The sequence below is a fragment of the Paracoccus sediminilitoris genome, from assembly GCF_003259195.1.
GTDB classification, from domain to species: Bacteria; Pseudomonadota; Alphaproteobacteria; order Rhodobacterales; family Rhodobacteraceae; genus Paracoccus; species Paracoccus sediminilitoris.
In genome coordinates this window covers 1-56,276 of sequence record NZ_QJPK01000008.1, presented here as the reverse complement: position 1 = coordinate 56,276, position 56,276 = coordinate 1, and the positions used below count along the sequence as shown (strand labels likewise).

56 protein-coding genes and 1 tRNA gene (1 of these 57 running past the window's edge) are annotated in these 56,276 nt (G+C 65.0%); 25 read left to right on the top strand and 32 right to left on the bottom strand.

Features of this window, described 5'->3' with window-relative positions; genetic code table 11:
• The 6 genes from DKT70_RS09915 to DKT70_RS09890 all read right to left on the bottom strand — a co-directional run.
• Positions 1-128: the beginning of a DUF2852 domain-containing protein gene (locus DKT70_RS09915; RefSeq protein WP_111558983.1), read on the bottom strand. It extends 283 nt beyond the left edge of the window; 128 of the gene's 411 nt are visible here — the first part of the coding sequence; its start codon is at positions 126-128; its stop codon lies off the left edge, out of view.
• A gap of 85 nt (positions 129-213) precedes the next feature.
• A complete protein-coding gene (locus tag DKT70_RS09910) occupies positions 214-828 on the bottom strand; it encodes a TetR/AcrR family transcriptional regulator (protein ID WP_111558982.1) in 615 nt (204 codons plus the stop codon).
• Positions 828-1,106 carry an HPr family phosphocarrier protein gene (locus DKT70_RS09905; RefSeq protein WP_111558981.1) on the bottom strand — a complete coding sequence of 93 codons (279 nt, stop codon included), beginning with the start codon at positions 1,104-1,106 and terminating at the stop codon, positions 828-830. The genes DKT70_RS09910 and DKT70_RS09905 overlap by 1 nt, the downstream gene beginning before the upstream one ends.
• Positions 1,103-1,525 carry a PTS sugar transporter subunit IIA gene (locus tag DKT70_RS09900; RefSeq protein WP_072296382.1) on the bottom strand — a complete coding sequence of 141 codons (423 nt, stop codon included), beginning with the start codon at positions 1,523-1,525 and terminating at the stop codon, positions 1,103-1,105. Before DKT70_RS09900 ends, DKT70_RS09905 begins: the two co-directional genes overlap by 4 nt.
• A gap of 31 nt (positions 1,526-1,556) precedes the next feature.
• On the bottom strand, positions 1,557-2,504 hold the full coding sequence (rapZ, locus tag DKT70_RS09895) for an RNase adapter RapZ (protein ID WP_407672205.1): 948 nt from the start codon (positions 2,502-2,504) through the stop codon (positions 1,557-1,559).
• Between the two features lie 48 nt (positions 2,505-2,552).
• Positions 2,553-2,966: an HPr kinase/phosphorylase gene (locus DKT70_RS09890; RefSeq protein WP_111559006.1), complete on the bottom strand. Its 414-nt coding sequence runs from the start codon at positions 2,964-2,966 to the stop codon at positions 2,553-2,555.
• A 184-nt stretch (positions 2,967-3,150) separates the two neighbouring features.
• On the opposite strand from DKT70_RS09890, the gene DKT70_RS09885 reads away from it, so the two are divergent.
• Positions 3,151-4,764: a phosphoenolpyruvate carboxykinase gene (locus DKT70_RS09885; RefSeq protein ID WP_407672204.1), complete on the top strand. Its 1,614-nt coding sequence runs from the start codon at positions 3,151-3,153 to the stop codon at positions 4,762-4,764.
• A gap of 119 nt (positions 4,765-4,883) precedes the next feature.
• Here DKT70_RS09885 and argF read toward each other — a convergent pair whose 3' ends face one another.
• From argF to DKT70_RS09870, 3 genes are all read right to left on the bottom strand, one after another.
• Positions 4,884-5,810 (bottom strand): ornithine carbamoyltransferase, encoded by a 927-nt coding sequence (gene argF, locus DKT70_RS09880; RefSeq protein ID WP_111558979.1) that lies wholly within the window; start codon positions 5,808-5,810, stop codon positions 4,884-4,886.
• A gap of 131 nt (positions 5,811-5,941) precedes the next feature.
• The gene (locus tag DKT70_RS09875) at positions 5,942-7,114 is read right to left on the bottom strand and encodes an aspartate aminotransferase family protein (RefSeq protein ID WP_111558978.1); all 1,173 of its coding nucleotides are present in this window, start codon (positions 7,112-7,114) and stop codon (positions 5,942-5,944) included.
• Between the two features lie 169 nt (positions 7,115-7,283).
• Entirely contained in the window at positions 7,284-8,102 is an 819-nt protein-coding gene (locus DKT70_RS09870) for an ABC transporter permease (RefSeq protein ID WP_233490518.1), read from the bottom strand.
• A gap of 117 nt (positions 8,103-8,219) precedes the next feature.
• Between DKT70_RS09870 and DKT70_RS09865 the strand changes: the two genes are divergently transcribed.
• The gene (locus DKT70_RS09865) at positions 8,220-8,843 is read left to right on the top strand and encodes a GcrA family cell cycle regulator (RefSeq protein ID WP_111558977.1); all 624 of its coding nucleotides are present in this window, start codon (positions 8,220-8,222) and stop codon (positions 8,841-8,843) included.
• Positions 8,844-8,887: 44 nt separating this feature from the next.
• Here DKT70_RS09865 and DKT70_RS09860 read toward each other — a convergent pair whose 3' ends face one another.
• Entirely contained in the window at positions 8,888-9,544 is a 657-nt protein-coding gene (locus tag DKT70_RS09860) for a hypothetical protein (RefSeq protein WP_111558976.1), read from the bottom strand.
• A 162-nt stretch (positions 9,545-9,706) separates the two neighbouring features.
• Between DKT70_RS09860 and metG the strand changes: the two genes are divergently transcribed.
• Entirely contained in the window at positions 9,707-11,425 is a 1,719-nt protein-coding gene (gene metG, locus DKT70_RS09855; protein ID WP_111558975.1) for a methionine--tRNA ligase, read from the top strand.
• Positions 11,426-11,621: 196 nt separating this feature from the next.
• Positions 11,622-12,551 (top strand): arginase, encoded by a 930-nt coding sequence (rocF, locus tag DKT70_RS09850; RefSeq protein WP_170864113.1) that lies wholly within the window; start codon positions 11,622-11,624, stop codon positions 12,549-12,551.
• A 75-nt stretch (positions 12,552-12,626) separates the two neighbouring features.
• Here the strand turns inward: rocF and DKT70_RS09845 are convergent, their stop codons facing one another.
• The 3 genes from DKT70_RS09845 to DKT70_RS09835 form a co-directional block, all read right to left on the bottom strand.
• A complete protein-coding gene (locus tag DKT70_RS09845; protein ID WP_325048034.1) occupies positions 12,627-14,690 on the bottom strand; it encodes a catalase in 2,064 nt (687 codons plus the stop codon).
• Between the two features lie 414 nt (positions 14,691-15,104).
• Positions 15,105-16,265, bottom strand: coding sequence for an MFS transporter (locus tag DKT70_RS09840; protein WP_233490517.1), 1,161 nt, complete (start codon positions 16,263-16,265; stop codon positions 15,105-15,107).
• 62 nt (positions 16,266-16,327) lie between these two features.
• Entirely contained in the window at positions 16,328-16,879 is a 552-nt protein-coding gene (locus DKT70_RS09835) for a LabA-like NYN domain-containing protein (RefSeq protein ID WP_111558974.1), read from the bottom strand.
• 111 nt (positions 16,880-16,990) lie between these two features.
• On the opposite strand from DKT70_RS09835, the gene folK reads away from it, so the two are divergent.
• From folK to DKT70_RS09815, 4 genes are all read left to right on the top strand, one after another.
• Positions 16,991-17,590, top strand: a complete 600-nt coding sequence (gene folK, locus DKT70_RS09830; RefSeq protein ID WP_111558973.1) for a 2-amino-4-hydroxy-6-hydroxymethyldihydropteridine diphosphokinase — start codon at positions 16,991-16,993, stop codon at positions 17,588-17,590.
• 71 nt (positions 17,591-17,661) lie between these two features.
• Positions 17,662-18,018, top strand: coding sequence for a DNA-directed RNA polymerase subunit omega (gene rpoZ, locus DKT70_RS09825; RefSeq protein WP_072296393.1), 357 nt, complete (start codon positions 17,662-17,664; stop codon positions 18,016-18,018).
• A 46-nt stretch (positions 18,019-18,064) separates the two neighbouring features.
• The gene (locus tag DKT70_RS09820; RefSeq protein ID WP_111558972.1) at positions 18,065-20,179 is read left to right on the top strand and encodes a RelA/SpoT family protein; all 2,115 of its coding nucleotides are present in this window, start codon (positions 18,065-18,067) and stop codon (positions 20,177-20,179) included.
• Positions 20,180-20,226: 47 nt separating this feature from the next.
• Positions 20,227-20,934, top strand: a complete 708-nt coding sequence (locus tag DKT70_RS09815; protein WP_111558971.1) for a DUF2062 domain-containing protein — start codon at positions 20,227-20,229, stop codon at positions 20,932-20,934.
• On the opposite strand, the gene DKT70_RS09810 is transcribed toward DKT70_RS09815, so the two are convergent.
• From DKT70_RS09810 to DKT70_RS09780, 7 genes are all read right to left on the bottom strand, one after another.
• The gene (locus tag DKT70_RS09810; RefSeq protein ID WP_111558970.1) at positions 20,928-21,836 is read right to left on the bottom strand and encodes a 2-hydroxyacid dehydrogenase; all 909 of its coding nucleotides are present in this window, start codon (positions 21,834-21,836) and stop codon (positions 20,928-20,930) included. The genes DKT70_RS09815 and DKT70_RS09810 overlap by 7 nt on opposite strands.
• A gap of 4 nt (positions 21,837-21,840) precedes the next feature.
• A complete protein-coding gene (rodA, locus tag DKT70_RS09805) occupies positions 21,841-22,980 on the bottom strand; it encodes a rod shape-determining protein RodA (protein WP_111558969.1) in 1,140 nt (379 codons plus the stop codon).
• Between the two features lie 7 nt (positions 22,981-22,987).
• Complete coding sequence (mrdA, locus tag DKT70_RS09800; RefSeq protein ID WP_111558968.1) at positions 22,988-24,934, bottom strand: penicillin-binding protein 2; 1,947 nt, start codon at positions 24,932-24,934, stop codon at positions 22,988-22,990.
• Positions 24,935-24,947: 13 nt separating this feature from the next.
• Entirely contained in the window at positions 24,948-25,469 is a 522-nt protein-coding gene (locus DKT70_RS09795; RefSeq protein WP_111558967.1) for a rod shape-determining protein MreD, read from the bottom strand.
• Complete coding sequence (gene mreC, locus DKT70_RS09790) at positions 25,466-26,404, bottom strand: rod shape-determining protein MreC (RefSeq protein ID WP_111558966.1); 939 nt, start codon at positions 26,402-26,404, stop codon at positions 25,466-25,468. The genes DKT70_RS09795 and mreC overlap by 4 nt, the downstream gene beginning before the upstream one ends.
• A gap of 22 nt (positions 26,405-26,426) precedes the next feature.
• Positions 26,427-27,461 carry a rod shape-determining protein gene (locus tag DKT70_RS09785; protein ID WP_108500390.1) on the bottom strand — a complete coding sequence of 345 codons (1,035 nt, stop codon included), beginning with the start codon at positions 27,459-27,461 and terminating at the stop codon, positions 26,427-26,429.
• 214 nt (positions 27,462-27,675) lie between these two features.
• Entirely contained in the window at positions 27,676-29,238 is a 1,563-nt protein-coding gene (locus tag DKT70_RS09780; RefSeq protein ID WP_111558965.1) for a 2-isopropylmalate synthase, read from the bottom strand.
• Positions 29,239-29,679: 441 nt separating this feature from the next.
• Between DKT70_RS09780 and DKT70_RS09775 the strand changes: the two genes are divergently transcribed.
• The 4 genes from DKT70_RS09775 to DKT70_RS09760 all read left to right on the top strand — a co-directional run bounded on the left by DKT70_RS09775 (position 29,680) and on the right by DKT70_RS09760 (position 33,426).
• Positions 29,680-30,114, top strand: a complete 435-nt coding sequence (locus tag DKT70_RS09775) for a universal stress protein (protein ID WP_072296403.1) — start codon at positions 29,680-29,682, stop codon at positions 30,112-30,114.
• Between the two features lie 36 nt (positions 30,115-30,150).
• Positions 30,151-31,695 carry an alanine/glycine:cation symporter family protein gene (locus tag DKT70_RS09770; RefSeq protein WP_111559001.1) on the top strand — a complete coding sequence of 515 codons (1,545 nt, stop codon included), beginning with the start codon at positions 30,151-30,153 and terminating at the stop codon, positions 31,693-31,695.
• Between the two features lie 138 nt (positions 31,696-31,833).
• A complete protein-coding gene (gene fucP, locus DKT70_RS09765; RefSeq protein WP_199559564.1) occupies positions 31,834-33,111 on the top strand; it encodes an L-fucose:H+ symporter permease in 1,278 nt (425 codons plus the stop codon).
• A gap of 120 nt (positions 33,112-33,231) precedes the next feature.
• On the top strand, positions 33,232-33,426 hold the full coding sequence (locus tag DKT70_RS09760; protein ID WP_111558964.1) for a hypothetical protein: 195 nt from the start codon (positions 33,232-33,234) through the stop codon (positions 33,424-33,426).
• A gap of 7 nt (positions 33,427-33,433) precedes the next feature.
• On the opposite strand, the gene DKT70_RS09755 is transcribed toward DKT70_RS09760, so the two are convergent.
• Positions 33,434-34,144 carry a CDP-alcohol phosphatidyltransferase family protein gene (locus tag DKT70_RS09755; RefSeq protein WP_111558963.1) on the bottom strand — a complete coding sequence of 237 codons (711 nt, stop codon included), beginning with the start codon at positions 34,142-34,144 and terminating at the stop codon, positions 33,434-33,436.
• A gap of 61 nt (positions 34,145-34,205) precedes the next feature.
• On the bottom strand, positions 34,206-34,949 hold the full coding sequence (locus DKT70_RS09750) for an SseB family protein (RefSeq protein WP_111558962.1): 744 nt from the start codon (positions 34,947-34,949) through the stop codon (positions 34,206-34,208).
• A 118-nt stretch (positions 34,950-35,067) separates the two neighbouring features.
• Here DKT70_RS09750 and DKT70_RS09745 point away from each other — a divergent pair, with 118 nt between their 5' ends.
• Positions 35,068-36,078, top strand: a complete 1,011-nt coding sequence (locus tag DKT70_RS09745) for a serine hydrolase domain-containing protein (RefSeq protein WP_111558999.1) — start codon at positions 35,068-35,070, stop codon at positions 36,076-36,078.
• A 26-nt stretch (positions 36,079-36,104) separates the two neighbouring features.
• Here DKT70_RS09745 and DKT70_RS09740 read toward each other — a convergent pair whose 3' ends face one another.
• Positions 36,105-36,554, bottom strand: coding sequence for an outer membrane protein assembly factor BamE (locus DKT70_RS09740; RefSeq protein WP_111558961.1), 450 nt, complete (start codon positions 36,552-36,554; stop codon positions 36,105-36,107).
• A 146-nt stretch (positions 36,555-36,700) separates the two neighbouring features.
• Between DKT70_RS09740 and DKT70_RS09735 the strand changes: the two genes are divergently transcribed.
• The 4 genes from DKT70_RS09735 (at position 36,701) to DKT70_RS09720 (ending at position 39,794) form a co-directional block, all read left to right on the top strand.
• Positions 36,701-37,240: a YceD family protein gene (locus DKT70_RS09735; RefSeq protein ID WP_111558960.1), complete on the top strand. Its 540-nt coding sequence runs from the start codon at positions 36,701-36,703 to the stop codon at positions 37,238-37,240.
• 244 nt (positions 37,241-37,484) lie between these two features.
• Positions 37,485-37,691, top strand: coding sequence for a 50S ribosomal protein L32 (rpmF, locus tag DKT70_RS09730; RefSeq protein WP_072296409.1), 207 nt, complete (start codon positions 37,485-37,487; stop codon positions 37,689-37,691).
• Positions 37,692-37,713: 22 nt separating this feature from the next.
• Positions 37,714-38,823: a phosphate acyltransferase PlsX gene (gene plsX / locus DKT70_RS09725; protein WP_111558959.1), complete on the top strand. Its 1,110-nt coding sequence runs from the start codon at positions 37,714-37,716 to the stop codon at positions 38,821-38,823.
• Positions 38,823-39,794, top strand: a complete 972-nt coding sequence (locus DKT70_RS09720; RefSeq protein ID WP_199559565.1) for a beta-ketoacyl-ACP synthase III — start codon at positions 38,823-38,825, stop codon at positions 39,792-39,794. The genes plsX and DKT70_RS09720 overlap by 1 nt, the downstream gene beginning before the upstream one ends.
• Positions 39,795-39,837: 43 nt before the next feature.
• Here DKT70_RS09720 and DKT70_RS09715 read toward each other — a convergent pair whose 3' ends face one another.
• Positions 39,838-40,116 (bottom strand): DksA/TraR family C4-type zinc finger protein, encoded by a 279-nt coding sequence (locus DKT70_RS09715; protein WP_111558957.1) that lies wholly within the window; start codon positions 40,114-40,116, stop codon positions 39,838-39,840.
• Positions 40,117-40,268: 152 nt separating this feature from the next.
• Between DKT70_RS09715 and DKT70_RS09710 the strand changes: the two genes are divergently transcribed.
• The 7 genes from DKT70_RS09710 to DKT70_RS09680 all read left to right on the top strand — a co-directional run bounded on the left by DKT70_RS09710 (position 40,269) and on the right by DKT70_RS09680 (position 45,401).
• Complete coding sequence (locus DKT70_RS09710; RefSeq protein WP_233490516.1) at positions 40,269-40,781, top strand: TRAP transporter small permease subunit; 513 nt, start codon at positions 40,269-40,271, stop codon at positions 40,779-40,781.
• Positions 40,771-42,093 carry a TRAP transporter large permease gene (locus DKT70_RS09705; RefSeq protein ID WP_199559563.1) on the top strand — a complete coding sequence of 441 codons (1,323 nt, stop codon included), beginning with the start codon at positions 40,771-40,773 and terminating at the stop codon, positions 42,091-42,093. The genes DKT70_RS09710 and DKT70_RS09705 overlap by 11 nt, the downstream gene beginning before the upstream one ends.
• 25 nt (positions 42,094-42,118) lie before the next feature.
• On the top strand, positions 42,119-43,204 hold the full coding sequence (dctP, locus tag DKT70_RS09700; RefSeq protein ID WP_111558956.1) for a TRAP transporter substrate-binding protein DctP: 1,086 nt from the start codon (positions 42,119-42,121) through the stop codon (positions 43,202-43,204).
• A gap of 114 nt (positions 43,205-43,318) precedes the next feature.
• Entirely contained in the window at positions 43,319-43,621 is a 303-nt protein-coding gene (ihfA, locus tag DKT70_RS09695; RefSeq protein ID WP_072296414.1) for an integration host factor subunit alpha, read from the top strand.
• A gap of 15 nt (positions 43,622-43,636) precedes the next feature.
• Positions 43,637-44,101 carry a MerR family transcriptional regulator gene (locus DKT70_RS09690; protein ID WP_111558955.1) on the top strand — a complete coding sequence of 155 codons (465 nt, stop codon included), beginning with the start codon at positions 43,637-43,639 and terminating at the stop codon, positions 44,099-44,101.
• Positions 44,102-44,180: 79 nt separating this feature from the next.
• A tRNA-Pro gene (locus tag DKT70_RS09685) sits at positions 44,181-44,258 on the top strand.
• A 72-nt stretch (positions 44,259-44,330) separates the two neighbouring features.
• Positions 44,331-45,401, top strand: coding sequence for a 2'-deoxycytidine 5'-triphosphate deaminase (locus DKT70_RS09680; protein WP_111558954.1), 1,071 nt, complete (start codon positions 44,331-44,333; stop codon positions 45,399-45,401).
• Here the strand turns inward: DKT70_RS09680 and DKT70_RS09675 are convergent.
• The 8 genes from DKT70_RS09675 to DKT70_RS09640 form a co-directional block, all read right to left on the bottom strand.
• The gene (locus tag DKT70_RS09675; RefSeq protein ID WP_111558953.1) at positions 45,398-46,504 is read right to left on the bottom strand and encodes a THUMP domain-containing class I SAM-dependent RNA methyltransferase; all 1,107 of its coding nucleotides are present in this window, start codon (positions 46,502-46,504) and stop codon (positions 45,398-45,400) included. The genes DKT70_RS09680 and DKT70_RS09675 overlap by 4 nt on opposite strands.
• 39 nt (positions 46,505-46,543) lie before the next feature.
• Positions 46,544-46,744, bottom strand: coding sequence for a hypothetical protein (locus tag DKT70_RS09670; protein ID WP_111558952.1), 201 nt, complete (start codon positions 46,742-46,744; stop codon positions 46,544-46,546).
• Between the two features lie 12 nt (positions 46,745-46,756).
• Positions 46,757-47,401, bottom strand: a complete 645-nt coding sequence (gene scpB / locus DKT70_RS09665; RefSeq protein ID WP_111558951.1) for an SMC-Scp complex subunit ScpB — start codon at positions 47,399-47,401, stop codon at positions 46,757-46,759.
• Entirely contained in the window at positions 47,391-48,206 is an 816-nt protein-coding gene (locus DKT70_RS09660; RefSeq protein WP_233490515.1) for a segregation and condensation protein A, read from the bottom strand. The genes scpB and DKT70_RS09660 overlap by 11 nt, the downstream gene beginning before the upstream one ends.
• A gap of 52 nt (positions 48,207-48,258) precedes the next feature.
• The gene (locus DKT70_RS09655; protein WP_111558950.1) at positions 48,259-49,248 is read right to left on the bottom strand and encodes a glycoside hydrolase family 3 N-terminal domain-containing protein; all 990 of its coding nucleotides are present in this window, start codon (positions 49,246-49,248) and stop codon (positions 48,259-48,261) included.
• A gap of 10 nt (positions 49,249-49,258) precedes the next feature.
• The gene (locus DKT70_RS09650; protein WP_111558949.1) at positions 49,259-50,398 is read right to left on the bottom strand and encodes an SPOR domain-containing protein; all 1,140 of its coding nucleotides are present in this window, start codon (positions 50,396-50,398) and stop codon (positions 49,259-49,261) included.
• A 76-nt stretch (positions 50,399-50,474) separates the two neighbouring features.
• Entirely contained in the window at positions 50,475-52,217 is a 1,743-nt protein-coding gene (gene argS, locus DKT70_RS09645) for an arginine--tRNA ligase (RefSeq protein WP_111558996.1), read from the bottom strand.
• Positions 52,218-52,295: 78 nt separating this feature from the next.
• The gene (locus DKT70_RS09640; protein ID WP_111558948.1) at positions 52,296-54,185 is read right to left on the bottom strand and encodes a cation:proton antiporter; all 1,890 of its coding nucleotides are present in this window, start codon (positions 54,183-54,185) and stop codon (positions 52,296-52,298) included.
• Positions 54,186-54,429: 244 nt separating this feature from the next.
• Between DKT70_RS09640 and DKT70_RS09635 the strand changes: the two genes are divergently transcribed.
• A partial coding sequence (locus tag DKT70_RS09635; protein WP_233490514.1) for a DEAD/DEAH box helicase occupies positions 54,430-56,276 on the top strand: 1,847 nt, incomplete at its 3' end.

Sequence of the window (56,276 nt, the reverse complement as noted above, 5' to 3'; positions counted from 1 at the left end):
AAGATCATGGCGGCGATCCAGGCAATGCGGCCCTTGCTGTCCAGCCAGTCGCGGCCACGGGCAAGGAAATCGCGGAAGCGTGCCTTGCCGGACTGAACCGGATAGAGGGCCTGGGTGGCAGTATCCATCTGTGTCACTCCCAATGTTAATGTTAATCACATTTACATAGATTGGGGCGAGGTCTGGTTTCGTCAAGTATCGGGCAAGCGAATTTTATTCGGGGATCAGCCCTAGCCCCCGCAGATAGATGATCGCACCGCTCTCCAGCATCTCAGATGGGGCGACGGGGCTGCGGCTGCCGGGTTTGCCGCGGGAAAACAGCTCTACCACGCCATGGCTGAGAGCCCAGATATGGTTCGCGACCATGCGCGCCGGCGGGCGTCTGTCGGCGGGCAGTCGCGTGGCCAAGGCTTCGGCGGCGGAAATCAGCACCCCCTGCGCCCTGTCCGAGGCTGCCGCCAGATCGGCGTTTCCAGCGACGGAAATCCCGGATTCGAACATGGCCATGTAAAAGCCGGGCCTGTCTGCGGCAAAGTCCAGATAGGCTTGGCTGGTTCGCAGGAATGCAGTCAGGGCGTGCGGACGACCATCATCGAACGCGGTGGTCAGGCGGTCGGCGAAATCGACGAAACCCTGGCGGGCGACTTCTTCCAGCAGGTCGTCGCGACCCTTGAAATGGCGATAGGGGGCGGCGGCCGAAACCCCGGCCAAGCGCGCGGCCTCGGCCAATGTGAAGGCCTGCGGGCCCTTGTCCTGGATCAGTAAAGCGGTCGCATCGACCAGCGCCTGCCGCAGATTGCCGTGGTGATAGGATTTGCGGTCGGCCACTACATGCCTTCGCCGAAGCAATCCTTGACCAAGGCTTCCAGAGCGTCGGCCAGCTCCCTTGCCTGGGGGCCGGTGGTGGTGACGCGGATATCGCTGCCACGCGAGGCTGCCAGCATCAGCAGACCCATGATCGAATCACCCGAGACCGCATGCCCGTCCTTTTCCACCTGCGCCTGCGCGTCGTAATTCTCGACCACGTCGACGAACTTGGCGCTGGCCCGCGCATGCAGGCCCTTGACGTTGATGATGGCAAGGTCGCGGGCAATCGGTCCGGTCATCGGGGATGGGTTCCTGTGGCGATCCCCGCCTCAAGCGGGACGTTGTAGGAATTGATGTACTTGCGCCCGGCCTCCTTGGCAAACGCAACGGCATCGGCCACCCGCAATTTCCGCGATTTTGCCAGCTTGACCAGCATGGGCAGATTGGCACCGTAAAGGATGGTCCGATCCTCGACGGCGCAGGCCGGCAGGGCCAGGTTCGCGGGTGAGCCTCCGAACAGATCGGTGACAAGGACGACCCCGTCGCCCAGATCAACGGCATTCGCCGCTGCTTTGATTTCCGCAGTCTTGGCCGCGCGGTCGTGATCGTCTTCGATCGCGACGGCAACGATGCCCACCTGCGGACCCACGACATGTTCGACCGCCGAGAGATATTCCCGTGCCAGGCCGCCATGCGCTACGATGACAATTCCGATCAACGCGCCCCACCAAGTCCAAAAGCCCGCGTCTTCATGACGCCTGCCTCTGCGTCGGTCGTGCCTCGCCATTGGGCGATGCATCTCCGGCAGAATGCAGCGCCGCATTGCGACGCTCGAGTTCCCTATGTCTTATTGACACCGGCCAGCCTGTATCCGCAAGCGCCACGGCCATCTTTTCCACCAAAGTGACGGAACGGTGTTGCCCCCCGGTACACCCGAACCCTACGGCAAGATGGGATTTGCCCTCTTGCAGATGTGCCGGCAGAAGAAATTCAACCAGACCGCGGGTCCGCAGGAAAAATTCATCGAATCGCGGATCGGCGGTCACGTGGTCCTGGACGCGCCGGTCGCGGCCGTCCAAGGCCCGCAATTCGGGTTCCCAATGCGGGTTCGCCAGAAAGCGGCAATCGAACATCACGTCGACGCCCCGGGGCACCCCGCGCTTATAGCTGAACGAATGCAGCGACACGCTGAGATTTTTGCCCGGTCGCAGATCGAACCAGCGCGTCAATTCGGCCTTGAGGTCATGCGGCGACAGTTCGGATGTGTCCAGCAGCACATCGGCCCGCGCGCGGATAGGCGCAAGAATGTCGATTTCCGTCAGGACACCGGCCATCGGCTCGCTGTCGGGATTCAAGGGGTGGCGGCGGCGCGTCTCGTTGAAGCGGCGCACAAGGACATCCGCATCGCAGTCCAGAAACAGGACTTCAGGGGAATAGCCCGGCATCCGCGTTAGCCGATCGATCAATTCGATGACGTTCGAGGTCGAGAAATCGCGGTTGCGCACGTCAAGGCCCAAGGCCAGCGGCACGGGGCGGGCGGGACCGTCCAGCAGTCGCGGGATCAGTGACAAAGGCAAGTTGTCGATCGCCTCGAAGCCTAGGTCCTCCAGCACGTTGATCGCGGTGGACCTGCCGGCCCCCGACGGGCCGGTGACCAGCACCAGTCTCTGACCGCCACGCGGCACGTCTTCGATGATCGGAGCGTCTTGGCCCATCCGTCTTCCTTCACATGTCGGGTCGGGCGGCTATGCCAGGCGTTGGCCCAGCATCAACTGCCGCAGCGCAGCGTAAAGATGCGGTCGATACGGCCCCGATACAAGCAAAACCCGGATTCCCAACCATTCGCGATGTCGCACCTGTGGCAAGCGCTCTCTTTCCTCAAGGCCCAGATCGACGGCCGCAACGACCTGCACTGGCGGCGAGGGCTTGGCGCTCAGGATGCCGATGCCCCGCGCCTCGATCTGGCCCAGCAGGGGCGGGGGGGCCTGGGCGATCAAGTGGCACGCCGACAAACGCAGGTCGGTCCGATCATCGGCCACCAGCTGGGCGCCCACAGCCATCAGCTGAAGGGCCAAGGTCGATTTGCCCGAGCCCGACGGGCCGGTGATGATCAGCCCCCTGCCATCGAATGCGATCGTCGTCGCGTGGATCTGCCGCATGCGAATCACCTTCTGCGTTTCATTCTGTCCTTGGCGGCCATGATCCGTGTCAGGGCGCCCGAAAACCATCCCGTTGGCGATAACATTCGCAGTTTGCGCTAACTGTTAGCGCCGGTTTGTTTCGCCTCAAAATCGCCATGCTATAGCCGATTCCAACGAAACCACGATGACGGCCTTACAATCCATGGATCAGGAGCCCCAGATGACGACGCGCGTGAACCCGAACTGCCGACTGGAAGACCAAGGCATCACCGGGCTGGGCCAGGTTCATTACAACCTGCTGGAACCCGCCCTGATGACCGAGGCCGTCGCACGCGGCGAAGGCAAGCTGGGCCTTGGCGGGACGTTCCTGGTATCCACCGGAGCACATACCGGACGGTCACCCAAGGACAAGTTCGTCGTCCGCACCCCTTCCGTTGAAAACACGATCTGGTGGGACAACAATGCCCCCATGCAACCCGACGCCTTCGACCGCCTGCATGCCGACATGCTGGAGCATATGAAGGGCCGCGATTATTTCGTGCAGGACCTGTTCGGCGGCGCCGATCCCGCGCATCGCCTTGATGTCCGGGTCATCACCGAACTGGCATGGCACGGGCTATTCATCCGACACCTGCTGCGCCGCCCCGAGGCCGACGAGCTGGCAAGCTTCGCGCCTGAATTCACCATCATAAACTGCCCCGGCTTCAAGGCCGACCCGGCGCGCCACGGCTGCCGTTCGGAAACGGTCATCGCGCTCAATTTCGACAAGAAGCTGATCGTGATCGCCAATACCGCCTATGCGGGCGAAAACAAGAAATCGGTCTTCACCCTGCTGAATTATATCCTGCCTGGCAAGGGCATCATGCCGATGCATTGCAGCGCGAACCATGCGCCCGGCAATCCCGAAGACAGCGCCATCTTCTTCGGCCTGTCGGGCACCGGCAAGACGACGTTGTCGGCCGATCCGTCGCGCGTCCTGATCGGTGACGACGAACATGGCTGGTCCGACACCGGCATCTTCAACTTCGAGGGCGGCTGCTACGCCAAGACCATCAATCTGTCGCCCAAGGCCGAGCCCGAAATTTTTGCAACCACCTCGCGCTTCGGCACCGTGATCGAAAACATGGTCAGCGACCCCGACAGCCTTGAACTGGATTTCGAGGACAACTCGATCACCGACAACATGCGCTGCGCCTATCCGCTTGACGCGATCTCGAACGCATCCCGGACCAGCCTGGGTGGCAATCCGAAAAACGTCATCATGCTGACCTGCGACGCCTATGGCGTGCTGCCGCCCATCGCGCGGCTGACTCCGGCGCAGGCGATGTATCACTTCCTGTCAGGCTTCACCGCCAAGACGCCGGGAACCGAGGTCGGCGTGGTCGAACCGATCCCGACCTTCTCGACCTGCTTTGGCGCACCCTTCATGCCGCGCCGCCCCGAGGTCTATGGCAAGCTGCTGCAGGAAAAGATCGCCCAGCATGGCGCATCCTGCTGGCTGGTGAACACCGGCTGGACCGGCGGAGCCTTTGGCACCGGGTCGCGCATGCCCATCGCAGCCACGCGCAACCTGTTGTCGGCGGCGCTGGATGGCAGCCTGAATGAGGTCGAGTTCCGCAAGGACCCGAATTTCGGCTTCGAGGTTCCCGTCAGCGTTCCAGGCGTCAGCGATGTGCTGCTGGATCCGCGCCGGACCTGGGACGATCCTTCGGCCTATGACGCTCAAGCGCAGAAGCTGGTCCAGATGTTCTGCGACAATTTTGCGCAGTACCTGGACGCCATCGACGACGAAATCCGCGCCGCTGCCATCGGCTGAACGCCGCCATCCCGGATCACAGGGTCGGTGGTCCGGGCCAAGAGACGCGAATTTCGGGAAAAGTGCCCCGGGGCGGCATGATCAGGCGCTCCGGGGCATCTTTCTTATCATGACGCGGTCTAGCGGCGCAGGCAATGGCGCATGATCGCTTTCTGGGCATGAAGCCTGTTTTCCGCCTCGTCGAAGATCACCGAATGCGGGCCGTCCATCACCTCGCTGGTGGCTTCGTCATCGCGATGCGCCGGCAGGCAATGCATGAACAGCGCGTCAGGCCGGGCCTTGGCCATCAGGTCGGCATTCACCTGATACCCGCGCAGTTGATTGTGGCGCCGTTCCTTGGCCGATTGCGGGTCGTGCATGCTGACCCAGGTGTCGGTGACCACCAGATCCGCACCGATGACGGCCTTGTTGGGGTCGCGTTCGATCGTCACGGGATGGCCCATGGATGCCGCGTAATCCAGCCATTCGCGTTCGGGGTCCAGGGGCGGCGGACCGGTGAAGGTCAGGTCAAAGCCGAACTGCCCCGCCGCATGGGCAAAGCTTGCAAAGACGTTGTTGCCGTCGCCCGACCAGACCACCTTCTTGCCGGCGATGGGGCCGCGATGTTCCTCGAAGGTCATGATGTCGGCCATGATCTGGCAGGGGTGGGTGCGGTTCGTCAGCCCGTTGATGACCGGTACCGTGGCGTGTTCGGCCATCTCCAGCAGGGTTGCTTCCTCGAAGGTGCGGATCATGATCAGGTCGACATAGCGCGACAGCACCCGGGCCGTGTCAGCGATGGTTTCGCCATGGCCCAGCTGCATTTCCGATCCGGACAGGATCATCGTCTGCCCCCCCATCTGGCGCACGCCCACGTCAAAGCTGACGCGCGTGCGGGTCGAGGGCTTTTCAAAGATCAACGCAACCATGTGGCCTGCAAGGGGCTGTTCCTGGTCCGGCGTACCCTTGGGCAAGCCGTCACGGGCCAGTTTCATCGCCTTGGCATTGTCGATGATGGACCGCAGGTCATCGCGGTCGGTTGTATGGATATCCAGGAAATGGGTCATCTGTCTGTCTTTCGGCGATTTTCGCAAGCAAGCCTGCTTGGGGCCCCGGGGTCAAGAGGGCCCGCCCCCGGGGAAAGGTTTCAAGACGCAGATGCCCTCATCGGAGGCGGCGATGCGACATGCCCCCTATCTCAGGTCACCAAGGCGCTGGCAGCACGGTCCAGCCGGGCCACCGCCTCGGCGATCTCCTCATCCGTGATGTTCAGCGGTGGCAGCAGGCGCAGGGTGTTGTCTGCGGCGGGCACCGTCAGGATCTGCTGGTCATAGCCCGCCTTGACCAGATCGACCGGCGCGACCTTGCATTTCAGGCCCAGCATCAGCCCCTGCCCCCGCACGGCTTCGAAGACATCAGGATGAGCGGCGATCAGCCCCTCCAGCTTCTGGCGGAACAGACCGCCCTTGCGGTTCACCTCCGCCAGGAAAGCGGGTTCGGCGACGATCTGCATGACGCGCGCGCCCACGGCGCAGGCCAAGGGGTTGCCGCCATAGGTCGAACCATGGGTGCCCGCGGCCATGCCCGATGCGGCCTCCTCCGTGGCCAGCACGGCCCCCAGGGGAAAGCCGCCGCCGATGCCCTTGGCGACCATCATCACATCGGGGGTGATGCCGGCATATTCATGCGCGAACAGACGTCCGGTCCGGCCGACGCCGCATTGCACCTCGTCCAGAACCAGCAGAGCGCCGGTTTCGTCGCACAGCTCGCGGATGGCGCGCAGATCCTGATCAGAAATGGGGCGGATGCCGCCCTCGCCCTGGACGGGCTCCAGCATGACGGCGGCGGTGCGGTCGGACATGGCAGCCTTCAATGCCTCCAGATCGCCCCAGGGCAGGGTGCGAAAGCCCGGCATCAGCGGGCCAAAGCCCTTGACCATCTTTTCCGCCCCCGACGCCGCGATGGCCCCGGTGGACCGGCCGTGGAAGGCACCCTCGAAGGTGATGATTTCGATCCGCTCGGGGTCGCCTGCGTGGTCCCAGTATTTGCGGACCATCTTGATGGCCAGCTCGGCGGCCTCGGTGCCGGAATTGGTGAAGAAGACAGTGTCCGCGAAGGTGCTTTCCACCAGCGCGGTCGCCAGCCGTTCCTGCTGGGGGATCTGATAGAGGTTCGACACATGCCAGATCCTGCCTGCCTGTTCGGTCAGCGCCGCCACCAGATCGGGATTGGCATGGCCCAGCACGTTCACCGCGATGCCCGCGCCCAAGTCCAGGTATCGGGTCCCGTCGGCGGTGATGGCCCAGGCACCCTCGCCGCGTTCAAAGGACAGAGGGGCGCGATTATAGGTCGGCAGGACATGCGAAATCATGGAAATGCTCCGGCAACGGGATCAGGGAACGCGGAAGGGAAGGGCAAACGGGGGCGGGACGCGGCCCGCGGGGGCTGCGTCAGCGTCGGATGATGCGGGCACGTCGTTTGCTCATGCCCGGAAAGATGCGCAGGATGCACGCGCGACGCAAGCGCTATTTGCGCGCCCTTCACGGTTTCATGCGATAGCCGGTCTTGAGCCAGCGCCAGGCGATATACAGGACGACCGCCGCCACCGCGGTGCAGATCAGCGCGCCGCGCAGCGGCGGGGCGTCGCTGACCCCGGTGACACCATAGCGCGCCCCGTCAATCAGATAGAAGATCGGGTTCCAGTGCGACAGCATGTTGAAGGGCTGCGGCAGGGTCTGGACCGAATAGAAGGTCCCCGACAGAAAGCTGAGCGGCGTGATGATGAAATTGGTGATCGCCGCCATCTGGTCGAATTTCTGCGCCATGATCCCGGCCAGGATACCCAAGCCCCCCAGCAGCACCGCCGCCAGCAGCACGAAGCACAGCGCCCACAGCGGATGGCTGATGCCACGCTGCGTCACCAGCATCATCCCGGTCCCGATCACGGTTGCGACAAGTCCCGCCCGCACGACCGATCCCGACAGATATCCCGCCAGCAGTTCCCCCGCCGACAGCGGCGGCATCAGCGTGTCGACAATGTTGCCCTGCACCTTGGCGGCGGTGATGCTGCTGGAGGTGTTGGCGAAGCTGTTCTGGATGACCGTCATCATCAGGATGCCCGGCCCCAGAAAGACCAGGTAGGGCAGGCCCATGATCTCTCCGCGTCCCTGCCCCAAGGCCAGCGCGAAGACCACCACGAACAGCCCCGCCGTCATCAGTGGCGCAAAGATGGTCTGCTGCCAGACCGCCATGAACCGCATCACCTCGCGCGTGGCCAGGGTTCGCAGGCCAAGCCAGTTCACGCGGCCAAAACGGCGGACACCCATTGCGGGGCGGTCGGGGATCATTTGCGGGGTCATCATGCGGTCCTTGAATTTCTGTGCACCGACAGCTAAATCTCGGCATCCCGTTTCTGACGGGACCAATCGCAGGTTACAAGATGGGGCGGCAGGTCAGACCCGCCCGGAAAGGCAGCCATGTCCTGGACGGATGAACGTGTCGAGACGCTGAAGCGCATGTGGTCCGAGGGCCAGTCGGCCAGTGCCATCGCCAAAGAACTGGGGGGCGTCACCCGCAACGCCGTGATCGGCAAGGTGCATCGCCTTGGCCTGTCGAACCGCAACGACGAGGCCGAGGCCGCCCCCGCACCCGTCGCGGCAGCCCCCGCACCCGAACCCGCGGCCCCCAAGAAGCCCGCAGCGCCCAAGGTGGCCGCTCCGGCGCCCCAGCCTGCCCCCGCACGCCCCGAGCCGGTCGAGGCCGAACCCGATGAGGCCGAGGAAGAACCCGCGCCCCAGCCGGTGTTCACGCCCGTCCCCCGTCGCCCGATCGTGCCCGCAGGTCAGCCCTTGCCGCCGCAGCCTTCGGCGAACGAGATCAGCCCCGAAGCGCTGGCCTCGGTCCGTGAGGTCGAAAAGCGCGCCCGCAAGCTGTCCCTGATGGAGTTGACCGAACGGACCTGCAAATGGCCCATCGGCGATCCGGCGACCGACAAGTTCTGGTTCTGCGGGTTGCCCAGCCAATCGGGCAAACCTTATTGCGAGGCCCATGTCGGCGTCGCCTTCCAACCCATGAGCTCGCGCCGCGACCGCCGTCGCTGACGCCTTTGGCCAATGTGGAAATGCCGCCCTTCGGGGCGGCTTTTTCATGCGCGGCCGTCCTGGCGCCCATCCTTGTGGCGGATCAGGACGACGATCTGCAGGATCAGGATCGCGGCAATCAGCTCCAGCGCCTCTTCGCTGCGCCCGGCCAGCCTGTTGGTCCATTCGGCCAGATCGATCCCCCAAGGCGCCAGCTTGCGCCCCAATCCGTCCAGCGACTTGGCCACCGCATGCATCGCCAGGATCAATGCGATCAGCCATGCCGCCAGCCGTCCGGCGCGCAGGTCCCGCAACCAGGGGCCCAGATCGCGGCGCAGCAGCCTGATCCCGGCCACGATCAGCAATGACAGCACCAGCAGACCCGCAGCCTTCTGGATGAACGGCGCATCCCCCGAATAAAGCCGCAGCGACAGGACGCCGCTCTCGGTGAAGGCCTTGTCCCAGTCCAGTTCCCGCAGCCCGGCGGCCGCGACCAGCACCACCTGATGCCAGCGCCCGCGTTCCGACATCACGGCCAGCAGCCCCGCCGACAGGATCAGGTACAGCGCCGAAAGACGCTCGATCGGGCCGCTTTCGGCAAAAACGTCTTTGGGGGTGTGGGACATGACCAGCCCCGCCAGCAGGGCGATCAGGCTGGTCAGGCAGGTCAGGGCAAAGACCAGCGAAGGGGACGGAAAGCGGTGAATTGCGGTGTCTGGCAAGGGGATCTCTGTGACGGTTATGTGAAAGTCGGCCCAACTGCAGCATCAGGCCCAAAGTTGCAATCACCGCCGCGACGTCACCCCGCATACGCAGATCAGCGCGGATCTTTCATTTGCGCCCCACAAGGGCTAGAGATGCGCCGACTGAAAAGGACGCATTCCATGGCCCGCCATCTGATCACCTCTGCCCTGCCCTATATCAACGGCATCAAGCATCTGGGGAACCTTGTCGGGTCCCAGCTGCCCGCCGACCTGTTCGCCCGCTATCAGCGCGCCCGCGGACACGAGGTGATGTTCATCTGCGCCACCGACGAACATGGCACCCCCGCCGAACTGGCCGCCGCCAAGACCGGCGAGGCCGTGGCCGATTACTGCGCGCGGATGCATGCCGAGCAGGCGGAACTGGCGCGCGGCTTTGGGCTGTCCTTCGACCACTACGGACGCTCCAGCAGCGACCGCAACCGCGCCCTGACCCAGCATTTCGCAGGCCAGCTGGCCGATCGCGGCTATATCCGCGAAGTGTCGGAAAAGCAGGTCTATTCCATCACCGATGGCCGCTATCTGCCCGACCGCTATATCGAGGGCACCTGCCCCAATTGCGGTTACGACAAGGCCCGTGGCGATCAGTGCGAAAACTGCACCAAGCAGCTGGACCCCACCGACCTGATCGACCCGCGCAGCGCCATCAGCGGCAGCACTGACCTTGAGGTGCGCGAGACCAAGCACCTGTATCTGCGCCAGTCCGCGCTGAAAGACGACATCGCTGCCTGGATCGACAGCAAGACCGACTGGCCGATCCTGACCACCTCGATCGCCCGGAAATGGCTGAACGATGGCGACGGCCTGCAGGATCGCGGCATCACCCGCGATCTGGATTGGGGCGTTCCGGTCAAGCATGGCGACAAGGATTGGCCGGGAATGGAGGGCAAGGTCTTTTACGTCTGGTTCGACGCACCCATCGAATATATCGCCGCCACCGCCGAATGGGCCGATGCCAACGGTCGCAGCGACGCCGACTGGCGCAGCTGGTGGCGCAGGGACGAAGGCGCCGAGGACGTGACCTATACCCAGTTCATGGGCAAGGATAACGTCCCCTTCCACACGCTATCCTTCCCCGCGACCCTGATCGGATCGGGCGAGCCGTGGAAGATGGTCGATTACATCAAGTCCTTCAACTACCTGACCTATGACGGCGGTCAGTTCTCGACCAGCCAGGGGCGCGGCGTCTTCATGGACCACGCGCTGTCGATCCTGCCTGCCGATTACTGGCGCTGGTGGCTTCTGTCCCACGCCCCCGAATCGGGCGACAGCGAGTTCACCTGGGAAAACTTCCAGCAATCGGTGAACAAGGATCTGGCCGACGTGCTGGGCAACTTCGTCAGCCGCATCACCAAGTTCTGCCGCAGCAAGTTCGGTGAAACCGTCCCCGACAGCCCCGCCTACGGCCCCGAGGAAGACCAACTGATCGCCGATCTGACCACCCGCATCCGCACTTACGAGCGGATGATGAACGATATGGAGATCCGCAAGGCCTCGGCCGAACTCCGCGGCATCTGGGTTCGCGGCAACGAATACCTGCAATTGGCGGCTCCGTGGTCGGTCTTCAAGACCGATCCCGACAAGGCCGCGATGCAGGTGCGCATGGGCCTGAACCTGATCCGCCTTTACGGCGTCCTGTCGGAACCCTTCATCCCCTTCGCGGCCAAATCCACGCTGCAGGCAATGAACGCAGAGGATGCCGGCTGGCCCGACGATGTCGCCGCGGCCCTGCAGGCACTGCCCGCAGGCCATGCCTTCACCGTCCCCGAGGTGCTGTTCGCCAAGATCTCGGACGAAAATCGTGCCGAATGGGAGGAACGCTTCAAGGGCGTCCGCAGCTGAGGCCATCGCTGTCCCGGCTCCCGGCCGGGCTACCCAGGTAAGCCGGTTCGTCTCTCTGGCCGCCGACCCCAGGCATCTTTCCAACCAGCACGCCCCCGCCCGTTTCAGGATGCGGGGGCAAAGTCCCGGCGGCACCCAGGCCGACCGGTGGACATTCTCCGCCAGCGCGGGTCTTATCCCGATATCAAGAACGGAGATCCGGATGACCCATTGCATCCTCATCGGCGCGCCCGTGGACGAAGGGCAGCGCCGCCCCGGTTGCCTGATGGGCCCTGCCGCCTATCGCACCGCGGGGCTGGCAGGCACCCTGTCCGCCCTTGGCCACAGCGTCGAGGATCGGGGCGACGTCGCCCCCGACGCGCCCGGTGAGCAGACCTGCGACAATCCCGCCGTCCATCACCTGCCCGAAACCATCGCATGGACCCGCGCCCTGTCGCAGGCCACGCAGGCAGCCCTGCCCGATGGGATGCCCATCATCATGGGGGGCGATCATTCGCTGGCCTTGGGCACAGTGGCGGGGGTAGCGTCGCATGCCGCCAATATTGGCCGCCCGCAATTCGTGATCTGGCTGGACGCGCATAGCGATTTCCACAGCGTCGCCTCGACCACGTCGGGGAACCTGCACGGCACGCCCATGGCCTATGCCAACGGCCAGCCGGGCTTCGATCCCTTCCCGCCCTTCCCGGCCCCGATCCCGGGCGAAAACATCTGCATGTTCGGCATCCGCAGCGTCGATCCCGCCGAACTGGCGGCCATGCAGCCCACCGACATCACTGTCAACGACATGCGCGTTTTGGACGAACAGGGCATCGTCGCGCCGTTGCGCACCTTCCTTGACCGGGTGCGTGATGCCAACGGGCTGCTACATGTCAGCCTGGACGTGGATTTCCTGGACCCCTCCATCGCTCCGGCGGTGGGGACCACGGTGCCCGGGGGCGCGACCTTCCGCGAGGCGCATCTGGTGATGGAACTGCTACACGAATCCGAACTGGTGACATCGCTGGACCTGGTCGAGCTGAACCCGTTCCTGGACGAACGCGGGCGGACGGCCAAGCTGATGGTCGATCTGGTCGGCAGCCTGATGGGCCGCAAGGTCTTTGACCGCCCCACGCGCAGCTACGGCTGAGGCCCGAATGGCAAAAGGGGCGGGCACATGCCCGCCCCTTTTCACAATCGCCGGGGCCACGCCCCAAGCGTCAGATCACCACAGCTTTTCTTCGCGGGCATAGAACCGCTTAGCTGCCGCCTTGACGAAGGCACCGGCTTCCAGCCCGGTCACCCCTTCGTCGGGATGAACCCCTGCCGCCTTCAGCAGCGGTGTCGCCGCATCATCGCAACCGATGGCCTTGAGGTGGGCAAAGGCATCCGAGACGAAGTCGACCGCCGGCTTGTACTTGGCGAATTTCGCCCCGTCATCCTGCCCCAGAACCAGCGCCACCGCATCCAGCAGCACCGAAGGCGTACCGGCCAGCTGCGCCTCGGCCTTGCCGCGTTCCTTGGCGATCATGGTGACCATGCCGCCCTCGGCCTCGACCGCCGTCTTGATGGCATCGGCCTTGGCCGCGTCGCCGCCATCGCCGATCAGGATGCCGACATGACGGCCCTTCAGCGTATGCTTTGCGCTTTTCATGATCGACAGCGCGTCTGACACTGGCATGTCAACCACTGCACGATGCGGCTTGGCGGCCTCGGGCAGATCCTCGGCCAGTCCCTCGGCGACCATCTCGGCCAGCTCTTCGTCGATGACGCGCAGATGGCCCAGCACGCGCTGGATCACGTGACCCAGACCCACCTTCGACAGCTCGAACGTGATCGCATCGGCGATGTGATGCTGCTCCGGCTCGGTCTGGCTGCGATAGAACAACCGCGCCTGGCTATAGTGATCGCCGAACAATTCCGGGCGCACCCGCAGCTTCTGGTCGGGTTCATTGCCCAGATCGGTCATCTTCTCGACCGTCTTGAAGCCCTGATCCGTGGCGCGGGGACCGGGATCTTCGCCCGCCTGATCCAGGCTGTTGGGCTCGTAATTGGCACGCCCCTTCGGCACCGCCATCTGCATCATGCCGTCGCGCTGGAAGTTGTGCATCGGGCATTTCGGCGCGTTGATCGGGATCTGGTGGAAATTCGCCGTCCCCAGACGCGACTTCTGCGTGTCCAGATAGCTGAACAGGCGCCCCTGCAACAGCGGGTCGTCGGTGAAATCGATGCCGGGCACGATATTGGCGGGGCAGAAGGCCACCTGCTCGGTCTCGGCAAAGAAGTTATCCGGATTGCGGTCCAGAACCATGCGCCCCACGATGCGGACGGGAATGTCCTCTTCGGGGATCAGCTTGGTCGAATCAAGCACGTCGTAGGGCTGCTTGGCGGCCCATTCGGCGTCGAAGGTCTGGATGCCCAGTTCCCATTCAGGGTAATCGCCGGCCTCGATGGCTTCCCACAGGTCCTGACGGTGGTAATCCTGATTGGCACCGGCGGTCTTGACGGCCTCGTTCCAGACTTGGCTCTGCAGGCCCAGCTTGGGCTTCCAGTGGAACTTGACGAAGGTGGACTTGCCCTCGGCATTGACCAGCCGGAAGGTGTGGATGCCGAAACCTTCGATCATGCGCAGGCTGCGCGGAATGCCGCGGTCGGACATGGCCCACATGACCATATGCATCGATTCCGGCATCAGCGACACGAAATCCCAGAAGGTGTCATGCGCGCTGGCGGCCTGGGGGTAGCCCTTGTCGGCCTCCATCTTGACCGAATGGATCAGGTCGGGAAACTTGATCGCGTCCTGAATGAAGAAGACAGGGATGTCGTTGCCGACCAGGTCCCAATTGCCTTCCTCGGTATAGAATTTAACGGCGAAACCGCGCACGTCACGGGGCGTATCGACGCTGCCTGCGCCGCCTGCCACAGTGGAAAAGCGCGTAAAGACCGGAACCCTGGTCTTCTTCGACAAAAGACTGGCCGTGGTCAGTTCCGGAATCGGGTCGGTGCATTCGAAATAGCCATGCGCGCCCGAACCGCGGGCGTGGACGATCCGCTCCGGGATACGCTCGTGGTCGAAATGGAAAATCTTTTCGCGAAGAACGAAATCTTCCAGCAGCGTCGGACCCTTGGCTCCGGCTTTCAGGCTGTTCTGGTTGTCGGAAATGGGAATGCCCTGGTTGGTGGTCAGCGTGTCGCCACCTCGTTGGTGCAATTCGCCTGCGTTGCCGTGCTGGTCGGTGATGTGGGACATGCTGGCCTCCTCGTGCTGCTGGCGCGTCTGGGGCTTCAACTTGCGGGAGGGGCCGCAGTTCCCCTTTTGATGCATGAACTTCATCAAGTCCCTTGCCGAAGGGGGCGGGGTTTGCGATATGCCAAGACGGTCACGCGGACGTGGCGAAATCGGTAGACGCACCAGACTTTAATATTTGGAGTGCCCGTCGGGAAACCGGCGGAGTAGAACCGCTCAAATTCGGGGAAAGCTGTGGGGGTCGCCCCTCGTGCCAATCCCGAGCCAAGCCCGAGCCATCGGGAAGGTGTAGAGACTAGACGGGCGGCACCTGGGACTCCTTGCGGGGTGATGGTGAAGGGATAGTCCAGACCACGAACGCCCGAAAGGCGGCGGCGAAAGTCGAAGTGGTACGAAAATCTGTTTTCCGTAAGGAAGTGCGGGTTCAAGTCCCGCCGTCCGCACCACCACCCTTCTTCAGCATCGCCCGGACGCCATGGCCGCCGCCTGCGGCAGCCCGCGCAGGCGCATCATGGCCCAGACCCCCATCATCGGGCCGGGCAGCAGCGCCAGGAAGGCCCATCGCCAGCCCCCCAGCAGCGCCGCCACATGCGGCATCAGCCAGATCGCGACCACCGTCAGCGCAAAACCCAGGGCCAGCTGCAACGTCAGGGCCGTTCCGACAAGGCGCGGGTCCGACAGTTCGGTCACGGCGGCCGAGAACTGGGCGCTGTCGCCGATGATGCTGATCCCCCAGACAATCGCCACCAGCACCAGCAGCCAGGCCGGGCCGCCCCATGCTAGGCAGACCAGCACCGTACAGCATCCCGATATCGTCATCATGCCCGCCGTGGTCAGGCAACGCCCGATCCGGTCGGACAGCCAGCCGCCGATCGCGCAGCCGATCACCCCCGATGCGATCACCGCGAAGGTCAGCCCCGAGGCGCTGCCCACAGGCAACCGGCCCGCCTGCATCGCCGCGATGGAAAAGGACAGGAACCAGGCCCACATGGCATAAAGCTCCCACATATGGCCGAAATAACCCAGATTGGCCAGGCGGACCGGGCGATTGCGCAGCACGGCCACGGTCTGGCGCGGATCGAAACGGGCGCGGGCGAAACCATGCGGCCCCTCGCGCACGGCCAGGCCGAAGATCGCCGCCGAACTCAGCGCGGCGATGCTGGCCCCCGCGACGACCAGCCGCCAATCCAGCCCCTGCCCCAAGGCGCGCAGCAGATGCGGCGCCGCCGACCCGACCGTCAGCGCGCCCACCAGCAGCCCCATGGCCAGCCCGCGACCGGTGACGAACCAGGTCGCCATCAGCTTCAGGGCCGGGGGATAGACGCCCGCCAGCGCAAATCCGGTGGCCATACGCGCCAGAAGCAGGCCGCCGAAACCTGGCTCCAGCAGGACGGCGGCATTGGCCAGCGCTGTCAGGATGGCGGCGATGGCGATCAGCCGGGTCATCGGCATGATGTCAGGCAGGTTCACGGCCGACGACGCCAGCGCCCCCAGCACAAAGCCGATCTGCACCGCATTCGTCAGCCAGGCGGCCTGCCCGTTGGACAGCGCCCAGTGCGCCGCCAGGTCGGGACCGATGGCCGTGGTCGAAAACCAGCAGGCCATCGCCCCGATCACGCCAGCGCAGATCAGGGCCAGCGCCGACCATCGGCCGCGCGCAGGTTGGATCTGGCCAGCGATCAGGTCTCGACCTGCTGGGGTTCGCGCGCAGGACGTCCGATGATGTCGCGCAGGGCCTCCAGTTCGATGAAATTGTCGGCCTGGCGGCGCAGGTCATCGGCGATCATCGGGGGCTGGCTGCGGATCGTGGAGACGACCGACACGCGGACGCCCTGCCGCTGCAGGGCCTCGACCAGGGGACGGAAATCGCCGTCGCCCGAGAAGATGACGATATGGTCCAGATGGGGGGCCAGTTCCATCGCGTTGACCGTCAGCTCGATATCCATGTTGCCCTTGATCTTGCGGCGGCCCTGGGCGTCGGTGTATTCGCGGGCGGGCTTGGTCACCACGCAGAAACCGTTGTAGTGCAGCCAGTCGACCAGCGGGCGGATCGGGGAATATTCGTCGCCCTCGACCAGGGCGGTATAGTAATAGGCGCGGGTCAGCTTGCCGCGCCGGTCGAATTCCTGGCGCAGCAGCTTGTAGTCAATGTCGAAACCCAGCGATTTCGCCGCCGCGTAGAGATTTGCGCCGTCTATGAAGATCGCCAATCTGTCATCTTTGTAAAACATTTTGTTGCCTTTGATGGACTTGCAAGATCAAGGCGCCTATCGCACGTGCGGGGTGAGGGACCCGTTCGTATTCAAATCACGCCATGTTATCTGTAGGACGAAGGATAAACTATGGTTAACCTGTCTTTTGGTATCGTTGCGCTTGGCGCAAATATTCCCGGACCGGCGCAGGACCTTTGGGCCAGCTTGCGCAGTGCATTGATCATTTTGCACGAACACCCTGAAATTTCAATATCTTCTGTCAGTCGCTTCTGGCGAACGCCGGCCTTTCCTGCGGGTTCCGGACCCGATTTCGCCAATGCCGTGGCGGTGATCGCGTCCTCGTTGCCGGCCGAGCCTCTGCTGGAGGCGTTGCACGCGATCGAAGCGGATTTCGGTCGCGACCGCAGCACGGGCCGCTGGTCGGCGCGTGTGCTGGATCTGGATCTGATCGCCTTGGACGACGTGATCGCCCCCGATGCCGAGATGCTGCGCCACTGGATCGATCTGGCCCCCGATCAACAGCGCCGTCGCGCGCCCGAACAGCTGATCCTGCCCCACCCGCGGCTGCAGGATCGCGGCTTTGTTCTTGGCCCCTTGGCCGAGATCGCGCCGGAATGGCGCCACCCCCTGACCGGGCGGACCGTCGCCCGGATGCTGGCCCGGCTGCCGGACGATGCGACGGCAGGAATGACGCCCCTGAACCCCGCCGATTTCCCTGCTTTGGCTTGACAATCCGCCCGGTTCTGCCCATCAGTCCTTTTTCGCCCCGAATATCCGATTCGCAACTGCACAGGTGATTCATGGCCCGCGTAACGGTTGAAGACTGCGTCGACAAAGTTCCCAACCGCTTTGATCTGGTGATGCTCGCCTCGCATCGCGCCCGCGAAATCACGGCCGGCTCTGCGCCGACCGTCGATCGTGACAACGACAAGAACCCGGTCGTCGCCCTGCGCGAGATCGCGGACGAAACCCAACCCGTCGATGAGCTGCGCGAGCGGATGATCGAATCGACCCAGACCCAGATCGAGGTCGACGAGCCGGAAGAAGACGCCATGGCGCTTCTGCTGGGTGCCGAAGTGGATCGTCCCAAGCCCGCCGACGAGGAATCGGAAGAGCGGATGCTGCGGATGATGCTGGAAGCCAACCAGCGCGGCTGATACGAACGCACGAAAGCACAGGGCAGACGAGGTCTTCGACACTATCATGATTGACGTCGAGGATCTGCTTGCCCTGGTGCGAAACTACAACCCGCGCAGCAATGCCGCCCTGATCCGCGACGCCTATGAATATGGGATGCGGATGCATGAGGGCCAGTTCCGCCATTCCGGCGAACCCTATTTCACCCATCCCATTGCCGTCGCCGCCATCCTGACCGAAATGCGGCTGGATGATGCCACCATCATCACCGCCCTTCTGCACGACACGATCGAGGACACCCGCTCGACCAAGGAAGAGGTCGCGGGCATGTTCAGCCCCGAGATCGCCGAACTTGTCGATGGCGTGACCAAGCTGACCAATCTGGAACTGTCCAGCACCCAGTCCAAGCAGGCCGAGAACTTCCGCAAGCTGTTCATGGCCATGTCGCGTGACATGCGGGTCATCCTGGTCAAGCTGGCCGACCGGCTGCACAACATGCGCACCATCCGGTCCATGCGCCCCGACAAGCAGGTCAAGAAGGCGCGCGAGACGATGGACATCTATGCCCCGTTGGCGGGCCGGATGGGCATGCAGTGGATGCGCGAGGAGCTGGAGGACCTGGCCTTCAAGGTCATCAACCCCGAAGCCCGCAGCTCGATCATTCGCCGCTTTGTCAGCCTGCAGAAGGACAGCGGCGACATCATCGGCAAGATCACCAGCGACATCCGCGCCGAACTGGAACGCGAAGGCATCGACGCCGACGTCTTCGGCCGCGCCAAGAAGCCCTTCAGCGTCTGGCGCAAGATGCAGGAAAAGCAGCTGGCCTTTTCACGTCTGTCCGACATCTATGGTTTTCGCATCATCACGCGCAGCGAAATGGACTGCTATCGCGTGCTGGGCGTCATCCATCACCGCTGGCGCGCCGTGCCGGGGCGGTTCAAGGATTACATCAGCCAGCCGAAATCGAACGGCTACCGCTCGATCCACACGACGGTATCCGGGCGTGACGGCAAGCGGGTCGAGGTGCAGATCCGCACCCGCCAGATGCACGAGGTCGCCGAGGCCGGCGTCGCCGCGCACTGGGCCTATCGCGACGGCGTGCGCACCCGGAACCCCTTTGCCGTCGATCCGGCCGAATGGATCGCCAGCCTGAACGACCGCTTCGACACCGAGGACCACAACGAGTTCCTGGAACACGTCAAGATGGAGATGTACCAGGACCAGGTGTTCTGTTTCACCCCCAAGGGCGACGTGATGCAGCTGCCGCGCGGCGCAACCCCGATCGATTTCGCTTATGCGATCCACACCCGGTTGGGCAATTCCTGCGTCGGCGCCAAGATCGACGGCATCCGCGTGCCGCTCTGGACACGCCTGCGCAACGGCCAGTCGGTCGAGATCATCGCCGCCAGCGGCCAGCGCCCGCAGATGACTTGGCTGGACATCGTGGTCACCGGCCGTGCCAAGGCCGCGATCCGGCGGTCCCTGCGCGAGGAAGACCGCGACCGCTTCATCCGGTTGGGGCGCGAACTGGTGCGCGTCAGTTTTGAACATGTCGGGCGCAAGGTGACCGACAAGGCGCTGCGCACAGCCGCCAAGCAGATGAGCCTGCCATCCGCCGAAGAACTGCTGGCCCGCATCGGCAGCGCCGAGAATTCCGCCAAGGAGGTTCTGGGCGTCCTTTATCCCGAACTGGTCGATCGCCACGACGAGATCGACAGCGAACGTCCCTTCGCCGGCTTGGAAGCCGACGCCAATTTCAAGCGCGCGCCCTGCTGCAACCCCTTGCCGGGCGAACGCATCGTGGGCATCACCTATCGCGGGGCGGGCGTGGTCATCCATGCCATCGACTGCCCGGTGCTGGCCGAATTCGAGGACAGCCCCGACCGTTGGGTCGATCTGCAATGGCGCGAGGGGCGTCATCCCGCCGCCTATTCCACCATGCTGCACCTGACCATCCGTCACGACGCAGGCGTGCTCGGGCGCATCTGCACCTTGATCGGCGCGCAGGGGGCCAATATTTCGAACCTGGAATTCATCACGCGCAAGTCGGATTTCTATCGCATCGAGGTCGATCTGGAATTGCGGGACCATGAGCACCTGCACAACCTGCTGACCGCACTGGAGGCAGAAAGCGATGTCGCCCATGTCGAACGCATTCGCGACCCTGCGCTGAAACCCTAAGGCCTTCGGACCGTTGGGGTCCGTGACCATCAAAGATCGGGTGTCACTTGTTCAAAAGACGCAAACCGCGCAGCTACGGGCAGATCGCCAGCGAGATGATCTATCCCCGCGGCGGATGGGGTCGCGCGACGCGCTATGTCATGTACCGCCTGCGCCGCCTGCCCGACCACCCGCATCGCATCGCGCGCGGGGTGGCGTCCGGTGTCTTCGTGTCCTTCACGCCTCTGTTCGGGTTTCATTTCCTGTCGGCGGCGGCGACGGCCTGGATCATCGGCGGCAATATCCTGGCGGCCCTGCTGGCGACCTTTGTCGGCAATCCGGTCACCCTGCCCTTCATCGCCTTCGCCTCGACCGCGGTGGGACGTCACATTCTGGGCCTTGAGGGCGATCTGTCGCCGCATTTCATCTTTCGCGAATTTTCCCGCGCCACCAGCGAGATCTGGCACAACATCCATTCCATGTTCGGCCCCAAGGTCGCGCATTGGAACATGCTGCATGATTTCTTCTTCGAGATCTTCTGGCCCTATGTTGTGGGCGGCACGATCCTGGGGCTGGTCGTGTCGGTCGGGGTGCATTACGTCACCGTGCCGGTCTTTCGCGCCTATCAGCGGCGGCGGGAAAAGAAGATGGCCGACCGGATCGAGCGCGCCTCGCAGCGTGCCGCGGCGCTGGCGCTGCAACGGGCGGCAGCCCTGCGCGACCATCCGGGCGATGGGGATGTCCGGCCCGACCAAGACTGGCAGCCCCCTCAGTAACCCTTGGCGCGATCCACCAGGTTGTCGACCGGCTGGCCCTGCATGGCGCGCCGCAGGTTTTGCACCGCGACCGGGGCCGCCGTCGCGGGGCGGGTGTCGGCGGCGACATGGGGCGTGACCGTAATGCCGGGATGGGTCCAGAACGGATGGTCGGGGGCCAAAGGTTCCGACCGAAAGACGTCCAGCACCGCATGGGCCGGGCGCCCATCGTTTAGCCCCTGCAGCAACGCGTCATCGTCGATCAGCGTGCCGCGCCCGGCATTGATGATCCAAGCGCCCTTCGGCAGCAGGGCCAGCCTGCGCGCATCCAGCAGGTTTCGCGTGTCGGCCGTGTCGGGCAGCAGGCAGATCACGATCTGCGATCCGGCCAGCACATCGTCCAGGTGGGCCAGCGGATGCATGGCGATCCCCGGCACGGCCCGACCCGAATGGCTGACGCCGGTCACCGGAAACCCGATCGACCCCAGCATGGCCGCCGTGGCCCGCCCGAGTTCGCCCACCCCCAGGATGGTGACCGGGCGTTCCGGGGCCAGCGGCGGGATCTGGCCGTTCCGCCAGGTGCCGTCCTGGGCATAGCCGTCCATCCCCAGATGCGCCCGCATCGCCCAGCCCGTGCAATATTCGGCCATGCCCTGCGCCAGACCCGGATCGACCATCCGCGCCAGGGGCTGGGTCAGGGTGTCGTTGGTGACGATCCGTTCGACTCCGGCCCAAAGGCTCTGGACAAGGCGGACGTTCCGATAGGGCGTGAAATCGGTGATATCGCCGCCGGGGGCATAGATGATGGCATCGAAGCTGGCGGGATCGCCGTCGCGATGCAGATCGATGCCCGGATCGGCGGCGCGCAGGGCGGGCGCCCACTCGTCCCAGGATGCGGGGGATGCGGAAAAACGGACCTTCATGACGTCACCTCGGTCTGTGGACATGGGCGGATTGCACCAGGCCAAAGCCCAGCATCAGGATCATCAGCGACGTGCCGCCATAGCTGACCAGCGGCAGGGGCGACCCTTTGGCGGGCAGCAACCCCATCACCGTGGCCATGTTGATGGCGAAATACAAAAAGAACGTCCCGCTGATGCCGATGGTGATCAGACTGGCAAAACGGTCCCGGTTCGACAGCGCCGAATAGAGGCAGAACCCCACGATCAGCATATAGAGCGCCAGCAGCGAGAAGGCCCCGATAAAACCGAACTCCTCGGACAGGACGGTGAAGATGAAATCGGTGTGCTTCTCGGGCAGGAAGTTCAGCCGCGATTGCGTCCCCTGCATGAAGCCACGCCCCGACCAGCCCCCCGACCCAAGCGCGATCTGGCTCTGGATGATGTTATAGCCCGCGCCCAAGGGATCGGCGGTCGGATCAAGGAAGGTGTCGATGCGGCGATACTGGTAATCCTTCAGCAACTGCCAGTCGGTGCCGCGCGAATGCATCACGGCATAGACCATGCCGACCCCCGCCCCGATCACCGCCCCGAAATACCAGAGCGACACGCCAGCGGCGAACATCACGATGCCGCCCCCGGTGATCAACATGATCGAGGTGCCCAGGTCCGGCTGCATCAGCACCAGCCCCGTCGGCGCCAGGATCAGCACCACCGGGATCAGCACCCAAAGCGGCCGCGACACCTTTTTCAGGTCCAGCCAGTCGTAATAGGCCGCCAGCAGCAGCACTTGGGATATCTTCATCAGCTCGGATGGTTGCAGGCGAATGGGGCCGATATCGATCCAGCGCTGCGCGCCCATGCCGATGGCCCCGAACAGGTCCACCGCCACCAGCAGCAGGAAGCAGACCACATAGGCCGACACCGAGATCCCGCGCCAGAACCACATCGGCACGAAGGCCAGCCCCAGCATGATGACCATGCCGACGGCAAAGCGGTACATCTGCGGCTGCGCCCAGGTTTCGATCTGACCGCCCGCCACGGAATAGAGCATCAGGAAACCGATGCAGCAGACAGCGGTGATCAGAAGGACCAGCGGCCAGTTGATGAAGAAGACCTTGCGCAGCCCGGTGGGGACCTGTGCGACCTGATAGTCCAGATATGACATGGGCCCCTCAGGCGCGGCTGCGGCCGGGGCGCGGGGCCTCGGGCGTGTAAAGCTGCATGGCGTCGTGACGCGCTTCCATGTCGGCGCGCTGGTTGGACGGGACGGCATCCAGCGGTGGCAGGCCGCCGTTCAACGCGAACAGCAGGATGTCGCGGGCGATGGGGGCCGCAACGGTGGACCCACCGCCGCCATGTTCCACCACCACCGACACGGCATAGCGCGGGGCCTCGTAGGGGGCATAGCAGACGAACAGCGCGTGGTCGCGGCGTTCCCACGGCAGCTGGTCGTTGGAGATCACCCCCCGGGCGCGTTCGGCAGCGGTGATGTTGCGCACCTGGCTGGTGCCGGTCTTGCCGACCATGCGCCAATCCTCGCGTTCGATCCTGGCCTTGCGGGCGGTGCCGCGGGCGCTGTTCATCACCGCATCCATCCCCGCACGCGCCACCCGCAGTGACGATTCGCTGATGTCCAGCGGCGGGAAATCGGAAGCCACCTTCTTGACCCCGTCGACCGACCGGATCAACTGCGGTTCGATCACCCGACCCGATGCGACCCGCGCGGTCATCACCGCCAGCTGCAGGGGCGATGCCAGCACATAACCCTGCCCGATCGAGGCGTTCAGGCTGTCGCCGATCTGCCAGGCCTGGTCGTAACGGGTCTTCTTCCAGGCCCGGTCGGGCGCGATGCCTTCGGACACCGCCGACATCGGCAGATCGTGCTTGACCCCGATGCCCAGCTTGCGCGCCATCACGGCGATCCGGTCGATCCCGACACGCTGCGCCAATTCATAATAATAGACGTCGCAACTTTCCTCGAGACTCTTGACCGCGTCGACCGAACCATGGCCGCCCCGGCTCCAGCAATGGAAGCGGCGGCCGCCCAGTTCGGTATAGCCCGGGCAGAAGAAGCGGCTGCCGGCATTGATGACGCCCGATTCCAGCCCCGCCAGCAGCGTCACCAGCTTGAAGGTCGATCCCGGCGGATAGACCCCCTGCACCGTCTTGTCAGCCAGCGGGCGGTGGTCGTGATCCATCAGACCGCGGTAATCCGTGCTGGAAATGCCGCGCACGAACTTGTTCGGATCAAAGCTGGGGGATGAACAGATGGCGACCAGCTCGCCCGTGTGGCAATCCATGACGACGGCGGCGGCGCTTTCCTGGCCCATGCGCTGCGCGCAGTAATTCTGTAGCTGGGCATCGACGGTCAGCTGGACCGTGGCGCCCTGTTCGCCTTCCTGGCGCGACAGCTGGCGCATCTCTCGGCCGGTGCTGTTGACCTCGACCCGGCGGGCGCCGGCCTTGCCGCGCAGCACTTCCTCAAGACGGCCTTCGACGCCGATCTTGCCCAACTGGAAATCGGGCAGCCGCAGCACCGGGTCCGGATCCTCGATCCGCGACAGGTCGTAATCGGATACCGGGCCGACATAGCCCATGACATGCGCCAGATCGCCCGCGCGCGGATAGGCCCGCGACAGCGCCGATTCCGGGGTGACCCCCGGCAGGGACGGCGCGTTGACGGCAATGGTGCTGAACTGTTCCCAGGACAGGCGATCGGCCAGCACGATCGGCGTGATGGCGCTGCGCTTGGAAAATTCGTCGCGCAGTTCGGCCATGCGGGCATCGCTGATCGGGATCAGCTGGGCCAGCCGCTGCAGCACCGGCTCGACATCGCCGCCCGCTTCCTCGCGGGTCAGGGTGACGCGGTAATTCTGTTCGTTCCCCGCCACGATCAGGCCGTTCCGGTCCAGGATCAGCCCGCGCGACGGCGGCAGCAGGCGGATCTTGATCGAGTTGCCATCCGCCAGCATCCGGTATTCATCGGCATGGTCCAGCTGCATCGACCGCATCTTCAGCGCCAGCGTCGTCACGGTGCCGACCTGAATTCCGGCCAGCAGCAGGCCGCGACGGGTGATGCCCCGGTTGCTGTCGACGATATCGCGTTGAGATTTCTTCATCCCGGAACCCTTCTTACGCGCCCTCGGGGCGACCCACGCGGCGCAGACCCAAAAGCCAGCGCGCGGCAAAGATCACCAGGGGATAGGCCAGCACGGTGGCCAGGAATTGCAGGATGACCTGTCCCAATGCCGGCACCGGCAGGACGAACAGGATCTGGACCAAGCGGTTCCCCAGCATCATCAGGCCGATCAGGGTCGTCACCCTGACCCATTCAACCATGAATGGCTGATCACGCCAACGGTGCTCGCGAAGTCGTGCGGCCTCGCTGCCCATCAGGACGAAGGCGGTCCACAGGCCAAGCGGGCGCATCAGCAGGATATCCTCGATCAGGACGGCGATCACGATGACCGGCGCCGACAGCTGGTCGGGGCGGCGCAGCACCCAGGCCAGGATCAGCGCCAGCGTCATGTCGGGTCCGGGCCAGCCCATGATGCCGCCCTTCAGCGGCAGCAGCCGGATGAACAACAGCACCGCCGCCGAAAGCAGGAACACCGCCGTGCCGGTCACGAAGCTGCGGCTTGGCAACTGGATCATGGCGCGGTGCCCGGATCCAGCGCATCGGTGGCGGATGCGGCCTCGACGGGGCTGTCGGGCAACATCGGGCCGATAAAGCCCTCGGCGCCGCGGCGGATGACGGCGGTGGTGTCGACAACGGCCTCGGCGGGATGGGACCGAAGGACGCGCAGGAATTCCAGCCGGCCATAGTCGGCGGCCATGCGGACGCGCATCCGCCCGTCCGTCCCTTGCGCCACCTGCCCCACCAGCAGCCCCGGCGGGAAAACTCCGCCATCGCCCGAGGTGACGATCCGGTCGCCCGGTCGCACGTTGTCGCCCGATTCGATGAATTCCAGCACCGGCAGGGGCGTGTTGTCCCCCGTGGCCAGCGCGCGTTCGCCCGTCGGCTGGACCACCACCGGGATGCGCGACGACGGGTCCGTCAGCAGCACGACCCGGCTGCTGCGCTGTCCCACGCCCGCGATCCGGCCCACCAGGCCCAGGCCGTCCATCGTGGCCCAGCCTTCGATGATGCCGTCGCGCGCGCCCACGTTCAGCAGCACCGATTGCCGGAACGCCGAACCACTGTCCATCGTCACCACGCCCGTGACGCTGGTCAGCGCCGGGTCCAAGCGGACATTGTTCTGTGCCAAAAGCTTGCTGTTTTCCTGTTCCAGCTGGACGGCGGCCTCTTTCCAAGCGGACATGCGCTGCAATTCGCGGCGCAATTCCTGGTTCTGTTCGTACAGCCGGGCATAGCTCTGGAAGCCCGCGACCATTTCAGAGACACGGGTCACCGGCACCAGCGCCCATTCGAAACGCGGCACGATCCGGTCGATCATGGCGGTGCGCATCTGTTCGGCGCGCGGGCTGTCGATGCGCCAGAACAGGAACAGCGCCAGCAGCGCAAGCGCCATCACCGCAATCAGGATGCGCCGGACAGGGGTGGCGAAATCTGGTCCTTTGCGGGCCATTCAGGAACTCCGCATGGGCAGATCAGCTGTCGTAGTCGATGACGTGGCGCAGCTGCTTTTCGAATTCCAGGGCCTTGCCGGTGCCAAGCGCGACGCAGCTCATGGGTTGGTCGGCCAGGCTGATCGACAGGCCGGTCTGCTCGCGCAGCGCCAGGTCCAGTTCGCCCAGCATCGCGCCGCCGCCGGTCAGCATCACGCCCCGGTCGACGATGTCGGCGGCCAGGTCCGGCGGGGTCGCTTCCAGCGCGACCATCACGGCCTCGCAGATGGCTTGGACCGGCTCGGTCAAGGCTTCGGCGATCATCGCCTGGCTGACCTCGATCTCCTTGGGGATGCCGTTCAGCAGGTCGCGGCCGCGCACCATCAGGGTGGCGCCGCGCCCGTCATCAGGCATGCGGGCGGTGCCGATGCTGGTCTTGATGCGTTCGGCGGTCGAATCGCCGATCAGCATGTTCTGGTTGCGGCGCAGATAGTTGATGATCGCCTCGTCCATGCGGTCGCCGCCGATGCGGACGGAACGGGCATAGACCACATCGCCCAACGACAGGACCGCCACCTCGGTGGTGCCGCCGCCGATGTCGACGACCATGCTGCCGGTCGGTTCGGTGATGGGCATGCCTGCACCGATGGCCGCGGCGATGGGCTCGGCGATCAGGCCGGCCTTGCGGGCACCTGCGGACAGGACCGACTGGCGGATCGCGCGCTTTTCAACCGGGGTCGCGCCATGGGGCACGCAGACGATGATCTTGGGCTTGGAAAACGTCGTGCGCTTGAAGACTTTCTTGATGAAGTGCTTGATCATCTGCTCGGCGCTGTCGAAATCTGCGATGACGCCTTCGCGCATCGGGCGGATGGCCTCGATGCTGCCGGGCGTGCGGCCCAGCATCAGCTTGGCGTCCTCGCCCACGGCCAGGACCTGACGCTTGCCGTCCTTGACGTGATAAGCCACGACCGAGGGTTCGTTCAGAATGATGCCCTTGCCCTTGACATAGATCAGCGTGTTCGCCGTCCCCAGGTCGATTGCGATGTCGGTCGAAAACAAACCGCCGAATGCCATGCCCGTATCCTTTTCGTGCCGGTTGGCCCGGCCTGCCCTGCTTTGAAATCAGTCTTGGGACCATGAACGGCCCTGAATCGCCCCTGCAGGCTTGGCCCCGTATAGAACCCTGACCCGCAGGCGAAAAGCCCCGATACACGCGAAACACGGCAAAGGCGGCTTATCGCGCGCGGGAAACGGGCCCGTTCCGCGACGGAAACGGGCCTTGGATTGATCAGTGCGAATACATGCTGATCTGCTTGGCGTCGCTGCCCTGCCCGGTCATCGCACGGCGCAGGATCAGCCGGTTCAGCGCGCCGACATAGGCCTTGACCGATGCCAGGATCGTGTCCGTGTCGGCGGCTTGGCCGGTGACGATGCGGCCCTCCTCCTCCATGCGGACGCTGACGGTGGCCTGGGCGTCGGTGCCCTCGGTCACGGCGTGCACCTGGTAAAGCTGCAGCCGCGCCTCGTGCGGAAAGATCTGTCGCACGGCCTTGAAACAGGCATCGACCGGGCCGTCGCCGGTGGTTTCGGCCTGTTTTTCGACGCCGTCGACCGTCATGGTCAGCTGCGCCGACTGGCCGTCCGTGCCGCAGATCACGCGCAGATGCTTGACCTGCAGGTGGTCGTCCTGGGTGTTGGCGGCAGCGTCCAGCACCAACGCGACGATGTCCTCGTCAAAGACCTCCTTCTTGCGGTCGGCCAGTGCCTTGAACCGCACGAAGATGTCCTTGAGCTGGTTGTCGCCCACCTCGTATCCCAGATCGGCCAGCTTGGCGCGCAGGGCGGCGCGGCCCGAATGCTTGCCCATGGCGATGTTGTTCTCGGTCAGGCCGATATCAGCGGGGCGCATGATCTCGAAGGTCTCGACGTTCTTCAGCACGCCGTCCTGGTGGATGCCCGATTCGTGCAGGAAGGCGTTCTTGCCGACGATGGCCTTGTTGAACTGCACCGGGAAGCCCGAGACCGAGGCCACGCGGCGCGAGATGCCCATGATCTTGGTCGTGTCGATGCCCGTCTGGAACGGCATGATATCGTTCCTGACCCGCATCGCCATCACCACCTCCTCCAGCGCGGTGTTGCCGGCGCGTTCGCCCAGGCCGTTGATCGTGCATTCGATCTGCCGGGCACCCGCTTCGACGGCGGCCAGTGCGTTGGCGGTCGCCATGCCCAGGTCGTTATGGCAATGCGTGGCAAAGATGATGTCGTCGGCGCCCGGCACGCGTTCCAGCAGCATGCGGATCAGCTGGGCACTTTCGCGCGGCGCGGTATAGCCGACGGTGTCTGGGATGTTGATCGTCGTGGCCCCCGCCTTGATGGCGATTTCCACCACGCGGCACAGGTAGTCATGCTCGGTCCGGGTGGCGTCCATGGGCGACCATTGGACGTTGTCGCAAAGGTTCCGGGCATGGCTGACGGTCTGCTCGATCCGTTCGGCCATCTGGTCCATGTCCAGGTTCGGAATGGCGCGGTGCAGGGGCGATGTCCCGATGAATGTGTGGATGCGCGGCTGGCGGGCATGCTTCACGGCCTCCCAGCAGCGGTCGATATCGGGGATCTGCGCGCGGGCCAGGCCGCAAATGACGCTGGTCTTGGCCATTTTGGCAATCTCGGAAACGGCGGCGAAATCACCTTCGGATGCGATGGGAAAGCCGGCTTCGATCACATCGACGCCCATTTCGTCCAGCATGCCGGCGATTTCCAGCTTTTCGGCATGGGACATGGTGGCGCCGGGGGATTGTTCGCCGTCGCGAAGCGTGGTGTCGAAAATCACGACGCGGTTCTTGTCGGTCATCTGTCTGTCTTTCTTACGGCCCGCATAGGGCTTTCTGCGTGTCTGGGGTTGGGACCCGGGCCATGACCTGACTGAGCGGCGGCCCGGACGACCCGCTCAGCGCAGCGTAAGACGCAACAGACCACGGAGATGCACGGCCGGAAGCGCCCCTCGGGGCGCTAGCATGGCGGCGGATATCTGGTGCTTCCGGATCATGGGGCCGAATATGCAGGCCCGGCCGGTGATTGAAAAGACAAAAATGCATCCGCCCGGTGGCGTCGCCCGACTGCGGCGTCGCCCGACTGCCGCACCCCGCCCCGGCCTTGCCCGCGACACAAGCAGTTCACCCGTCGCCGGGGCCGCGGGATATGTATCGCTACATTTTCGCTGGTCCTTGGCGAAAGCTGTGCCTATCCTTTCAGCACCGACATAATAAAACGAAAACCAACAGATGAGGGTAAGATGTCACGCAAACTGGTCGTCGGTTTCGACGGCAGCGATGCATCGCTGCGGGCGCTTGATTTCGCCATCTCACGCGCGCAGGCACAAGGGGACAGCCTGCTGATCGCCCATGTGCTGGAATGGTCGCCCTACAGCTTCCTGACCCCCAGCGAGCTGGAAGAACGCCACCGCCGCCGCAAGGAGGAACTGCTGCGCGCCGAAACGGCCGTCATGCGCCCCGTGATGACGCGCATGGAGCAAGCCGGCATCCCCTTCGAGACGACCATGCGCTACGGCCATATCGCCGAAACGCTCTGCCGCGTCGCCAAGGAATCCGATGGCGCGATGATCTTCATCGGCAGGATGGGCAATTCGGGCTTTGCCACCCGCATCTTCGGGTCGGTCGCGGCGACGCTGGCGCAGGTCGCGCCGGTTCCCGTCGTCATCGTCCCCTGAGCCTGCATGCGCGTCATCAACAAGGATAGCGAAATCATGAAACACACCACGAAGGCGCTGATGACGGCGGGCATGGCGGCCAGCCTGGCCGCAGGACCGGCCGCCGCGCAGGGGATCGACGAATCCATCAACGCGGCCTTTGCCAATTCGACGGGCTGGTTCGTCAGCCTGATCTTTTCCAACTTTCCCGGCACGTCCTTTCCCTGGATCGTCGGCTGGCTGGTGATCGCCGCGGTCATCTTCACATTGTATTTCGGCTTGGTGCAGCTGCGCTGCTTCGGCCACGCGATCGCGCTGGTGCGCGGCGATTATTCCGACCCCAATGACGCGGGCGAGGTCAGCCATTTCCAGGCCCTGACCACCGCCCTGTCGGGCACGGTCGGCCTTGGCAACATCGCGGGCGTCGCGGTGGCCGTGGGCATCGGCGGACCGGGGGCGACATTCTGGATGATCCTTGCGGGCCTGCTGGGCATGGCGTCCAAGTTCACCGAATGTACGCTTGGGGTGAAATACCGCAACGAATACGCCGACGGCACCGTGTCGGGCGGCCCGATGTATTACATGACCAAGGGCTTTGCCGAACGCGGCCTGCCGGGCGGCAAGATCCTGGCGGTCCTCTTCGCGATCTTCTGCATCCTGGGCAGCTTCGGCGGCGGGAACATGTTCCAGGCCAACCAGGCCCATGCCCAGATCATCAACGTGGTGGGCGACTATCCGGGCTGGATCACCGGCCTTGTCATGGCGGTCATCGTCTTCTTGGTCATCGTCGGCGGCCTGAAATCCATCGCCAGCGTGACCGAAAAGATTGTCCCCTTCATGGCCGCGCTTTATGTCGGCACGGCGCTGATCATCATCGCGATGAACTATGACATGATCGGGTCGGCCTTCGGCCAGATCTTTGCGGGCGCCTTCACCAATGACGGCGTGGTCGGCGGGGCCATCGGCGCGCTGATCCAGGGCTTCCGTCGCGCCGCCTTCTCGAACGAGGCAGGCATCGGTTCGGCCGCCATCGCCCACAGCGCGGTGCGCACCAAGGAACCCGTGACCGAGGGTTTCGTCTCTCTGCTGGAACCCTTCATCGACACCGTGGTGATCTGCACCATGACCGCGCTGGTCATCATCATCACCGGCCAGCTGATCACCGATCCCGAAACCGGCCTGTTCATCCTGAACGAATCCGGCAACGCGATCCGCACAGTGGGCGACAACACCGGCGTGGCGCTGACCTCGGCCGCCTTCAGCAGCTCGTTCGGGTGGTTCCGCTATGTGCTGGTGCTGGCCGTCGTGCTCTTCGCCTTCTCGACCATGATCTCGTGGAGCTATTACGGCCTCAAGGCTTGGACCTTCCTCTTTGGCGAGGGCCAGACCAAGGAACTGGTCTTCAAGATCATCTTCTGCATCTTCGTCGTCATCGGCGCCTCGGCGGGCCTGGGTCCGGTCATCGACTTCTCGGATGCGATGATCTTCGCCATGGCGGTGCCCAACATCATCGCGCTGTATCTGCTGATGCCGATCGTCAAGGCCGAGATGAACCGCTATCTGGGCCGCCTGAAATCCGGCGACATCCGCAAGTTCGAATAGGCGGCATCCCTACCGACGACCCTGATGGGGGCGGGCGCATCACGCGCCCGCCCCTTTTTGATGCGATCACCAGTGGCCCCCTTCGCAAATCTGTGGCAGGAGGCCAGCGGCTTGCACGCGGAAGAGAGGATCGTCACGTTGACCAAACCCAGTTTCGTTTACCAGGGTATGCGCCTGCCCTTCGCCCTGCTAGTGACCTGCTTTGCGGCATGGGGGATCGCGGCGAACATGACCGATCCGCTGGTGCAGGTCTTTTCCCGGATCTTCTCGATGACCACGCTGCAGGCGTCCTTCGTGCAATTCGCCTATTACGGGGCCTATTTCCTGCTGGCCCTGCCCGCCGCTTTCATCAACCGCCGCTTTTCCTATCGGACGGGCATCCTGACGGGGCTGGGCTGCGCCATCCTGGGCGCTTTCATGTTCTATCCCGCCGCCCATGCGATGACCTTCGGCTTCTTCCTGCTGGCGCTGTTCCTGCTGGCCGGGGGGCTGTCGATCCTGGAAACCTCGGCCAATCCCTTCGTCATGGACATGGGCCCCGAAGCCAACGCCACGCGGCGTCTGAACTTCGCCCAGGCCTTCAACCCGGTCGGCACCAATATCGGCGTCTTCCTGGCCGCCACCCTGATCCTGCCCAAGCTGAACATCGCATCCGCCGAGGATCGCGCCGCCATGGCCCCCGAGGCCCTGCGCGCCGTCCAGCAGGCCGAATTGCAGGCCGTGATGGTCCCCTATGTCGGCTTTGCCTTCGTCCTGCTGGCGATCTGGATCATGATCGCGCTGAAGCGCATGCCCACCCGGCATGAGCAAATCGAGGAAAGCGACACACCGGTCCATTTCCGCGCCACCCTGGGCCGCCTTCTGGCCAACCGCCATTACGTCTTTGGCGTCACGGCGCAGTTCTTCAACGTGGCCGCCCAGACCTGTGCCTGGACCTTTACCATCCAATACGTGATGGAAACCCTGCAACGCACCGAGGCGCAGGCCGGCTGGTACCTGCAGGCCAGCCTGCTGGTCTTTCTGGTGTCGCGTTTCGTGATGGTCGGCCTGATGGGCGTCATCCGCCCCGCCCTGCTGCTGCTGGTGATGGCGCTGGCGGGCACCGCGCTGTGCTTCTTTGCTGCCTCCGGGCCGGGCATCCTGGGTGCCTGGGCGGTCGTGGCGCTGTCGGCCTGTCTGTCGCTGATGTTCCCGACGATCTATGGGCTGGCGCTGCACGGGCTGGGGACCGACACCAAGTTCGGGGCTGCGGGCCTGGTCATGGCGATCCTGGGCGGGGCCGTGATGCCCTTGGTGCATGGCGGCGTCATGGACGCCTATGGCGCGGCCATATCCTATGTCGTGCCGGGCCTGTGTTTCCTGGTGGTGGCGGCCTACGGGCTCTTTGATCTGAAATCGGGCGACCGCGCGGGGTGATCCCCCCTCGCGCTTCGCGCCATGCGGTGGGTGCAAGGCGGACCTGTCCGGAATCCGGCTTGTCCCGCCCACCGATAGCGCCAACATTAGGGATGAACCTGATATGAAAGGAACAGCCCAATGCTTGGACAGTTCGGCATCTACAATTCCGCCCAAGGCCAGCGCCTGATGGCCCAGAAAAGCCCCCAAGGCCGCCGCTTCATGCTGCTGCCCCACGAGATCGGCGCCCTGAACGCTGCCTTCCCGACCCTGCGCCGCCTGCGCAAGCGTCTGGCGAACCGCACCCGGAACCGCATGCAACCCGCGCAGGCCTGAGCAGCCCTCAGGCCTGATGCCCGTCCCGCCGCCGCTGCGGGATCATCTGTTGCACCGCACCTGCCAGCAACAGCCAGACCGACGTCAGCACCAATCCCCAGATCGCCCAGCTTGACGGGTGGAAATCGACCCAGGCCGCGCGCCCGGCGAACAGCACCCACAGGATCGCGATGGTCAGCGACACCGGGCGCCACCGTTCGGTCCGGACGGGGTGGATGAACTTGATGTTGGTGAACATCGCGACGCTCAGCGCAGTGACGATGGCCAGGATCACGGTCCAATGCGGCTCTGTCGCGAACAGCACCAGCACCACCATGTTCCAGCAGCCGGGAAAGCCAGCAAAGGAATTGTCCTTGGTCTTCATCCGCGTATCCGCGAAATAGACGACGCTGCCGAAGACGATGACGATGATGGCGAACCAGCCCGTCCAGCCCGACAGCAGTCCCGACTGGAACAGCGCGAACGCCGGGATGAAGACATAGGTCAGGTAATCGATGATCAGATCCATCAGCACCCCGTCATAGGCGGGGAAATTCGTCTTGACGTCATAGCGCCGCGCCAGCGGCCCATCGATGCCGTCGACCACGAAGGCCACGACCAACCACAGGAACATCAACGCCCATTCGCCATTGGCGGCGGCCAGCATCGACAGCATGGACAGGACCGCGCCCGTGGCGGTCAGAAGATGGACGGACAGGGCTTTGTGTTGAATCTGCATGCGCAGTTTGTCGCAGGTTGCGCCGGGCTGCGCAACCGCACAGGCCGTCCCTGACGGCGGATCAGCGCAGGATCGGCGGTCCCTTGGGCCGGGGCGGCGCGACGACGGGTTCGGGCGGCGTCAGGTCGAAGATCAGCGCGCCCGTGGGGGCCACGGCCTCGGCAAAGCTGATATCGACGCCGCCGGGTTGCGGGGGCAGAAAGGCCAGCGCCTCGGACAGGGCCTTGGCGATGGCCGCCTGCCGATCCGCCGGCGCCCCCGAGATCAGCAGCAGATGGGATGCCGGCTGCCCGTCATCGCCCGCGATGCCCACCAGCGCCGCCCCCGCGATCAGCCCGCGCATATCGGCCAGCCGATCGCCAAGCGGCATGGCCAGCGCGTTCACGGTGCCGGCGTCCGGCGTGACCAGACGCAGGCGGGCCTCGTCCTCTTGGGGGGCGCTTTCCAGCGCACCGGTCAGCCAATCCAGCGTGGCCGCATCCAGCATCATCTGCGACGGATGGCCGGGATTGACCAGCAGCCCCGCCCCGTCCGCCTGCAGCAGCGCCGCCAGAACCCGCCCCGGCATCGCGGCATAGGCGACGGCCTGGCCAAAGAAATCCGCCAGCCGATCCTCGCCGTCGCAGGCGATGGCCACGCGGGCGCCGTCCAGATCGAACAGCTTCAGTTCGACCTGATCGCGCAGGGGCTCGCGCATCAGCGCGACCGCCACCTCGGTATCGGCCAGCCGCGACAGCATGCGGGCCCGCTGCGGGGCATCGGCGTCGTGGAAGGGAACAATGGCAAGATCGTCCAGAGCGGTCATTCCGGCAGGCCCTCGGTTTGGGGTTTCCCTTGCCCTAATCGCGTGACCGCGACGGAACAAGCCCTGCGACGATATTGCAGGATTGCACCTGATGCAAAAATCCGACCATATTCCTCGGATGAATCGTCGCACGCTGATCCTGACCGCCGCCCTTGCGCCCGTTCTGGCCGCGCCCCGCATCGCGCGGGCGGGGCTGTCCCCCATCCTTGCGCAGGCCGACCGGCTGGACCCGCTGCGCAATGTCGCCATATGGCGCGATGACGACAAGGGCGGCCACGAGGTCGCGGCCCAAGGCTATCACGGCTTTACCCCCGACCAGCCCACGAACATCAAGTCGGCATCGAAATCCATCATCTCTGCCTTGGCGGGCATCGCCATCGGCAAGGGCCTGCTGGAGGGACCGGACCAGAAGATCGCGCCCCTGCTGCGATCCGACCTGCCCGCCGATCCCGATCCGCGCCTGTCGCAGGTCACCATCGGCCATCTGCTGTCCATGCAGGCGGGGCTGGAACGCCAATCGGGCCAGAATTACGGCCGCTGGGTCAGCAGCGGCAACTGGGTCCGCACCGCACTGGCCGCACCCTTCACCGAAGATCCGGGCAGCCGGATGCAATATTCCACGGCCTCGACCCATCTGGTTGCGGCGATCCTGACCCGCGTCACGGGGCGACCGCTGCTGAACGTGGCGCGCGACTGGTTGGGCCCGATCCCGGGGTTCCGCATCACCGGATGGGACCGCGACCCGCAGGGCATCTATCTGGGCGGCAACCAGATGGCCATGAGCACCCGGTCCCTGCTGGCCTTCGGCGCCTGCTGCGCGCGCCAGGGCCAGGCCGCCGGCCGCCAGGTCATCCCCGCATTCTGGCTGGAGGACAGCTGGCAGCGGCGCACCAGATCGGTCTTTACCGGACAAAGCTACGGCTATGGCTGGTTCCTGACCCGCGTCGGCGGCAGGCCCGCGCGCTGCGCCTGGGGTTACGGGGGGCAGATGCTCTATGTCCTGCCCGAAACCCTGACCCGGCCCGCCATGGCCATCGCCATGACGTCGGACCCCGATCAGCCCTCGGCGAATAACGGATATCGAATCAGCCTCGACCGGCTGGCCGACAGCATGGTGCGCGCCATCTGAACGGCGCGCTGCCCGCCCTGCCTGCCTCAGTCGACGAAATCGCCCGCCTGGAAATTGCCCAGGTTGCCCAGCAGCTGTCCGATCAGCGACACTTCGGTGATGCTGCCCTCGGTCACGCGGCGCGACAGGGTGACGACGCGGCCGCGTTCCAGCCCAAAGCGTTCGACATTGCTGACGACGCCTTGGGGGGTAAAGGACACGGCGACGACCTGACGCTCGACCTCGCGCGAGGGGGCGGCGCCATAGCGGCGCCAGCGCGAACCGACGTAATACCAGCCCGAGCCCGTCAGCAGCCCCTGCGCCGAGGGACGCCCGATCAGCCCAGGCAGGTCATCCATCGTGGTCTGGCCCACGACGACCTCGGCCAGTTCCAGGTCAGGGGGGACATATCCGTGGTTGCGATAGACCGGAGCGCAGGCGGCAAGCCCGAGGACGGCAAGAAACGCCAGTGTCATCAGACTTCTGATGGCGGTCATGGGCAGGTTCCCTCCTTGGGGCGGTTGACGCGGCCCGCCCTGCCTAGCAAACTCGGGCACCCTGCTCAAGAATATCAATCGGCGGGGCAAGCCGGTGCATCGCGCAGCCTGTCCGCCACATCCGCACAAGAACCCCCGAGGCCCCCATGACAGCCCCCGAATCGCATCCGCAGCGCCTGCGCGTCGCGCATCTGAATCCCAACACGCCGACCGCCTTTCACCTGCGGCCCGGCGACCAGCCCCGCGCCGATATCGCGACCGAGCTTGGGCTGGACGGGCTGACGCGCCTGGATTTCCAGGGCCAGGTCCGCGCCGAGGGTCGTGACGGCTGGCTGCTGACTGGCAAGCTGCAGGCCCGCGTGACCCAGCCCTGCGTCGTGACGCTGAAACCGGTGCGCACCGACATCGCCGACGATGTCCGCATCCGCTTTACCCCGCACATGCCCGATGTCGAGGCCGAGGAGGTCGAGATGCTGGACGAGACGCTGGAGCCCTTGGGCAATTTCATCGACCTGACCGCCATCATGGTCGAGGCCCTCAGCCTGGCTCTGCCGGAATATCCCCGCGCCGAGGGTGCGCGGCTGGACGATGTGGCGCCCGACATCGCCGCCGAACCCGCCGCGGACACCCGCCGCCCCTTCGCGGGACTTGATCAGCTGCTGAAGAAGGATGGCGGCGAATCCTGACGACCGCTGCGTGGCCAAGGCGTGGCGCGGGGGCCACAACGCGCCCGCAAAAGCGCCGCATCGGCGTCCAAGGCCGCAAATATGGGGCATTTGGGCCGCTGACCTTGCGCAATTTGCCCCAAGCCCCCTCCACGAGGGCTTGCGGGCGGGGCCGTGATGACGTATCTGCGCGGTTCATTTACGAATTCAAATCCACGGTGTTCCTGCGTTTCGGCGCCGCACCCTGACAACTCGAGGTGGTGACATGGCTGTCCCTCAGAATCGCGTAACCCGCTCGAAGCGTAACATGCGCCGCGCGCATGATGCCCTGGTTGCGGGCAACCCGAATGAATGCACGAACTGCGGCGAACTGAAGCGTCCGCACCACGTTTGCCCGTCCTGCGGCCACTATGCCGACCGCGAAGTCGTCGCGCAGGCCAACGAGATCGACCTGGACGACGACGCAGCCTGATCGGGGCCTGCGCCGTATCCATATGATCGACGAAGCAGCGACCTCAGATACACCGCGCCCCTTGGATGACAAGGGTGGCGTGGTGATATCGGTTGACGCCATGGGCGGCGACCGCGGCCCATCGGTCGTGGTCGCCGGCATGGCGGAAAGCGCCGAGAAGAACCCGGAAATCCGCTTCATCGTCCATGGCGATGAAGCTGAACTGCGTGGTCTGATCGCGCGTCGCAAGTCGCTGGCCGGTCGCTGCGACATCCGCCACACGGAATCTGTCGTGACGATGGATGACAAGCCCAGCCAGATCGTCCGCAAGGGCGCGGGGACGTCGATGTGGTCGACGATCGAATCGGTCAAGCAGGGCGAGGCGCAGGTCGCCGTGTCCTGCGGCAATACCGGCGCGCTGATGGCGCTTTCGATGCTGCGGCTGCGCAAGCTGCCCGGCGTCAACCGCCCCGCCATCGCCTGCCTGTGGCCATCGCTGAACCCGCAAGGCTTCAACATCATGCTGGACGTGGGCGCCGATATCCGCGCCGACGCGCATGACCTGCTGCAATACGCGCTGATGGGCACCTCATATGCCCGCAACGGTCTTGGGCTGGAAAATCCGCGCGTCGGATTGCTGAATGTCGGCACCGAGGAACACAAGGGCCGGCCAGAGCTGAAGCAGGCGCATGAGTTGATCGAACAGGCGGCCCAAGGCGGCAGCTTTGACTATGTGGGCTTCGTCGAGGGCGGCGATCTGCCCTCGGCGCGCGTGGATGTGATCGTCACCGACGGATTCACCGGCAATGTCGCATTGAAGACCGGCGAAGGCACCGCCAAGTTGGTCGGAGCGTTCCTGAAGGACGCCTTCTCGAATTCGGTGATGTCCAAGTTCGCCGCAGTGCTGGCAATGACATCGCTGAAACGCCTGCAGAAACGCATCGATCCGCGCCGCGTGAATGGCGGGATCTTCCTTGGCCTGAATGGCACCGTCGTGAAATCGCACGGCTCTGCCGATGCGACGGGGGTCTCCGCCGCGATCAAGCTGGCCTTCACTCTGGCCAAGTCGGGCTTTCAGGACCGTCTGGCCGCCCGTGTCGCCCAGAGTGCAGCAGCCTCGGCCGGCACGGTCGAGACAGGAGCATCGTCTTGATTCGACGTTCGGTCATCCGGGGCAGCGGACATTACCTGCCCGAACGCATCGTGGAAAACAGCTGGTTCGAGGAACGGCTGGAAACGAGCGACGAATGGATCCGGTCCCGCACCGGGATCGAACGTCGCCATTTCGCCGCCGAAGGCCAAACCACCAGCGATCTGGGCATCCGTGCCGCCCGCGCAGCCCTTGAAGACGCGGGGCTGACGCCCGACGACATCGATGGCATCGTGGTCGCGACATCGACGCCCGACCTGACATTCCCATCGGTCGGAACGATGGTTCAGGCCGGTCTGGGCGTCAGGCGCGGCTTTGCCTATGACGTGCAGGCCGTTTGCGCGGGCTTTGTCTTTGCGCTGGCCAATGCCGATGCGATGATCCGCGCCGGCATGGCCGAACGCATCCTGGTCATCGGCGCCGAGACGTTTTCCCGCATCATGGACTGGACCGACCGCAGCACCTGCGTGCTGTTCGGCGATGGCGCAGGCGCCGTGGTGCTTGAGGCGCAGGACAGCGCCGGCACCAGCGATGACCGCGGCATCCTGTCGGCGGATCTGAACAGCGACGGCACCCATCGCGACCTGCTTTACGTCGATGGCGGCGTGTCCTCGACCGGCACGGCGGGCCAGTTGCGCATGCAGGGCAACCTGGTCTTCCGCCATGCGGTGGAAAAGCTTTCCAAGACTGCGGCCACCTCGCTGGCCAAGGCGCAGCTGACCGCCCAGGATGTCGATTGGCTGGTGCCGCATCAGGCGAACCTGCGCATCATCACCTCGACCGCGCAGAAGATGGGTCTTTCGATGGACAAGGTGGTCCTGACGGTCGCCGATCACGGCAACACCTCGGCGGCATCGATTCCACTGGCCCTGTCGGTCGCCAATCAGCAGGGCCGCTTCAAGCAAGGCGACCTCCTGGTGACCGAAGCGATCGGCGGCGGCCTCAGCTGGGGTTCGGTCGTCCTGCGCTGGTAAGGCGCGATACCTGACAGAACCAACGGCCCCGCGGGGCCGTTTTTCATTTCAGCAGGGCATCCTTGCTGGCCCGGCGGTTCATGCCGCCTATCACGCGCCGCGACCTGTCATGACCACCCTGGCAATCCACGCACAGCTTGACCCCCGGCAGCGCCTTGCGCCGTGCCTCGGGGATGGGTTCGTCACATTCGGCGCAGAATTCCGCACTGTCACCTTGAGCCGCACGCCGCGCCGCGTTCTGGCGTGCGCGGGCAACCGCCTCGGCGGTGCTGATTTCGATCTGTTCGTTCACGGCCCCGTCGCGGGCCCAACCTCCAGCCATGATCGTCTCCTATCCTATTGCAATACAAATGGGGATGACCCGCACCGGCTGCAAATACCCACGCACAGTTGACACCCGCGTGAGCATTGGAAACACTGCCTTGTGCAGGTGCAGAAAAAAACGCGCCCGCGACTCTGGGGAGGGTCCAAGATTTGCCGATTATCCGTCTGATCGACGGCATGAATGAGATCGTCGGTCGCATCGTGTCGGTCGTCGCGCTCATTTTCGCCGCCATGATCATCTATGACGTCTTCATGCGCTATGTGCTGGGGCAACCCACGCGTTGGGCCTTCGACGTCACCAAGCAGCTTTACGGCTTTTATTTCGTCATGCTGGGCGGTTATGCGCTGCGCCACCAGGCCCATGTGCGCGTGGACCTGGTCACGTCGCGCCTGACCGGGATGCCCCGCCGCCTGATCGAGATCGCGGGCTATCTCATCTTCTTCTTTCCCTTCGCATGGGTCTTTGCCACCCGCAGCTGGGACTTTGCCATCACCTCATGGCGGCAGGGGGAACTGACCTATGGTGCGGTGCAGCTGCCGGTCTATCCGCTCAAGATGGCCATGTTCGTGGCCGCCGTCCTGCTGCTGATCCAAGGTGTCAGCGAGGTTCTGAAACTGGTCCTGTACCGGACCGACTACCTGGAGCCGCATGATGTCGGGTGAAACGATCGGGATGATCATGTCGGGCCTGCTGCTGCTGGGTCTGTTCATGGGGCATCCGCTGGCGATGGTCCTGGGCGGCACGGCGGTTCTGGGCGCGCTGATCGCGGGCAAGCCGATGGTGCTGGGCATCGTCATCAACCGCATCTTCGGCGACGTTCTGGACAATTACGTGCTCATCGCCATCCCGCTCTTCGTGCTGATGGCGCGTTTCCTGTCAGACAGCGGCGTCACCGACCGCATGTTCGAGGCCCTGCGCCACCTGATGGCGCGGGTCACCGGCGGTCTGGGGCTGGCGGTGGTCTTCATCTCGATCCTGCTGGCGGCGACGACGGGCATCATCGGCGCGTCGATCACCGTGATGGGCATGATGGCCCTGCGTCCGATGCTGCAATACGGATATGACAAACGGCTGGCCACGGGGCTGATCGGCGCGTCGGGCTGCCTGGGCATCCTGATCCCGCCCTCGATCATGCTGATCCTGATGGCCTCCTATGCGCCGGGCCTGTCGGTGGGGCAGCTGTTCGCAGGTGCCATGGTGCCGGGGCTGCTGTTGGGGGTGATGTATGCGCTCTATGTCGTGTTCATCGCCTGGCTGAAGCCCGAATGGGCCCCCAAGGTGGCTGAGGCCGATCAGATCAGCCGCGCCGCCATGTGGAAGATGCTGATCATCGAGGCCGTGCCGCCGCTGATCCTGATCCTGGGCATCCTGGGGTCGCTGCTGGCGGGCATCGCCACCGCGACCGAGGCCAGCGCCATCGGTGCCGTCCTGGCCCTGCTGATCGTCATCATGCGCGGCCGCTTCCAGTGGAAGACCTTCTACTCGGCGCTGCTGGAAACCGGGCGCACCAGTGCCATGATCCTGTTCATCGTCATCGGCGCCACGGCCTTTACCGGGGTCTTCAACATCACCGGCGGCCTGCGCGCCAGCCAGGACCTGATCCGCGGTCTGGCCGACGATCCCTATACGCTGATCGCGGTCATGCTGCTGGTCGTGTTCATCTTGGGCATGTTCCTGGACTGGACGGGCATCGTGCTGCTGTCCTTCCCGATCTTCCTGCCGCTGGTGGGCGAAATGGGCATCGATCCCTTGTGGTTCGTGGTCCTGATGGCGGTGGTCCTGCAGACCAGCTTCCTGTCGCCGCCCTTCGGCTACGCGCTGTTCTACATGCGTGCCATCGCCCCACCCGAGATCAAGACGGGCGACATCATCATGGGCGTGCTGCCCTTCATCGGGCTTGTCTTGCTGATGTGCGTGATGATGATCCTGTTCCCGTCGCTGGTCACGTGGCTGCCTGCCGTCCTGTACGGCTGACGTTTTTCACCCTGAGGAGGATAACATGAAACATCTGCTGACCACGGCCGCACTGGCGCTGAGCGTCGCCACCCCGGCCCTGTCGGAAAACTGGACGATGACCACGACCTGGCCATCCAGCCTGGAACTGATCGAGATCGACAAGCACTGGGTCGAACTGGCCAACAAGCTTGTCGATGACGACAAGCTGACGATCGAATTCTTCGACGGCGGCAGCCTGGTCCCCGCCGGAGAGGTCTTCGGCGCGGTCGAATCGGGCACCATCCAGGCCGGTGCCGACTGGCCGGGATACTGGGCAGGCCGCGACAGCGCCTTTTCGCCCCTGGCCACCACGGCCAGCCTGTTCAACGCCGTCGATTATGTGAACTGGATTCAGGAATGGGGCGGCAAGGACCTGTACAACGAAGTCTATGGCAAGTTCGGGATGGTTTATCTGCCCTATGGCGTCACCAACAACGAATCGGGCTTCCGCACCGTCAGCCAGCCGATCCGCACGCTGGAGGACCTGTCGGGCCTGCGCCTGCGCCTGTCGGGCCTGGAACAGGGCAAGCTGCTGGAGAAGCTGGGCGGCAACCAGGTCAGCATGGCCGGCGGCGAGATCTATCAGTCCTTGGAACGCGGCGTGATCGACGGGGCGGAATTCTCGACCCCGAACGTCGATTTCTCGGGTGGCTTCCAGCAGGTCACGAAATACTGGTCGACGCCAGGCTGGCACCAGTCGTCGTCGGTCTTCGGGGTGATGATCAACAAGGGCGCATGGGACGCGCTGGATGACGAAACCCGCGAACGGCTCGAGATTGCGGCCGAATCGACCATGCTCTGGTCGCTTTCCTTCACCGAGAAGCGCGCGACCGAGGCCTATGCGCAGTTCCAGGAGGCCGGGACCGAGATCACCCGCCTGGACGATGCCGCGCTGGAGCGTGTGCAGGAGCTGGCCAACGAGACCATCACCGAGGTCGCCTGCGAGAACCCCCTGTCCGCCAAGGTCTATGCCAGCCAGCTTTCCTATCTGCAGGATTACGGCAGCTGGCGCGAAGCCTCGGCACCCTTCAACCTGGGCCGGACCCCGAACGGCCCCGATCTGGCCGCGATCCAGGCCTGCGCCGAGTGACCTGACCATCATCTTTGACGGCCAAGTATCGGGCGGGGAACAGTTTCCCCGCCCTTCTCGTTGACAGGGACGGCAAGAAGACCCATCCTTCCCCCCAATCCAAGAGGACTGACCATGGGCTACAAGACTCTGACCCGTATGGACCTGGCCGAGGCGGTGTTCCGCGAAGTCGGGCTGTCGCGGCACGAATCGGCACAGTTGGTCGAAAGCGTTCTGGACCACATATCGGATGCGCTGGTGCGCGGCGAACAGGTCAAGATCTCGTCTTTCGGCACATTCTCGGTGCGGGACAAGAACGAACGGATCGGCCGCAACCCCAAGACCGGGGAAGAGGTTCCGATCACGCCGCGCCGGGTCCTGTCCTTCCGGCCGTCGCACCTGATGAAGGACCGCGTCGCCGATGGAAACAAGCGATAGGATCTGACCGACAGCATGGCGAAAAGCGCAGAGGCATTCCGATCCATAGGCGAGGTCGCCAGACTGGTCGGCGTGGCACCCCATGTCCTGCGCTATTGGGAAACGCAGTTCACCATGCTGCGTCCCATGAAGCGCGGTGACGGACGGCGCTATTACCGCCCTGCCGATATCGCGCTGGCCGCGGGCATCTGCGAATTGCTGCGCGATCAGGGGCTGACCATCCGCGGCGCGCGCAAGCAGTTGTCGGGCGACAAGGGTCAGTCCGTGCGCGCCTTGGGCAGCGCCCGGCTGTCACGCGACGACACGCCCCTTCCTGATGCGTCCGATATGGATGACACCCCCGCAATCACCATCGACTGGCTGACCCGCCTGACCGATCTGTCGCGCCGGTTGCGCCATATCGCGCCCCGCGACGCGCGCTGGCAGGCCGCCCAAGCGACCGCCATCGACCTGGCGCGGGCGATGATGCGGTTTTCGTGACATCGGGTTGCGATTTCGCAAAGATTTCCGCTTGGAGGGCCTTGTGCATCCCTGCCGGATCGCACTATACGAAGCGCGTCGGGCCGTGGCGCAGCCTGGTTAGCGCGTCCGTCTGGGGGACGGAAGGCCGCGAGTTCGAATCTCGCCGGCCCGACCATTCCGAAAACGCCCATTCTCATCCGAGAATGGGCGTTTCCCTTATCCAGCATCAAGATCAGGAGCAATCTGGATGAACGGTGTCCTCTCCGACAGTGAAATCCGCGGCCTGATCCAGACCGGCATCATCAGCGCCGATGCCCCCATCATTCCCGAACAGATCCAGCCCGCCTCGCTTGACCTGCGGCTTGGCCAGACCGCCTATCGCCTGCGCGCCAGCTTCTTGGCAGGGCGCGGCCGGCGCATCGCGGACCGGCTGGACGATCTGCAGATGCACCAGATGGATCTGTCAAGCGGGGCCGTGCTGGAACGCGGCTGCGTCTATCTGGTGCCGCTGCAGGAACGCATCAGCCTGCCCCATGGGCTGACGGCGGTGGCCAATGCCAAATCCTCGACCGGGCGGCTGGACCTGCTGACGCGGCTGGTCACCGATGACGGGACCGAATTCGACCGCCTGCCCGAAGGCTATGACGGCCCCCTCTATGCCGAAATCTGCCCGCGCAGCTTCTCGGTCCTGGTGCGCCCCGGCATGCGGCTGAACCAGCTGCGCCTGCGCCGCGGACAGGCGGTGCTGAACGACGACCAACTGCGCGCCCTGCATGATGCCCAGCCCTTGGTGGGCGACGGTCAGCCGCTGATCGACCAGGGCCTTGGTTTTTCCGTCGATCTGCATCCCGCGACGGGCGATCTGGTCGGCTATCGTGCGCGCCCACATAGCGGCGTGATCGATCTGGACCGCATCGGTGAATACCCGGCATCGGAATTCTGGGACGAACTGCACAGCAGCGAAGGGCGCCTGATCCTGGACCCCGGCGCGTTCTATATCCTGGTCAGCCGCGAATCGGTGGCGATCCCCGCCGATTACGCCGCCGAGATGGCCCCCTATCTGGCGATGGTCGGCGAATTCCGGGTGCATTACGCGGGATTCTTCGATCCGGGCTTCGGCATCGGCGACACCGGCACCGGCGCGCGCGGCGTGCTGGAGGTCCGCTGCCACGAGGCACCCTTCGTGCTGGAACACGGGCAGGTCGTCGGGCGCCTTGTCTATGAACGCATGGCGACCCGCCCCGAGCGCCTCTACGGCGAAGGGATCAAGTCGAATTACCAAGGACAGGGCCTGAAGCTGGCCAAGCAGTTCCGTTAAAGCGGGCCGGTCTGCCACAGGCGGACCTTCAACCCGCCGTGCGCCACGATGGGTCCGGCTGGCTTGAAGGGCAGCCCGGTCGCCTTGGCCAATCCCGCTTCGCTGGTCACGATGCCGATGCGCCAGCCTTGGAAACGGCTGCGGAACACCTCGCCCATGGTGGCATGCAAGCCAAAGAGCGGCCCTTTGTTGCCGATCCGCGCGCCATAGGGCGGGTTCAGGATGACGATGCCGGGTTCGCAATCGGGCCGTTCCAGATCGGCGATCTGACAGGCCTCGAAACCGATCAGGTCCTCGACGCCCGCGCGTTCGGCATTGGCGCGGCTCATCCGGATGGCGCCGGGGTCGCGGTCGCGGCCCAAGAAAGTCGCGCCAGCCGGGCGGCGCGTAACCTGCGCCTTCATCCGGTCCCACGCATCGGGGTCGTGATTGGCCAGCTGTTCAAAGGCAAAGCTGCGGCTGCGGCCTGGCGCCAGACCTGCGGCGATCTCGGCAGCCTCCAGCAGGAAGGTGCCCGAGCCGCACATCGGGTCCAGCACCGATTGCGTGCCGTCAAAGCCCATTTCGGACAGGAACATCGCGGCCATGGTCTCGCGCATGGGGGCCTTGGCGACGGCGACCTTGTGGCCGCGCTTGTGCAGCGATTCGCCGGTCGTATCGATGCTGAACGTGACCAAGTCATCCTCGATCCGGGTCTTGATGGACATCGGCGCATCGGCAGCGATGGGCGCACCCAGTTCCTCGGTAATGGCCCGCTCGATCCGCTGCGTCGCGGCCCCGGCGTGATAGATTTTCGAAGCCTTGCAGACCGCCTCGACCTTGACCGGTTGATCGGGGCGCAGGATGTCGGCCCAGGGGAACTTGCGGGCACGCTTATCCAGCTGCGCCAGATGCATGGCGCGGAACCCGCCGATGCGTGCCAGGACGCGTGTCGCCCCGCGCAGCATCAGGTTGGCACGGCGCACGTCCGACCAGTCGCCCGTCACGGTCACGCCGCCCGGCTGGACCACCGGCTGCCAGCCCAAGGCCGCTGCTTCGGCGGCCAAGGGGGCTTCAAGCCCCGGGGTCGCCACCAGGAAAATTTCGAAATGATTGTCGCTCATGCCCGCAGCCCTAGCGCGGGTCGCGGGGAAAGCAAAGCCTCAGCGACGCGTCATGCGGTTCAGCATCTTCATCCGCTTGGCCAGGTTCTTCGTCTGCTGGTTGGAGCGCTGGTTGCGGCCAGCCGCATCCGCCGGATCACCTTTGCGGCCCATGGAATTGATGCCCTTGTTGATACCCCAGTTCATCGCCCTGCGCGCGACAAGCTTGGTAAACATGTTGACCAGCATGTTCATGTTCATCGATGCGCCCCTTCACTCATCCTCGAACAGATCCTCGGGGGGATCCATCGGTTCAATATCGGCATCCTCCTCGTCCCTAGCAAGGGGCATGGACAAACCTTCGGCGGGCGGGCGCGAATCCAGCAGGCCGGCAGCGCGCAGTTCCGACAGCCCCGGCAAATCGCGCGACGATTCCAGCCCGAAATGGTCCAGGAAGCCGTCGGTGACGACAAAGGTGGCGGGGCGTCCCGGCGACATGCGGCGGCGGCCCATGCGGACCCATTCCATCTCGATCAGCTGGTCCAGCGTGCCACGGCTGACGGCGACGCCACGGATCTCCTCGATCTCGGCGCGGGTGACGGGCTGGTGATAGGCGATGATAGCCAGGGTCTCGATCGCAGCGCGCGACAGGCGGCGGGTGTCGAGGGTTTCGGTCTGCATCAGGAAGGACAGGTCCGGCGCGGTGCGGAAGGCATAGCCGTCGCCCAGATGTTCGACCACCACGCCGCGCCCGCGATAGGTGCGGCGCAGCGCGGCCAGCGCTTCGGCCGCATCGCAGCCGACCGGCATGCGGGCGATCAGATCGCGCAGGGTGACGGGGGCGGTCGCCGCGAACAGGATCGCCTCGACCATGCGTTCCTGCTGGTCCATCGGGGGCGGCGGGAAATCAGGGCTCATGGGGTCTCTGGCGATAGCTGATGGGGGCGAAGGTCTCTGCCTGGCGTATCTCCAGCCGGCCCTGGCGTGCAAGCTCCAGCGAGGCCGCGAAGGTGGCGGCGGTCGCACTGCGCCGCCGGGGGGCGTCTGCCTCCCACCCTTGCGGCAGAAACACCGACAGGTCGGTCCATTCCCCCGCAAAGCCGATCATCCTGCGCAGGCGTTCCAGCGCCTGCTCCATAGTGAAGACATCCTTGCGGTCAAAGGCATAGGGGCGGAATTCATCGCGCGTCTTCAGCCGCGCATAGGCACGCATCAGGTCGATCAGGCTGGCCGTGTATCGCGTGCGCCGGGTGCGGGCGACGGCATCGGGCGCACCGCGCGCGAAACGGCTGATACCCAACCTGTCGCGGCCCATCAGCTGCGCGGCGGCCTGCCGCATCGCGGACAGCCGCTCCAGCTGGAAGGCCAGATGATCGGCCATCTCCTCGGCCGATGGGCCTTCGGCCTCGGGGTCGGGGGGCAGCAGCAGGCGCGATTTCAAAAAGGCCAGCCAGGCGGCCATGACCAGGTAATCTGCCGCCAGTTCGATCCGCAGTGCGCGGGCCTTGTCCACGAAGGCCAGATATTGTTCTGAAAGCTCCAGGACCGAGATCGTCATCAGGTCCACCTTTTGCGACCGCGCCATGGTCAGCAGCAGGTCCAGCGGCCCCTCATAGCCATCGACATCGACGATCAGCGCTTCGTCAGCGCGCCGTTGGGCCACGACGTCCGGCCCGTCGGGGACGGGGGTCAGATAGGGCACCTCGGTCGATGGCTTGGGCACGTCGGCTCCCTCTGTTCGCGGGCTGCAGGGTCCGGCCTGCACCCCGGCGGTGTCAAGCGGGCGTGCCCGTCAGGTCCCGCCATTCGGCCAGCAGCGCCCCGATATCGGCGTCGTCGGGGACGTGGCGCCGCGCAAGAGCCGCCTCGGCACGCCGCATCGCATCGGCCCCCATGGCGCCCGCGGCCTGCACGACCGGCTCCATCTGGGCGATGCTGCCGTTGCAATGCAGGACGATGTCGCATCCCGCCGCGACCGAAGCCGCCGCGCGTTCGGCCTGCGTGCCCGACAGCGCGTTCATGGTGATGTCATCCGTCATCAGCAAGCCGTCAAAGCCGATATCGTCGCGGATCAGGTCGATCATGCGACGCGACGCCGTGGCCGGCGCATCGTCCAGATTGGTGAAACGGATATGCGCCGTCATTCCCATCGGCAGATCGGCCAAGGCGCGGAAGGGAGCGAAATCCAGAGCCGCCAAGTCGGCCTGGCAAGCGGTGACGGTGGGCAGGTCATGGTGGCTGTCGGCGACCGCACGGCCATGGCCCGGCATGTGCTTGACCACGGGCAGAACCCCCGCCGCCAGCATCCCGTCCGCCGCCGCGCGTCCCAGTTCTGCCACGCGTCCCGGATCGGTCCCGAAACAGCGGTTGCGCAGGAAGGGATGCGTGTCGGCCTGCGCCACATCCAGCGTCGGGGCGCAATTGCTGTCAATGCCCACCGCCCGCAGTTCCTGTCCGATCAGGTGATAGCGCAGCCACATGGCCCGCGCCCCTGCCCCGGCATGATCCAGCGGCACGGGCCAATCCATCCAGTGCGGGCCGCGCAGCCGCTGCACGCGGCCGCCTTCCTGATCCACGGTGATGACGGCATCGCGGCCCACCGCATCGCGCAGATCGCCGGTCAAGCGGCGCAGCTGGTCGGGGTCGGCGACGTTGCGCCCGAACAGAATGAACCCCCAGGGGTCGGCGGCGCGGAAAAAGGCGGCCTCGTCGGACGTCAAGGACGTCCCGGCGACGCCGCCCAGAATCGTGGCATTATGGGTCATGCGGTCGCGATCACCCGCCCAGGGCCAGGCAGTCGGTCCCGGATGACTTCAGCGCCGAACAGAACTGCCGCGCCTCGCTGATCGAACCGAAGCCCGCCACGCGCAGGCGCCAGAAGCTGCGCCCGTTGCTGTCATGCTGCTGGATGACCGGCGATTTCCCCGAGAAGAGCGAGGAGTTGCCGCCCGACAGGCGCGCCCACTGGTTTTCCGCAATCGCGCTGCTGTCGAAGGCCCCGACCTGAACCACCGGGCCGCTGGCCGAACTGGCCACGACAGGCTTGTCGGCGGGTTTCTCGGCAGGCTGGGCCACGGGCTCGGCTTGGGTTTCGGTCGCCGCCGCGGCGGCGGCAGGCGCGGCCGATGCGACACGGGTCACGCGGGGACGCGGGGCGGGACGGGTCGAGGCGACCAGCACGCCGGGGTTCGCCTCGGCCTGAGCCTGGGCCAGGGCCTCGGCGATGGCGTCGGCCTGGGCGGGCATGCCGTTTTCGTCAGTGACGACACTGGTCACGGCGCCTTCGCTGGCGGGGGCGTCGATGATCGCGGCTTGGGCCACGGCCTGATCGGCCAGCGCGCGTTCGGCATCGGCGGCGGCCTTGGCGGCAGCCTCGCTGTCGGACATCGGCACGATCGGATCGCCCGCAAAGGTCAGCGGCGTTTCCGAGCTGTTGGAAGGCTCGCGCGCCGTGGCACCCAATTCGCCCATGGCGACATCGTCATCGGACAGTTCGGTGCCGCCGGGGGCGATGGCGACCTCCTGGGCGGCGGTGGCGGTGTCGCCACCGGCGACGGTGTTCACGGCCAGGCCGGTATGGCTGGTCAGCTGTCCCCCCGGTTCCTCGGGGGTTGTGCGGGCCTCGCCCTGGACGGCGCGGATCACCGGAACGCCCGACACGTCGCGCGACACCAGCTGCCAGCCCCAGGCCAGCAGACCGACCATCAACCCGACCGATGCGACCGCGCCCACGTAATGGGTCAGCCGTGCCAGCCGGACCTGCAGACCGTCCCCCGCCACGCCCGTCGCGTGTCGCGGATCGGCCTGCCCGTCGGACTGGGCATCGCCCCACCCTTGCTGGTCGTACTGGAATTCCCGCTTCACCTTGTGACGCGAGAACACATAGCCGCCTTCGCGGAAGTCCATCACTGCCATGTCTGTCTGCCTGCCTGCCGGTTGTTCCGGATTAACGTTATGACTGCTCTAGCACGTCCCGCAGCGGCACCGTTCGTCAGCGCATTTCTTCTGCAGGAGCGACGCCAAGAATACCCAGACCGCATGAAATAACAACGCCAACCGCCCGGACCAGTGCAATTTTTCCTTGGCTGGTTGCAGCATCGCCATCCTGCACGAAGCGCAGGGAATGGTCATCATTGCCGCGATTCCAAAGGGAATGCAGGTCGGATGCGATCTCATAGAGGAAAAACGCGATGCGATGGGGCTCATGCGCGCGGGCGGCGTGTTCGACCAGACGCGGCCATTCGGCGACCTTGCGGGCCAGCTCCAGCTCGGCCGGATGGGCCAGAACCGACAGATCGGCGGCCGCCAAGGTCGAATCGTCCACCGCGATGCCGGCCTCGGTCGCGCGACGCAGGACGGAATTCACCCGCGCGCTGGCGTACTGGACATACCAGACCGGGTTGTCCTTCGACTGTTCCAGGACCTTCGCGAAATCGAAATCCAGCGCGGCGTCGTTCTTGCGGGTCAGCATGATGAAGCGGGTGACGTCGGCGCCCGCCTCCTCGACCACGTCACGCAGGGTGACGAAGGTGCCGGCACGCTTGGACATCTTGAACGGCTCGCCGTTCTTGTACAGCTTGACCAGCTGGATCAGCTTGACGTCCAGCGGCACGCGCCCGTTCGACAGCGCCTTGACGGCGGCGTTCATACGCTTGACGTAACCACCGTGATCGGCGCCGAAGACGTCGATCAGCTGGTCAAAGCCGCGGTCGATCTTGTCCCAGTGATAGGCAATGTCGGGCGCGAAATAGGTCCAGGCCCCGTCCGATTTCTGGATCGGACGGTCCACGTCGTCACCATGCGCCGATGACCGGAACAGCAGCTGTTCGCGGGCCTCCCAGTCCTCGGGCAGCTTGCCCTTCGGGGGTTCCAGCACGCCGCGATAGATCAACCCCTGGCTTTCCAGGCGCGCGATCGCATCCTCGATCCGGCCGGTGCCGTAAAGCGCCTTTTCGCTGGAATAGACGTCCATCTGCACGCCAAGTGCCGCCAGGTCGCCGCGGATCATCTCCATCATCGCTTGGGTGGCGAATTCGCGGATCTCCTGCAGCCATTCGTCCTCGGGGCGGTCCAGCAGGCTGTCGCCGTATTTGGCCTTCAGCGCCTCGCCCACCGGGATCAGGTAATCGCCGGGATAGAGGCCTTCGCGGATCTCGGGCTCCAGCCCGTTGGCCTCGCGATAACGTTCAAAGGCGGAACGGGCCAGCACGTCGACCTGCGCGCCGCCATCGTTGATGTAATATTCCCGCGTCACGTCATGGCCGGAAAAATCCAGCAGCCGCGCCAGCGCATCGCCGAAGACCGCGCCGCGGACATGGCCCACATGCATCGGGCCGGTGGGGTTGGCGCTGACGAATTCGACGTTGATCTTCTGTCCTGCGCCCATGTCCGAACGCCCGAAATCGGCGCCCTTGGTCAGGGCCGAGGCGACGACGCCCTGCCAGACGGTGGGCGACAGGCGCAGATTCAGGAAGCCCGGGCCCGCGACCTCGGCCGCAGCGATGCGCGGGTCGGTCAGCCGCGCGGCCAGCTTGTCGGCAATGTCGCGCGGCTTCATGCTGGCAGGTTTGGCCAGCACCATGGCCGCATTGGTCGCCATGTCGCCATGCGCCGGATCGCGCGGAGGCTCGACCGTGACGTTGCCGTAATCGAGGCCCTGGGGCAGTTCGCCCGCATCGGCCATCTGGTCAAGCGCCTCGACGACGACGCCGCGAAGATCGGTGAATAGGTTCATCATAAGCTTCCTGATTGATCCCTGCGGGTTAACGCCACAGGTCGGGTAAGGTCAACCGAAAGCCCCGTGACCCGTGGATCAGGTGCCCTTTTCCTTCTTTTCACGCTGCTCCTGGGCCACATCGCCCGCCTCTTCGGCCAAGGCCTTGGCGGCGGCGTCACGTGCGGCCGAAAGCTCGGGTGGCAGGAAGGCCGTCACCCAGTCACCCGACTGCGCGCCGACCGGCTGGTCGGGACCGATGAAGCGCAGCCCGCTGGATTTCGACACCACGACGAAAGGTTCGGCGCCGGGGCGTTCGGCCTCCCATGCCTCCAGGTCGTATTCGTCGGTCAGACGGGTGCTGCGCAACGTCCATCCTTCGGCCAGGCGCTGGTTCACATCCTCGAAGGTCAGCTTGCCGTTAACGCGCTGCCCCCCCAGCTGCGCGGGCAGCGCGTGGCGGGAATTGTCCTTCATACGGCTCAGCTGCCAGATGGCGTCGCGGCCCATTTCCGGCCCCAGATCCGTCGCCACCAAGGTGTTGTAGGCATCATTGTCCGATGCCGTCAGCACCGAGGGATAGGCAATGAATTCGACCTGATGCTCGGCCGTTTCACCCAGGATGTCGCCGTAAAAGGTGGGGATGCCCGCATGGCGCGCCTTGGTCAGATGCTGGCGGTTGGTGTCTGCGATCAGCGAGACGACATCGGCCTTTTCCAGCGCCTGCGCCAGCGCCACCGAAAAGGGCGACCCGCCGACGATCAGCAGGCCGGGGCTTTCCGCGCCGGTCAGTCCCAACCGGCGCGCCAAGGGTGCCAGCGTGAAACCGTGGATGATGACACTGGCCAGGACGATGATGAAGGACAGGGGCGCCAGCAGCGCACCGTCGGCAATGCCCGCCTCGACCAGCTGGTCGCCGAACAGACCCGAAATGGCAACCATGACCACGCCGCGCGGCCCGGTCAGCGCGATCAGCCAGCGCTCTTTCATGGGAAGGTTGCTGCCCAGCAACGGCAGCAGCACCTGCAGGGGTCGCACCAGCGCCACGGTCAGGATGACAAACAGCGCCGCCCGCCAGGTCAGCTGTGTCAGCGTCGCGAAATCCAGCGACGCGGCCATCAGCACGAAAACGCCGGATACCAGCAAGATCGTCGCATGTTCCTTGAAGCGGTGCAGCTCGGTATAGGAGGACAGTTTCGCGTTGGCCAGGAACATGCCCATGATGGTCACCGCCAGCAGGCCCGATTCATGCAGGATGCTGTCGGTGACGGCAAAGATGGCGATGACCGTGACGAACAGCACGGGCACCTTCATGTATTCGGGGATCCAGGCACGGCGGAAGGCGATCTCCATCCCCTTGCCGGCGGCAAGGCCCGCCAAGGCGGCAAAGCCGATCCCCGATCCCAAGAGCCAGACGGCCTGACCTGCCGACAGGCCGGTTTCCAGGACCATGACCACTTCAAGAACCAGAACGGCAATCAGCGCGCCCACCGGGTCGTTGATGATGGCTTCCCATTGCAGAACCTGTGCGGGGCGTGCCCGCAGCCTTGCCTGACGCAGCATCGGCGCGATCACTGTGGGGCCGGTGACGACCATGACACCGCCGAAGACCGCCGCCGATTGCCAGGTCAGGCCCACAGCCAGCCACAGGACCAGGGTCGACAGCAGCCACCCGAGCGGCGCGCCCAGATAGACAAGACGTCGGACCGGACCCTTGGCGTCGCGCAGGCGGTGATATTCCAGCGTCAGCCCGCCTTCGAAAAGGATGATGGCGACAGCGACGCTGATCAGGGGCTTGTAGATAGGGCCAAGGTCGCGATCGGGCAGGAACAGTCCCATGACCGGCCCGACCAGAAGGCCGATGCCCAGCATCAGGACGATGGCCGGCAGGCGGAAACGCCACGCCACCCATTGGGCACCCACGCCCAGAACCCCCACAAGCGCAACCACCTGCACGGGGCTGAGCACCTGCATCACTTCACTGTCCATTGCCGCCCTTTCGCGTCGGTTTCGTTCCAAAGCCCTAACTAGCAGGTCGGGTTCCGGTCGTCTGCCATCATAGGGATAGATTGACGTGGCAAGCGCTTTGGTCTAGGCGATGCTGGCCTGCATCCGGCAGGCAAGAAGGCGGGGCGTCCGAAATTGCGTCCCAACTTTGCCGCCCTTGCGCCAGACCGGCGCGCGGCATGGAACGCATCGCGCCACGGATGGCGTGGCTAATGGAAAGCCCCCTATGACCAAATTCTCTGATCTGAAGCTTGATCCCAAAGTGCTGAAGGCCGTGACCGAGGCCGGCTATGAAAGCCCGACGCCCATCCAGCAGGGCGCGATTCCGCCCGCGCTGGAAGGCCGCGACGTGCTGGGGATCGCACAGACGGGGACCGGCAAGACTGCCAGCTTCACGCTGCCGATGATCACCATGCTGGGCCGGGGTCGCGCGCGTGCGCGCATGCCGCGCAGCCTGGTTCTGTGCCCGACGCGCGAACTGGCAGCCCAGGTGGCCGAAAACTTCGACACCTATGCCAAGCATACCCGCCTGACCAAGGCGCTGCTGATCGGCGGCGTCAGCTTCGGCGAACAGGACAAGCTGATCGACCGCGGCGTCGACGTGCTGATCGCCACGCCGGGCCGCCTGCTGGACCATTTCGAACGCGGCAAGCTGCTGCTGACCGGCGTTCAGATCATGGTCGTGGACGAGGCCGACCGCATGCTGGACATGGGCTTCATCCCCGATATCGAACGTATCTTCCAGCTGACGCCCTTTACCCGTCAGACGTTGTTCTTCAGCGCCACCATGGCCCCCGAGATCGAGCGGATCACCAACACCTTCCTGCACGCCCCCGAACGCATCGAGATCGCGCGCCAGGCCACGACCAGCGAAACCATCACGCAGCGCCTGGTCGAACTGACGCCCGCGCGCCGTGACACCGCCGCCAAGCAGAAGCGCGACCTGCTGCGCGCTCTGATCGAGGCCGAGGGTGACAAGCTGAAGAACGCGATCATCTTCTGCAACCGCAAGACGGATGTGGATATCGTCGCGAAGTCGCTTGGCAAATACGGCTATGACGCTGCCCCGATCCATGGCGATCTGGAACAGAGCCAGCGGACCCGCACGCTGGAATCCTTCCGCGACGGCAAGCTGCGCCTGCTGGTGGCATCCGATGTCGCTGCGCGCGGCCTGGACATTCCCGCTGTCAGCCATGTCTTCAACTATGACCTGCCCAGCCATGCCGAGGATTACGTCCACCGCATCGGCCGGACCGGTCGCGCGGGCCGTCTTGGCACCGCGATCAGCATCTCGACCCCCTCGGACGAGAAATATCTGACCGGCATCGAGGCGCTGGTCAAGAACACCCTGCCCCGCAGCGATCTGCCCGCCGGTTTCGCCGGTGCAAAGCCTGCCCAGGCTTCGCAGCCCGAAGATGCCGGTCCCGAGGACCGCAAGCCCGCCAGCCGTCAGCGCAGCCGCCGCGGCAAGCGCGACGATTCGGAACAGCAATCCGCAGCCAACACCGCCCCGAACCAGCCCGAGGCCGCATCGCAGCCCGCCGCCCCCATGCCAGAAGCCGTCAAACCCGAGGTTGCCATGCCCGAGGCCGTCGATAAGCCCCGCAAGGAAAGCCAGCCGCGCCAGGACAGCCGTCCCGCCGCAGCCGAACCTGCCCGCCGTGAAGAAAGCCGCCGCGATGACAGCCGTCGTGACGAGAACCGGCGCGACAATGGCAACCGTGGCGACACCAACCGCGACAACAATCGGCGCGATGGGCGTCGTGGCGGGAATGACGGCAATCGTGGTCAGCAGATCGTCGGCATGGGCGATCATGTCCCGCGCTTCATGACGGTCGAGCTGCGCATCTCGCCCATGCCCGAGGAACGCCCCGAAGAGGCGCCCCAGGCACAGCCCGAGGCCGCCCAGCCCGAGCAGAAGCCCAAGCGCACCCGCAGCCGTCGCAAATCCTCCGCCGAGAAGACCGCCGAAAAGTCGGTCGAGGCACCGGTCGCGGAAGCACCCGTCGTTGCGACGTCCGCCGAAACCGCGGCCGAAGCTCCGGCTCGGGACGTGGCCACCGATGCGGCATC

What these genes read in the sequence shown, in the direction of transcription:
- DKT70_RS09775 (WP_072296403.1), top strand. Translation starts at nt 29,680, where the DNA reads ATGTCACGCAAACTGGTCGTCGGTTTCGACGGCAGCGATGCATCGCTG.
- DKT70_RS09755 (WP_111558963.1), bottom strand. Translation starts at nt 34,144, where the DNA reads ATGCAGATTCAACACAAAGCCCTGTCCGTCCATCTTCTGACCGCCACG.
- DKT70_RS09875 (WP_111558978.1), bottom strand. Translation starts at nt 7,114, where the DNA reads ATGATTTCGCATGTCCTGCCGACCTATAATCGCGCCCCTCTGTCCTTT.
- rpmF (WP_072296409.1), top strand. Translation starts at nt 37,485, where the DNA reads ATGGCTGTCCCTCAGAATCGCGTAACCCGCTCGAAGCGTAACATGCGC.
- DKT70_RS09795 (WP_111558967.1), bottom strand. Translation starts at nt 25,469, where the DNA reads ATGATCCAGTTGCCAAGCCGCAGCTTCGTGACCGGCACGGCGGTGTTC.
- DKT70_RS09745 (WP_111558999.1), top strand. Translation starts at nt 35,068, where the DNA reads ATGAATCGTCGCACGCTGATCCTGACCGCCGCCCTTGCGCCCGTTCTG.
- DKT70_RS09735 (WP_111558960.1), top strand. Translation starts at nt 36,701, where the DNA reads ATGACAGCCCCCGAATCGCATCCGCAGCGCCTGCGCGTCGCGCATCTG.
- folK (WP_111558973.1), top strand. Translation starts at nt 16,991, where the DNA reads ATGGTTAACCTGTCTTTTGGTATCGTTGCGCTTGGCGCAAATATTCCC.
- DKT70_RS09785 (WP_108500390.1), bottom strand. Translation starts at nt 27,461, where the DNA reads ATGGCATTCGGCGGTTTGTTTTCGACCGACATCGCAATCGACCTGGGG.
- plsX (WP_111558959.1), top strand. Translation starts at nt 37,714, where the DNA reads ATGATCGACGAAGCAGCGACCTCAGATACACCGCGCCCCTTGGATGAC.
- DKT70_RS09750 (WP_111558962.1), bottom strand. Translation starts at nt 34,949, where the DNA reads ATGACCGCTCTGGACGATCTTGCCATTGTTCCCTTCCACGACGCCGAT.
- DKT70_RS09670 (WP_111558952.1), bottom strand. Translation starts at nt 46,744, where the DNA reads ATGAACATGAACATGCTGGTCAACATGTTTACCAAGCTTGTCGCGCGC.
- DKT70_RS09820 (WP_111558972.1), top strand. Translation starts at nt 18,065, where the DNA reads ATGATTGACGTCGAGGATCTGCTTGCCCTGGTGCGAAACTACAACCCG.
- DKT70_RS09890 (WP_111559006.1), bottom strand. Translation starts at nt 2,966, where the DNA reads ATGCGGCAGATCCACGCGACGACGATCGCATTCGATGGCAGGGGGCTG.
- DKT70_RS09770 (WP_111559001.1), top strand. Translation starts at nt 30,151, where the DNA reads ATGAAACACACCACGAAGGCGCTGATGACGGCGGGCATGGCGGCCAGC.
- DKT70_RS09780 (WP_111558965.1), bottom strand. Translation starts at nt 29,238, where the DNA reads ATGACCGACAAGAACCGCGTCGTGATTTTCGACACCACGCTTCGCGAC.
- DKT70_RS09675 (WP_111558953.1), bottom strand. Translation starts at nt 46,504, where the DNA reads ATGAGCGACAATCATTTCGAAATTTTCCTGGTGGCGACCCCGGGGCTT.
- DKT70_RS09705 (WP_199559563.1), top strand. Translation starts at nt 40,771, where the DNA reads ATGTCGGGTGAAACGATCGGGATGATCATGTCGGGCCTGCTGCTGCTG.
- mreC (WP_111558966.1), bottom strand. Translation starts at nt 26,404, where the DNA reads ATGGCCCGCAAAGGACCAGATTTCGCCACCCCTGTCCGGCGCATCCTG.
- scpB (WP_111558951.1), bottom strand. Translation starts at nt 47,401, where the DNA reads ATGAGCCCTGATTTCCCGCCGCCCCCGATGGACCAGCAGGAACGCATG.
- DKT70_RS09905 (WP_111558981.1), bottom strand. Translation starts at nt 1,106, where the DNA reads ATGACCGGACCGATTGCCCGCGACCTTGCCATCATCAACGTCAAGGGC.
- rodA (WP_111558969.1), bottom strand. Translation starts at nt 22,980, where the DNA reads ATGTCATATCTGGACTATCAGGTCGCACAGGTCCCCACCGGGCTGCGC.
- DKT70_RS09740 (WP_111558961.1), bottom strand. Translation starts at nt 36,554, where the DNA reads ATGACCGCCATCAGAAGTCTGATGACACTGGCGTTTCTTGCCGTCCTC.
- DKT70_RS09870 (WP_233490518.1), bottom strand. Translation starts at nt 8,102, where the DNA reads ATGACCCCGCAAATGATCCCCGACCGCCCCGCAATGGGTGTCCGCCGT.
- DKT70_RS09810 (WP_111558970.1), bottom strand. Translation starts at nt 21,836, where the DNA reads ATGAAGGTCCGTTTTTCCGCATCCCCCGCATCCTGGGACGAGTGGGCG.
- metG (WP_111558975.1), top strand. Translation starts at nt 9,707, where the DNA reads ATGGCCCGCCATCTGATCACCTCTGCCCTGCCCTATATCAACGGCATC.
- mrdA (WP_111558968.1), bottom strand. Translation starts at nt 24,934, where the DNA reads ATGAAGAAATCTCAACGCGATATCGTCGACAGCAACCGGGGCATCACC.
- ihfA (WP_072296414.1), top strand. Translation starts at nt 43,319, where the DNA reads ATGGGCTACAAGACTCTGACCCGTATGGACCTGGCCGAGGCGGTGTTC.
- DKT70_RS09715 (WP_111558957.1), bottom strand. Translation starts at nt 40,116, where the DNA reads ATGGCTGGAGGTTGGGCCCGCGACGGGGCCGTGAACGAACAGATCGAA.
- DKT70_RS09760 (WP_111558964.1), top strand. Translation starts at nt 33,232, where the DNA reads ATGCTTGGACAGTTCGGCATCTACAATTCCGCCCAAGGCCAGCGCCTG.
- DKT70_RS09655 (WP_111558950.1), bottom strand. Translation starts at nt 49,248, where the DNA reads ATGACCCATAATGCCACGATTCTGGGCGGCGTCGCCGGGACGTCCTTG.
- argF (WP_111558979.1), bottom strand. Translation starts at nt 5,810, where the DNA reads ATGACCCATTTCCTGGATATCCATACAACCGACCGCGATGACCTGCGG.
- argS (WP_111558996.1), bottom strand. Translation starts at nt 52,217, where the DNA reads ATGAACCTATTCACCGATCTTCGCGGCGTCGTCGTCGAGGCGCTTGAC.
- DKT70_RS09650 (WP_111558949.1), bottom strand. Translation starts at nt 50,398, where the DNA reads ATGGCAGTGATGGACTTCCGCGAAGGCGGCTATGTGTTCTCGCGTCAC.
- dctP (WP_111558956.1), top strand. Translation starts at nt 42,119, where the DNA reads ATGAAACATCTGCTGACCACGGCCGCACTGGCGCTGAGCGTCGCCACC.
- DKT70_RS09640 (WP_111558948.1), bottom strand. Translation starts at nt 54,185, where the DNA reads ATGGACAGTGAAGTGATGCAGGTGCTCAGCCCCGTGCAGGTGGTTGCG.
- DKT70_RS09680 (WP_111558954.1), top strand. Translation starts at nt 44,331, where the DNA reads ATGAACGGTGTCCTCTCCGACAGTGAAATCCGCGGCCTGATCCAGACC.
- DKT70_RS09690 (WP_111558955.1), top strand. Translation starts at nt 43,637, where the DNA reads ATGGCGAAAAGCGCAGAGGCATTCCGATCCATAGGCGAGGTCGCCAGA.
- rpoZ (WP_072296393.1), top strand. Translation starts at nt 17,662, where the DNA reads ATGGCCCGCGTAACGGTTGAAGACTGCGTCGACAAAGTTCCCAACCGC.
- DKT70_RS09865 (WP_111558977.1), top strand. Translation starts at nt 8,220, where the DNA reads ATGTCCTGGACGGATGAACGTGTCGAGACGCTGAAGCGCATGTGGTCC.
- DKT70_RS09835 (WP_111558974.1), bottom strand. Translation starts at nt 16,879, where the DNA reads ATGTTTTACAAAGATGACAGATTGGCGATCTTCATAGACGGCGCAAAT.
- DKT70_RS09885 (WP_407672204.1), top strand. Translation starts at nt 3,151, where the DNA reads ATGGATCAGGAGCCCCAGATGACGACGCGCGTGAACCCGAACTGCCGA.